The sequence below is a fragment of the Anaerobiospirillum succiniciproducens DSM 6400 genome (assembly GCF_000482845.1).
GTDB classification, from domain to species: Bacteria; Pseudomonadota; Gammaproteobacteria; order Enterobacterales; family Succinivibrionaceae; genus Anaerobiospirillum; species Anaerobiospirillum succiniciproducens.
Genome location: NZ_AXWV01000016.1, coordinates 1 through 57,671, shown reverse-complemented (window position 1 = coordinate 57,671; position 57,671 = coordinate 1). Strand labels below are relative to the sequence as shown.

Genomic DNA, 57,671 nt, shown 5'->3' with positions numbered 1-57,671 from the left:
CTTTGCCGTATTTGGAAGATGTTTATAAGTTTGCTAGAGCTGTATACGGTTTTGGCGCTTCCCTTAAATGAACAGGGCTGTGCCAGTAAAGTAAAGAATGATATGGCAGGCGATTAGAGAGTAAATGCCGGCTAGGACATCATCTACCATGACACCAAGGCCGCCGGTGATCTTGCGGTCGGCTACGTTGACTGGGAATGGTTTGAGGATGTCAAAGAAGCGGAATACTACAAAAGCAAGGAAAGCTAAGTGCCACTGTCCTTGAGGGAATGCAATTACAGTAATAAACATGCCCACAAATTCATCGACGACTAGACCGCCGTGATCGTGGGTACCCATAGCTTTCTCTGCCTCATTACAGGCTTTAACGCCTAAAAAGAAGAATACAATTGCGGCGATCAGAGCTGCATACCAAGGAGCCATGATGAGGCCCATGCAGATAAACATGGCTAAAAAAGATCCTGCAGTACCAGGTGCTTTAGGACTTAAACCACTGCCAAAACCAACTGCGATAAGGTGCCATGGGTTCTTAAGATTAAGCTTACGGAGCAGGGCATAGTCGGCCATTAGATTTCTTCCTTTGTGATATTGATTCACGCTATTGTAGCAGCTTGATATTAAGCGCTGCTACAATAATAGCTTGCGAGCAAACTTTGTTAGACAAAGCAAAGTTAATAATCGTGCTTTTTCAGCGCGTTTTCTAGTAATAATTGAGTGCTCTTGCTAGTGAAAATTGAGTGCCGTTTTAGCAAATTTAGGTGCTCTTTCTAGTGAAAAGTTAGTACCGTTAATAGCAAATTGAGGTACGCTTGCTTATAAAAAGTGACCGCTATTACTAGTAAAATGTGGGTGCTGTTTTAGATACGTACATAGTTTTAGGAGATTAATATGCCTGGTGTGGCCTTACTCGGATGCGAGCCAAAAGCTGGAAAAACTTACATCTCAGCCTTGTTACTTAAAGCGCTCAAACAATCAGGCTTAAATCCAGGCTATTTTAAGTGTGCATCTACTGGCGTGAAGTCCATTGAGCAAAGTGAAGCCGCCCAAATCCGCTCCTTAGTCCCAACAGGTCAGGAGCTTACTGAGATGATCCCATACATCTATCGTCATTCTGGTCCAGTGCATTTATTAGGTCGTAAGACCGGTAATTACATCGACGCTCAGGTCATCCAAGAGCGCTTTGGCTGGAATACTGCTACTCACTCTTGCATGGTATTAGAGGGCATTGGTGACATTATCTCTCCGCTCATCATGGAAGATAATGAGGTGCTCTTACAAGAAGACATTATCTCCAGACTGCGTCTTAATGTGGTGCCAATTGTTCGTATGAGTGCTAAGTCCATGAACTTATCTACTCTTGCTGTGCTCTACTTACGTCGTATGGGCCTTAACGTTCCAGGCATCATTATCAATGACTACGATCAGGCTAACTATGCTCATCGTGATTCATTAAAGCTTATTGAGCGCTTTAGCCAAACCCCAGTTATTGCTACTGTAGCTAAGAATCAGACTTCAATTCAGTTAAGCCTGCCATTTGATGAGCTCTTTGCGCGTCAAGACAATTTAGACTTCTACAGCGCCGCAGACGATATGGACGTAAGCGACGATTACGACGATATCACCTTTTAAAAATATGGACGGCTGCTAAGCAGTATTACTTATGTGTAGGCTTATCGCATTGTCTTAGTCACATGCTTAACTCTTTATGCAGATGCTGCTGAGTACGCCTGATTGATCAGATAAGTGTCTCATTTAGTTGCATAACAGTAGATGCTTTTTTTTGCCGCAAAGCTTGATGCCTGATGGCCTAGCCATTGGTTTGGCTAGACCATTGAGAGCTTGCGATACGTTCTTTTGGTCTTTTGTTTAGACAGGGTTGTCTTCTATAGAGACGCTTTGAGGAACGGCAGGGATGGAACCGTCATCGATCTTGCGTGTAATGGTGCACATAGCTGCGATGATCTTGTCCATTTCTTCTTTTGTGGTGGTAAATGGAGGCATGCAGTATAAGAGATTGCCCATTGGACGGAGCCATACACCGAGTTTTAAGCACTCTTGCTGTACAGCCTTAACATTGACGCGCTCATGCATCTGCACCACGCCAATTGCGCCAAAGACGCGGATCTCATCAACACATGAGGCTGAGGAAAGCTCCTTTAGACCATCCTTAAGCTGCTCTTCAATACGTTTGACGCTATTAGACCAATCTCTAGAGAGCAGGGCATCAATCGATGCACAAGCAACAGAGCAAGCAAGTGGATTAGCCATGAAGGTTGGGCCATGCATAAAGACGTATGGATCAGATTTGCTTACTGCATCTGAGATCTTAGAGGCGCACAGCACTGCAGATAAGGTCATATAGCCTGCAGTCAGACCCTTGCCAAGCATGGTAATGTCAGCAGTTACCTGAGCATATTCTTGAGCAAAGAGCTTTCCAGTACGACCAAAGCCAGTTGCAATCTCATCTAAGATAAGAACGATATCAAACTCATCGCATAAAGCACGCATGCCTTTTAAGTACTCAGGAGAGTAGAAGAACATGCCCCCTGCGCCTTGTACGATTGGCTCTAAGATCAAGGCTGCGATCTCGCTTGAGTGCTCTGTAAACATCTTACGCAGATTCTCAAGATCCTTTTGCACTAATTCTAGCTCTTCAATCTTAGTTAAAGAGACGTGCTGTGGGCGGCTTTGTGAATAGACAATGCTTCCGCTAAAAGGAGCTTGAGGATTAGGAGCAAATAGACGCTGTTGCATGGCTGAGCCAAAGACATTGTGCATGCCGGCTGGATCACAGACAGACATCGCATTCCAAGTATCACCGTGGTAGCCAGAGCGTACGGTAATAAAGTTATTGCGGGTAGCATAGTTAAATGGCGCGTCGTCTTTGTCTTGATAAGCAACAGCTTTAGCATGCTGATACTGCAGCGCCATCTTCATAGCAACTTCTGTGGCTACAGAACCAGAGTCTGCGTAGAAGATGTGCTCATTACCTGGCAGCAGTTTTAATAAACGCTTGCCAAGCTCAATGGCTGGCTCATGAGTAAGACCAGCAAACATGACATGAGATAAGCGATCTACCTGCTGCTTTAAAGCTGCTGTGATCTCAGGAATTTGATAGCCAAGATTACAGCACCACCATGAGGACATGGCATCGATAAGCTTGGTACCATCTATAAGCTCTAAAGTACGGTCGCGGGCGCTGACAACTTTTAACGCAGGCAGTGGGTCTAAAGCTGAAGTGTATGGATGCCACAAGTGCTTCTTGTCAAAGCTATCAGTTAGGTAACTTAACTCGCTCATAGATTATTAGCGCTATAACGTCTGATGACGTATTAGGCGCTATCTCCTTTCTTAGTCTAGTTTGGGTTACAAAAAATTAATTCTTGATGCTCGCAAGTCTATAAAGCCTGTATCACAGCTACATAGAGCACTAAGCATACACCTTCTTGCCTCATCAAGGCTGCACAACGTCGTATTTGTATGGGACGACTGTTAATGGCCTAAGATTATAGTGCTTATCTTGTTTGAGTACGCAAGCATAGCCCATTGCCTGGGTGTATAGCTGTTTGGTGCATAGGCTATTGCTAGGGTGTATAGCTGTTTGGGCATGGCTCATGGCTTGGGCTGCTGCTGCGTTAGATGGCTGTTTATAGCTAGCTTGTATAAGTAGCTAGCTTGTATAAGCCTCAATAGCAAACATGCCCATAACTTTCGCTATGGGCATGTTGCTAAGAGATACTTGTGATTTGCTTATTAGGCTTGCAGAGTTGGAGCATCGGCCTTAGCTGATACCTGTGCAGGGATGTCAGGCAGATCATAGTGATGCTTGGCAAAGCGAGCACGATCCTCGTCTACTACTGAGCCTAAGGTAGTTAAGAGATCGCCAACAATGGCAGCGTTGATACCGCAGTAGATAGCCTTGTTAACAGTCTCATCGCTAAGTAAAGCTCGACCACCAGCAAAGCGCAGGTGAGCATCAGTGTTTACGAGGCGGAAGATACAGATAGCGCGTAAGACTTCTTCATCACTAAGACGGCGCTGATTCTCAAGTGGAGTGCCTGCAATTGGGTGGAGTACGTTTACAGGAATAGACTTAATGCCTAAGCGACGCACTGCAAGAGCAAGCTCTACACGCTCTTTGTCGTTTTCACCCATGCCAATAATACCGCCTGAGCAAAGCTCCATGCCAATATCACGTGCATCGAGCAGAGTCTTTATCTTGTCTTCAACGGTATGACGGGTAACTACGTTCTTAAAGTAATCAGGTGCAGTCTCTAAATTGCAGTGATAGCGCTCGATACCGTGCTCTTTGAGCGCGGTAAGTTGCTCTTTATCTACTAAGCCTAAAGAGGCACACAGCTTAATTGGCAGGTTTTCTTTGATGTAATCGATGATCTCGATAAGCTTTTCAAACTCGACCTTAGATGGCTTACGACCGCCTGCAACTAAGGAGAACATCTCGACGCCCTTGTTGTAGCACAGACGTGCCTCTTCAAGGCACTGTTCCTTGCTCTTTACATCGTAGATATCCACGCCAGTAGCAAAGTGAGCAGACTGAGCACACCACTTACAATCTTGGGTGCACTTGCCTGACTTTACATTGGTGATAGAGCACAGGCTGACATGGGCTGATGCAACTTGTGAAGTAATCTTGTGGCTAAGCTCAATTAAGGTCTCAAGGCCCATACGCTCCATGCAGTAGAGCGCCTCAGCACCATTGATATTGCCACCAGCTACCAATCGCTGTTCGATCTCAGCGGCTACAGCCTCATCGGACATGCCCTCAAAGTGGCACTCACCATCAATAAGACCGCTCATATCGCCAGTTATCTTGCCTTCACAGCCGCAAGTAGAAGCATCGACTGCATCGTTGCAGCCGCAAGTAGAAGCATCGACTGCATCGTTGCAGCCGCAAGTAGAAGCGTCGAGAGCCTCATGGCAGCCACAAGTAGAGCTACTTTCGGTCTTGGTGGAGGTAGATGAGGACTTTGCAGATGCAGAAGAGCAGCATTGACTAGAAGCTCCTGCGGTACTTCGAGCATGGTCTTGAGACATGTCAGAGCAAGAGCAGTGAGTGTGGTTCTCTACAGTATCAGCACAGCAGGTAGCTGCCTGAGTCTTGTTAGCAGAAGAATCTAGCATCAATATAGTTCCTTTTTTTCTAAAAAGGCCCTCATCTTAGCATAGCCATCACTAACAGAAGCACTTTGTGCAAAAGCACTAAAAAAGCTTATCATCTAAGCGCTTTTAAGCTAGTCTAACTTAGGTCTAAGACAGATATTGTATGCTACGTACTTTTTGATTAGATGGCCTATATATGCCAATTTAATATATCAATAGGCAATGTAGACGCTCGGTAAGATAATCAATTGCTCAAATGCCAAATTTACATACTTAACTTGTCTTTAAGGAGTGTGCTAGCTATTGCTTTCTGATTGCTGTTTTTTAGGTCGCATGAGCTTATTACTCGCAAATTGTTTGCATACTTACGCTTTGGGTATTGATGAACATTTGCAAGAAGCAAGGCATAAGATAATTGCGGGCAGGCTAAACAGACCCTATAATTAAGGCTCGTTACAAAAATGTTCAAAACACTAGCGTTATCAAGCAATATGCAGTGCAATTTTGCGTTGTATACACATTGAACAGAGTTTTAGCTTAAGCCTTAGCTTTGGATAGTTTTACTAAGCATAAGCTACGATATGTTGCTAAAGATTTTGAGCCGAATAGTGCTTAAATAAGCGTTTTGCTTACGCATTTTGCAAAAGTAGAGTAAACAGGCAGCAAGAGTGCGACAATGTGAACTTGTCACTGTGCGCTCAGTGAATGTTGCTTAAAGAAACTTATCGGCCCGATAATAAAGCAAGAGGCAATAGATCAAGACTTGTTAACTATGCTTAGGAGTGCATTTTTCTAGCGTAGTTTAGGCAATATAAGTTTAGTGCGCATGCTTCTTTTGAGGCTAAGCACATAGGACATAGAATAAAGTGGGTAAGCTTTTTTATCAGAGATTACGAAGTGAGCTTAAGGCTCGTCAGCTTGCAGGCAATTTACGCGAGCTGCCACTCGTATCTTTCCAAGGCGACAATATCATGCTTGATAACATGCCGTATATCGACTTATCAAGCAATGATTACCTGTGTATTGCTCGCGATCCGAAGTTCTTTACCACTTTTATTGAAACCATGCTCGATAGTAAGAGCTCAGGTTCTCAATTTGCAGGTGAGTTCCTCATCAGCGCTATTAGTGCAGGCTCCACTGGCTCCCGTCTTTTAACTGGTAATCACACTGCCTACTACTTTGCTGAAGATCTGATTGCATCATTGTTTAATGGCTCCATGTTCTCATCCATTAATGGAGAGGATGAGTCATCTTTATATGGTGTTTCAGCAAGCGCTAATACTCCTAAATACGATGAAGCAGCCAAGGACGAAGTAGAAGCTTTTAAGCAAGGCTCTTGCTGCTGTGCTGATAGCGATTCAGGCAATTGCTCACAAGCAAGCTCAGCTTATGCTTTTAGCACTGACGGTGTCGGTGATGATCTTAAATTAGCCTCATCTGATCCAATTACCGGCGCTGTAACTCAAGAGCTAGATACTAACGAACATCACGAAAGCGCAGCTCAAGAGCAGGATAACGCCAATAGCTCTTCACTCATTGATGACGATAGTGATGCGATTAAGGCTAGAGCCTCTAAGCGTGTGCCAAAGGGTGGCTCTGAGATCAACGATTATGATGCTTTAGCAAGTGAAGAAGATCGTACAGGCTATAAAGCACCTGACGTGAAGGCTCGCGCATGTCTGTACTTAAACTCAGGCTTTGATGCTAATAGTGGCGTTTTATCGGCGCTGTTTGGCAAGCATGACTTACTTTTAGTAGATAAGCTTAGCCACGCTTCTATCATTGATGGCATGCTTCATAGTGAGGCCAAGGCCTTACGTTATGCGCACAATGATATGCAGCATTTAGAACAGCTTTTACAAAAGCATGCTCACGAATATGAAAGTGTAGTCATTGTGACTGAGTCTGTCTTTAGCATGGACGGCGATCAGGCTAAGCTCAAAGAAATCGTGGCGCTCAAAGAACGCTATGATAATGTCTTACTCTATGTCGATGAGGCACATAGCTTTGGCTTGTTTGGTGATGATGGTTTAGGCCTGTGTAAGGAGCTTAATCTTTTAGACAAGGTTGATTTCCTGATGGGCACCTTAGGCAAGGCCATTGGCTCGCATGGAGCGTTTTTAATCTGCTCTAAAGAGGTTAAAGACTATCTTGTTAACTTCATGCGCCCATTAATTTACAGCACGGCTCTGCCCCCAGTTAATATCACCTTCTCGATGTACGTAGTAGGCCTGCTTAGAGCTAATGCCATGCATTACAAGCGCGATTATTTACGTAAGATTAGCAGCTATCTGCACTCTAATTTGCAAGAGTTAGGTATTAGTCCATCTCAAAGCCAGATTCAGCCGCTCATTACTGGTGACTCGCAAAAGGCGTTAAAGGCATATGCTATTTTTAAGGATGCTGGACTTCTTGCTATGCCGATTCGTCATCCAACCGTACCAGAAAATAAGGCCCGTTTGAGACTTAGCTTAAACTGCAACTTAAGAATCGATGATATTGAGCTGATTAGTGCTTTAGTTAAGCGCAATATGTCACTATTTGTGCAGAATGCCTAATTTTCAGGATAATTGACTGGCAATTACCTAAACAATTTAGCAATAATCTCGATATATATAATAAAGTTGGACTTAAGTTGCCCGTGCAGCTTAAGCGTATTTAGCTCAAAAATTAATCAAATTGTGAGTGAAATTTGTATGAAATTAGTAAAGCTCAATCATCAAGACCTAGTAACTCACAAACTCATGCGTCTCTTTGTCTCAGGCTTTGGCCAAGATGCTGCTGTACTGCAGCAGATTTTGCGCTCTGATGATCTTGAAAAAGAGACCTGCCCAGATGTCTACTTGACAGCAGAGTATGCTGATAACATCTCTAAGGACATTGATGCTTTAGGACCGCGATGTTCTATATTTGAACAGGACTTACTCGATACTAGCGAGCTTGAAGCAGTAGTTGCTAAATACGAAAAAGTGGAAATTATTGGTTGGAGCTTTGGTGTACGTATGGCCCGTGCTCTTGCTGATAAGGTGCCACATTTAAGCGAAAAGATTAGCTTTGCCGTAGCCCTTAACGGCACCATCTTTAGCGTAGATAACAATTACGGCATCACTGAAAAGAACTTTAATCCAACTTATCGTCGCTTCTCCTCTCCTGTGTACGATGCTTTTATTGAGAACACCTTAATTAGCACCGAAGATGAGCTAGTGCAGGCAAATGTGAACTTTGCAGAGGATACAAGTACTTACAGTGAGTTTGATGATCTTAAGCACTCACTTGCTTGTCGCGATATGGCTATCTTAAAAAGCGAGCTGCGCTTTATGCCATACATCAAGCTCTCTGAGGCATGGGATAGTACCTTGTTATCTTTAGAAAAAAGCGCTGCTACTCCTCCGCTTGTCTATAACGCTGCCATTATCTCTACAGAAGATAGCATCATCATGCCGCGCAATCAGCAAGCCTATTGGACCATGTACCAAGGCAACGGCCTTGATATTTACAAGGTTAAAGCCCCGCACTTTTGCGCCATGCTTATGAGTGCTCTGCTAAAGCCAAGCACCCTCAACGCTGCTGTCTTAAAGGACATATTGCTACCACAATAACTATAGCAACAAGCTTTCCATCTGTAGCTTGCAAGCACTAATAGCTACAGCGTTGCCCCACACGCAACCTCGCACATTTATAGACTCGTAGGCAGCCCAAAACGCCGCCAAGCCAGCGCATCAAAGGCAGCTCAAAAGGCACTAAGCCATTGCACAAAGGCTGCCCAAAAGGCCGCCAAGCGAGCGCATCAAGGCTGCCCAAAAAAGTACGCTAAGTGAGCGCATCAAAAGCAGCTTATGAGTCAGGCAAAGCGGCGATAGTTAGTCTTTATTATGATATGCCGCTTGTATGTTGTAGCTAATGTTGTGCTTTGTTTATAGCAAGTAGCTTGTCATAGTTAGACGGTATTCGTGCCCTCAAAATTGCGAACTTATTAAGATTTTGGTGTAATACCTAACCGCAAACTTTGTTGTCCTTGTGTTTTGGTCGGGATTAGACTCATTATGGTCGATTTTCAGCGTGTACATGATTGCTTTTCAAAAGCAGCATCGTCTTATTACGATGATGCTGTCATGCAAAGTAAGATGGCCTCACGCCTCATCGATCTCATTTGCAGCAATTTGCCAAGCACAAATACCTCATGCTACGCACAAGCACAGGGCCAAAGCCAAGATATCCAAGGCTACAAAGTGCTTGAGATTGGTTGTGGCCCTGGTAACTTCACCACACAGCTTTTAAACAAGCTGCCCATCAAAGACTTATGCTTAAATGATCTGAGCTTGCAGATGCTTGAGCAAAATATGCTCAATCTTTATGAGCAAGGCTACATCACACGAGATCAGCAGATCTTGTCCATGCAAGGCCACACAAGTAAGTGGCAGCCACAGTCAATAGACCAAGAAACAACAAAGCAGCCTCAAGCCACTAATAAACTGCAGAGCTTTACTGCCATCTGTGGCGATGCCAGCTTGCTGAGCAAGCTCAAGACGAAAACGCAAGAACACGAACTGGCACAGGCACATGGGCATGTGCAAGCTAAAGCCAAGGCACATGATCCTATGCAAGCTAAAGCTAAGGCGCAAGATAATGTGCAAGCAGGGGTCGAAGTTGCTGCAGGAGCAGCAGCAGGTGTATTTAGCTCCTCTTTTGATCTTATTGTCAGCAATGCATCGTTTCAGTGGTTTGAAGATTTAGCTGCAGCCTTACTTGGCTTTCAAGAGCTAGCAAGCCACAAGACAAAAGCTGCCCAAGAAGATGCTGCCACCTTAAGACAAGGGTATAGTGTGCTTGCATTTTCATCGTTTTATGCAGGGCACTTTGCTGAGGTTAAAGAGCTTACTGATGTGGGCTTAAACTATCTTACTAAAGAGAAGGTGATTGAGGCGCTTGAGCGCTGTCAGCTTGATTATCAGGTCTTTTTTGACGAAGAGCTGCAGTACTTTAACTCTAGTGTTGAGCTCTTTAGACACTTACATGTTACTGGCGTCAACGGCATTGCTGCTACACCATTAAGCGCAGGCTCGCTAAGACGCATTATGCGTGAGTACGAAGAGCGCTTTACTGAGAAGATGGGCGTGCGCCTCACGTGGCATCCTTACTACGTGATTGCCAAGCTCCATTAGCACGCAACTGGCATCGACAGCTGATGACTCTGTCAAATGCAAAAGGCCCTCATTTTGAGGGCCTTTTTTGATAGAGACTAGACAGAGGGCTAACTAATGAGGCTGTTCAGTTAGCCATGAGTAGTGTGAGAGAAAATGGTTTTGTAGCTATTTGTGGCCAAGAGCTTTTGAGCCACGTGAAATGGCAACCACGCCAGAGCGTACGGTCTCGAGGATTTCGGCTGACTCTTGCATTGCTTTCATCAGACGATTGATCTTATTACGGCCAGCAGAGAGACATACGGTATAAACCTCAGGGGTCAGATCTACGATCTTGGCATCGAAGATGTCTGCAATGCGCTTAACGTTTTCACGCGCAGCGTTATTGTTGGCCTTGACCTTTAAGAAGATGAGTTCAAGCTCAATGGTATTTTCGGACTTACCATCTTCTAAAGTAGATACGGTGTGTACGTTAATGAGCTTGTGAATCTGCTTTTTAATCTGCTCTAAGTCTACGTCATCACCAATAGTAGAGATGGTGATACGAGACATATGAGGATTCTCAGTTGGAGCAGCTGTGATAGTCTCGATGTTATAACCGCGCTGTGAAAACATACCGACCACACGAGATAACGCACCAGTCTCATTTTCCAGCAGGATAGAAATTAAATGACGCATAAAACTGTCCTTGTAGTCCGTTTTGATTGCTAGAGCCTACACTTCCACTAGAGTTTGATTACTCATTTGAGCATCTTATCTACTACTTTGTAGCCTATGGAATAAAGCGGCCTTACAAAATAGCTGCATAAGTAGCTTTAGTTGTGCTGCTTTATTTGCTCATGAGCATGTGAGTTTAAATGTGACTAATGTAGGTTTGCATAATTGCTTAGCTGCACAGTTCTTTATTGGCATATAACGTCTTATACGTCTTTGCCTTCAACTTGAACAGTGCTTTGCAAAGCAGCATAAACAGCTTGTGCGTGCTGCGCTGCAATTAGCCTTTCAATCAAAACTTATAGCTGTTTAGGCCTGGTTAGCTTCATCTGATGGCAGGAGCATTTCATCCATTGCACCAGCTGTCTTTTGCATTGGTAAAACTTGTGAGCAGGTGTTGCACATTACGTCTACAACTACGAGCTTGTCCTTCATGGCTAAAGCCTTGTTCACAGTTTCCTCAAGCTCTTCAGGTTTGCCTACCACAAAACCGCTATGGCCATAAGCCTCAGCAACCTTAACAAAGTCAGGGTTGTGATTGAGGTTGGTAGAGGTGATGCGGCCTTGGTAGAACAGAGTCTGCCATTGACGCACCATGCCTAAGGTGTGGTTGTCGAGAATAAAGACCTTAACTGGAACATTGTACTCAAGACAGGTTGAGAGCTCTTGAATGTTCATCTGGAAAGAGCCATCACCGGTGATGAGCGCCACTTCAGTATCTTGATTACCAAACCAAGCACCAATAGCTGCAGGGAAGCCAAAGCCCATGGTACCTAAACCACCTGAAGTGATGAAAGTACGTGGCTTTTCAAACTTGTAGTATAAGGCGGTGAACATCTGATGCTGACCCACGTCAGTAGAGATGATCACGTTTTTACCTTTGCATGCCTTGTAAATGGTCTCAACAACCTCAGCAGGGTGGCAGATGCCATCTTCTTTGTGGTATTTGAGTCCATCAACTTCCTTTATCTTGTTGATATACTCCCACCACGTCTGCAGTTGAGCCTCTTCTTGCTTTACGCCCATCTCATCGGACATATCTAAGATTTGGCCTAAGATGGTAGCAGCATCACCCACGATTGGCAGATCGGCTTCAATGATCTTGGAGATCGCTGAAGGATCGATGTCGATGTGAATGATCTTAGCGTTTGGACAGAACTTCTTGGTGTTGTTGGTGATACGGTCATCAAAACGCGCACCCACGCAGAAGATCAAATCACTCTTGGCAATAGCTGAGTTAGCCTGATAAGTACCATGCATACCGAGCATGCCTAAGAAGTTTTCTGAGGAGGCAGGTACGGCACCAAGGCCTAATAAAGTGCTGACTACAGGTAAGTTAAAGCGCTTAACAAACTTATTTAAGTTCTCGCAAGCATTACCCACAATCGCACCGCCACCGGCGAGCACGATTGGACGATTGGCTCGCATCAATTGCTTGATAGCACGGCGAATCTGACCCTTGTGACCTTGTGAGGTAGGGTTGTAAGTAACTAACTTTAAATCTTCCTCATGGATTGGCTGGAAGTCAGTGCCAGCAGAGGCAAAGCCGACGCAATCTTTTGGAATGTCTACGACCACAGGACCTGGCTTGCCGGTTGATGCAATGTAGAAAGCCTGACGAATATACTTTGGAATATCGTGCGGAGTCTTACACAAGAAGGAGTGCTTAACCACAGGACGAGTAATACCCATGGTATCAACTTCTTGGAATGCATCAGTACCGATAAGTGAGGTTGCAACCTGACCAGTCAGTACCACCATTGGCACTGAGTCAGCATAGGCAGTTGCAATCGCGGTAACTGCATTGGTAGCGCCTGGGCCTGAGGTTACTAAGGCACAACCCACCTTACCGGTGGTACGTGCATAACCATCAGCCATATGACAAGCACCTTGCTCATGGCGAGCTAATACGTGCTTGATTGACTCAGAGTGCTGCAGCGCGTCGTAGATATCAATTACAGCACCGCCAGGGTAGCCAAACAGATATTCAACACCCAAGTCTTCCAAGGTGCGCACTAATTGTTGTGCGCCCGACATCTTTGTCATTGCCGAACTCCACATTAGACCTGTATCTGACAGCTTCTAACAACACAAACCAAGCTATCACACAACAACAAACTAAACAGACCACATGTCCCATCATTCATATAAAGGCCATGTGATATCAACTATGCTCTACCTGCCAGGATCACCACATGAGTAGTGCGTAAAGCTATTAAATTGCGTGTAATTATGCAAATTAAGGCACCAAACCTCAGATCCATCAAAGGCTAAATAATATTAGCCCCCATTGCCACAAGCAAGTTAAACAGATCCAGGGCAATTAGATCGCAAGCCCATAGGCTTGTAAAAGTCTATGCCTCTAAGCTCGCCAGATATGATCAAAAGGTTTAGTAATGGTTTGCAGTCACGAGAAGTGTGCAGTTAAAACGTAAGTATAAGTCGTAGCTACTCAATAATTGTTAAAAGCGCGATCAAAAGGTTAAAGCACGGCTTATCTTTATATCAGCTTCATATGAGTAGTCGTCAGATAGAATCAAACAGAACAAGATAATCACTAAAGCTACGCCGCATACCATCAGTAAAGCTGCCCGTTAAAAAAGCGCACGAGACGCACAAGGAGCAAAGGCGCACAAGGCTAAATTCCAAAGCCAAATACAGCTGCCCAACGACCAAGGCGCACAAAGCCAAATGCCAACAGCAAATGCCAACAGCAACAGGCAGTCAGCCAAATGCCTACAGCAAATGTGAAGGCTAAAAGGCCTAGGCGAAGTGCAAAGGATCCGTTTTGGTGGCAGTTATGCAAGCTTATGGTTTTTGTCTATATTGCTTTGAATATGACAAAAAGACCCAGGTTTCCCTGGGCCTTGCTGGTTTGTGAGATTAACTTGTGTGGCCCATTGTAAGTATCTGGGCCTTTACAAGGCTCATTAGCCTTGGAAGCTAAGCTTCTTCATGTCTGACATGTAGGCACGTAAAGTGCGACCTACGACTTCAATTGGGTGATGGTAGATTGACTCGTTAGCCTCGATTAAGGCGGTGTTATCAACGCAGTTGTCGCCGGAGAGGCCCTCACCAATCACATCTAAACCGAAGCTGTTGACGTAGTCTCTTAAAAGTGGGATTGCTGCATTAGCAAAGAGGTAGTTACCGTACTCAGCAGTATCGGAGATAACTACATTCATTTCGTAAAGACGACGACGAGCAATCAGGTTAGCAATTAATGGAAGCTCGTGGAGTGACTCGTAGTATGCAGACTCTGGATAGATGCCGCTCTTAGTCATGGTCTCGAAGGCAAGCTCGATACCTGCCTTAGCAAAGGCAACTAATAAGATGCCCTTATCAAAGTATTCTTGCTCGCTAATATCAATGAAGCAATCAGGGGCAGTCTCAAAGCCAGACATTGCAAAGTCTTCACGCCAGGAGTGCAGATCAAAATCGTCCATGGCCCAGTCTTCGATCATGCCTGCAGAGAAAGCACCAGAGATAATGTTATCCATGGTCTTTAAGTACAGAGGGGTTAATTGCTGCTTTAAGCTATCAGCAATTTCACAGGCCTTGAGCTTAGCTGGATTGGAAAGACGGTTCATCATATTGGTGATACCGCCGTGCTTTAAAGCCTCGGAGATAACTTCCCAACCATACTGAATTAACTTGCAAGCATAGGCACTATCAACACCCTTATCTACCATGTGGTCATAGCATAAGATGGAGGCAGCCTGCAGCACGCCACATAAAATGGTCTGCTCACCCATTAAGTCGGACTTAACTTCAGCTACGAATGAAGAGCGTAAGACTCCAGCACGGTGGCCGCCAGTACCAGCAGCCCATGCCTTGGCGATTTCCATACCATTGCCATCAGGGTCGTTATCAGCGTGAACAGCAATTAAAGTAGGGATACCAAAACCACGCTCGTATTCTTTACGCAGCTCAGTACCAGGGCCCTTTGGAGCCATCATCACAACGGTGATGTCATCACGGATCTTCTCGCCAACTTCAACGATGTTAAAGCCGTGGGAATAGCCTAAAGCTGCGCCTTTCTTCATGAGTGGCATAACAGCGCTAACTACGTCTGAGTGCTGCTTATCTGGAGTAAGGTTAATGACAAGGTCCGCAGTTGGAATGAGTTCTTCGTAGGTACCGACTTTAAAGCCGTTTTCACTTGCACGAACAAAAGAAGCACGCTTTTGCTCGATGGCCTGAGCACGCAAGGCGTAGGACACGTCTAGGCCAGAGTCACGGAGGTTGAGGCCTTGGTTAAGACCTTGTGCGCCGCAGCCCACAATCACGACTTTCTTACCCTTTAAGAAGTCGCAACCATTTGCAAACTCGGAGCGTTCCATAAACTCACAGCAGCCTAACTGTGCTAACTGCTCACGTAAATTCAAAGAATTAAAGTAATTCGCCATTTTTTGTACCTTGATGAGAACTCGGCCCCACCTTGCCGATAATAGAAAACCTGTAAATGACTAACCTTCCGATAATCTCTTAGCAAAGCTAATGGTCTTAGCTTGATTGTGGCTACTGTCGGTAAACGTGTAGCTTTAATTGAAAAGTGCGCAGAGTAGTTTCAGGGCAAAAAAGGTAACCCTGACTCGGATGTATCGGCTAATGAAGTGCGGTAGGCTCATTTAAAGTGCCCTGCAATAGGTAAGTTACTTAGCACTGCCAATACGCGGAAAGTTAAAACAAGAGCATCTAAACAGCTAAACACCAACTTTTGAATAACAGCACGTAGCTTTAAAAGGTAGTATCAACAAGTAAGTTAAAGCTGCGCATTATCAGTTCTATCTCAAGAAGCTTTATTTAAGCTTAAGAGCATAGCTAAAGCTAATTTGACCAGCACTATCTTATGTGGTCGACACATGGTTTTAAGCAAAGCCATGGTTAAAAGCTTAGCGATCTCATTCATGAGCAGATTGACTATGCAATGTATGTCTTGATTTGTTTTCATCTTAATCAAATAACTAAGCTAACAAGGTCAATGCACAATAAGGATCATCACTTAGAGCTAGTTGATCTAACTTAGTGCATAAAAATCATTGTCTTTGCACTAATAAGGATGCTAACCACAAAAATAACCACAGCAAACGCTGTAAAGCTTAGGTAAAGATTTCATTTTGCACTTTATTTGTTGCAATTGACTAGAGCGTGTAAGATATGCAGTCGCTAGATGCACAAAAACTTGGTCTTATTAAGCTGTAAAGCACGTAAGACAAAGGTTTAGCACAAGTTTTTAACGACTTTTGAGGGTAATTATGACTAAGTCAAACTTAAAGCCGATCTTTGTTACTGGTACTGGTACTGATGTGGGTAAAACCTACGTAACTGCCATGCTGTGTAAGTTTGCCTCTGACTACCTCAAAGGCCAAAAGGGTGAAGTTTGTCCATGGCAAGAGACGCCATCTTTTGTTCGCTTAGTTGGTTATTACAAGGCTGCAATTAGCGGTGCAAACTCTATTGCTCAGTCCGATGCAGGTTACGTCAATAGCTTTGCATCACTTGGCCAAAAAGATGAAGACCTAACTTCATATCTGTATGAAGAGGCCGTCTCGCCACACTTAGCTCAAAAGCACTCTGGCGGCGAGCCAATTAGCTTTGACAAGATTATGCAGAGCTTTTACAAAGTCTATGACACATCCAAGCTTACTGTGCTTGAAGGTAGTGGTGGTGTTTACTGTCCATTACGCTGGGATGATGAGCTATATACTTATGCTGCAGCTTGCTGTGCCGACTCAGCCATGGCCCAAGAGAGCTCTGCAGCGCTAGACGCACTGAAATCTAGCAAGTACTTTAATAAGCTTAACTTACAGCGCTTTACCATCTTAGATTTAATGCGCATTGTAAAAGAGGAAGTAGGCGTTAAGGTCGTGATTGTGGCTGATGCTGCTTTAGGCGTTATCAACAATACCTTAACTACAGTTACTTCGCTTACTCAAGCTGGCTTTGATACCAAGGATATGTTCATCATCCTTAATAACTTCATTGCCTCCAACCCAATGTATGAAGACAACAAGAAGATGGTGGAGACCATGACCTCTGTTAAGGTCATCGCCACCGTAGCTAAGGGTGATAGCGAGCTCAAGTTTGACAGTTCTAGCTGCCAAGCCCTCTTTGAGCACTAAGAGCCCATAAGATAAAGAGAAGCAACCACACTTACTGCACCATCACACGCGCTGTGCCCACAACAACAAAAAAGAAAGACCATGTGGGTACCCCAAAAGCTTGGCAAACAATACCAGGCTTTTGTCGAGAATGCGCATGTAATATAGCTTTAATGCCTTTAGTGTATGGCTTTAACAACATGAGCTAAAGGCAAAAAAGCCACCACCACAACTAAGCAAATTTTCTTAAAAAAGCCTATATCTATCGGCTTTTATTGCAACATGAGCCAATGAGTGCGCTCAAGTTAAGCATATTTTGGAAAAAATCTTATTTAATTTGTTGACACTCATATGGCGCTTTCCTATAATGAGCGCCGTCGGTGATTAGCGCAGTCCGGTAGCGCAACTGCTTTGGGAGCAGTGGGTCGTAGGTTCGAATCCTACATCACCGACCAGTAGATGAAGCACCTTAAGGTGCTTTTTTCGTTTCTGGCCACTGCAAAATCTCGCAGCGCCAACCTCGCCCCCAATTAGGCCTATCCCAAAAAAGCCTATCATCGAGCAGCCCATCACGACCAACCTAAGCTGCATCCTTCTCTTGAGCTCCATTTAAAGCCAAATCCAAAACGAAGCTAAAGTCTCATCCAAGCCCCCATAAAAGGTGCACTTGCTCAGCACCCCTCTCAAAGCAAAAACGGCAGACCAATTTGCATCGATCCGCCGTTTTAATGGCCATTATATGGCCAGAACTAACTCAAAGCTATTCTTAAGACTCAGACTTCTTCTTAGTAGTTTTCTTAACAGTCTTGGCCTTTGCTGCAGTAGCTTTCTTGGCTACAGGAGCCTTAGCCTTAGAAGCTGCAGTAGACTTAGTTGCAGCAACCGGCTTCTTAGCTACAGGAGCCTTAGCCTTAGAGGCTGCAGTAGACTTTGCAGCAACTGGCTTCTTGGCTACAGGAGCCTTGGTCTTAGAAGCCGCAGCACTAATTTTTGCAGCAACTGGCTTCTTAGCTGCAGGAGCCTTGGCCTTTGCTGCAGCGCTAGCCTTTGCAGCAATTGGCTTCTTAGCTACAGGAGTCTTAGCCTTAGAAGCAGCAGTAGACTTGGCTGAGGTAGCTTTCTTGGCTGCTGGAGCTTTGGCCTTTGATGCCGCAGTAGCCTTTGCGGCTACTGGCTTCTTGGCTGCAGGAGCCTTGGCCTTAGAAGCAGCAGTAGTCTTTGTAGCAACTGGCTTCTTAGCTGCTGGTGCCTTTACCTTGGCTGCAGTGGTCTTAGTAGCTGCAGCCTTCTTGGCTGCGCTTGCATTGGCAGCAGAGCGCTTGGCAGCACCGGCTTGCTTGATGGCCTCAGCATTGTCGCCAATAAAGGAGCCAGTAGAGGCCTTACTATTGCGAGGTGTGGCTGAACCTGGAGTGCCTGTAGACTTTGCTGCTGTCTTTACCTTGGATGCTACCTTGGTAGTTGCTTTTGATGATTGTGCTTTGTCGGCCTTATCCTTGGCATCCTCTGGGTAGAGGCCATCATCGTCAAAGTGGATTACCTTTGGACCGTTGTAGCCTGGGAGTGCCTTCTTAATGAGTGGTTGAACCTGACTAAAGAGGGTGTAGGCCACATCCTCGTACTTGTCAGCAAAGTAGAAGGTTACGCCAGAGCGTACGTGCTCAGGTAACTCTTTAACATCGCCCTCATTACCAATTGGGATAATGAGATCGAAAATACCAACACGACGAGCCGCAATTACCTTTTCACGCAGACCACCAATTGGCAGTACGTGACCAGTTAAGGTGAGCTCACCAGTCATAGCATGTCTTGCAGCAGGAGCGGTGTTTAAGGCCAGCGAGAGTAATGAAGTAGCCATGGTTACACCAGCTGATGGGCCATCCTTTGGAATAGCACCTTCAGGAACGTGTAAGTGTACGGTCTTCTTCTTAAAGAAAGCTGTCTGTGTCTTAGTAGAGCAGAACATGTTCAGGTGTGACTGTACATAAGAAAGAGCAATCGAGGCTGATTCTTTCATCACGTCACCGAGTGATCCAGTTAGCTTAAAGCCTGCAGTATCGTGGCTAGTAATAATGGACTCAACAGGTAAGGTCACACCACCTGAGGCAGTCCAAGCAAGACCAGTTTGAATACCAATACCCTCTAAGAGCTTTTCACGCTTAAATGGAGCAGTACCAAGATAAGTCTCAAGATCAGACTCGTTGATGATGACCTTGCTCTCACCTTGAATGAGTTTTACTGCAGCCTTACGAATCAGCTTAGCAATGGAGCGCTCTAAAGAACGCACGCCGCTTTCACGAGCATAGCCATCGATAAGTGCAGTTAAGCACTCATCTGGCAGACGCAGGGCGCTGCTATTACGCTTCATGCCGGCATTTTCTAAAGCTCGTGGCAGTAAGTGCTTCTTAGCAATGGCAAACTTCTCTTTAGCAATGTAGCCAGAGAGTCTGATTGGATCCATACGGTCTAAAAGCGGAGCTGAGATAGTCTCAGTGCTGTTGGCAGTACAGATAAACAGACAGTTAGACAGGTCCATCTTTTCATCTAAATAGACGTCTAAGAAGTTCTTATTTTGTTCAGGATCTAAGGTCTCAAGCAGAGCTGAGTCTGGATCACCGTGATAGGACTTACCAAGCTTATCGATCTCATCGAGCATGATAACTGGGTTCATCACCTTAGTTTCACGCAGTGCTGAGACAATCTTGCCAGGCATTGCGCCAACATAAGTCTTACGGTGGCCTTTGATCTCGGATACATCATCAATACCGCCTAAAGATAAGCGATAGAAAGGACGATTCAAGGCTTTGGCAATAGACTTACCAATAGAGGTCTTACCCACACCAGGAGGGCCCACAAAGAGCATGATCTGACCTGAGGTATGACCTTTAAGAGCGCCAACAGCTAAGAACTCAATAATACGATCCTTAACATCCTGCAGACCCTCATGATCCTCATCTAAGATCTTACGGGCACGCTCTAAGTTAACAGCATTAGCTTTCTTAGCATCCTTGGACTTATTGGAGGCTAAACGCTCTTTGCTCATCTTGCCCCATGGAATGGAGGTGATGATGTCTACATAGTTACGGGTAGTGCCGTACTCGGAGCTTGAGGTTTCAAGCATAGAGAGCTTCTCAATTTCCTCATTAAAGCGAGCTTTAATATGCTCTGGAGGATTGAGCTTAGCCATACGCTCTTTGAATTTCTCAATATCGATGTCTTTTTCATCAGCTGAAAGACCCAGCTCTTTTTTGATTTCATTGAGCTGTTCGCGTAAGAAGAAGTCCTTTTGGCGCTTTTGAATCTTGTCAGAAACCGATACTTTAATCTTGTCTTGTAACTTAGCAGCAGAGAGCTCACGTGAGATGAGATCGAAGGTCAGCTTTAAGCGTGGCAAGATTGGGATGGTGTCGAGCACCTCTTGCAGTTCTTCTGGCTTAGATTGAGTAATTGAGGCAGCGCAGTCAGCTAAGGTAGATGGATTAGAAATGTCAAAGCGTGACAGATACTGTCTCATCTCCTCGGTGATCATAGGATTGAGCGGAATCATCTCCTGCAGCGCAGCAGTGATGCCTAAGCAATAAGCGCGAGTCTCGACTTCTTTTTGAGCACCGGCCTGGCGCTCATTTAAAGAGCTAACACCAAAGACAACCTTACCGCCTAAGATGCTAGCAAGCTTGCTGCGGATCATAGCAGCACGCTGCAGATCGCCCCACTTGCCAGAGCGCTTTTCAGCACCCTTAGCTGCACTCTTGGCAGAGGTTCGCTTGGATCTCTTTGATCCTTTAGTCTCGCCCTCATCGTCATCAAGCTCATCAACCTCTTCCATATCGGCAGTGATTTGAGCTAAGTCCTTGCCCTTCATTAAGAAGCTTAAGAACTCTTTGAGCTCAGGCTTGATTTGACCTTCGCCACTGACAACTAAGTTAGTCTCTTGAGAGCCATCTTCATTTTGCACATCGCCAATAATGTGCATTTGAGCGCCTTCAGACTCATTGTTATCTAAAGAGGATAAATAGCCCTCAGCATCATCAGCAGCCCTGATAGTCTCAGCTGCAGATGCTTCTTTAGCTAACTGTTGCTCGTGTTCATTTTGAATCTCAGTTAAGCGCAGGAGTAAATCCTCAGAGGAGTCACGACCTGGCATAAAGGTAACGACGGCAGTATCGTTGTTGATAAAGCCGATATTTGGACCTGTAACTGGCTCTTCGTTAGGAGTCTCATCTTTAGGAGTATTAGCGATGATTTCTTTAAGCGCAGCGTCCTTAAAGTCTTTTTTCGCACGAGCAGTTTCTTCTTCCTCGCGCTCACCAATCTTGGCAATGAGGTTAAAGAGATCTTCTCTAGAGTAACCTTCACTAGCTTCATGATCTGAGCTATCTGAAGCGCTACGATCAGACTCATCTTCTAAGATCTTAGAGATACGCTCCATGAACTCATAAGAGAGCTTATTATCGGCTTGCTCTAACTTACTATCAATCTCGGCCTGACCTTTTTTAGAGGTAACGCCAACGAGCTGCTGATCATTATTTGGCTGACGCTTTTGACGCAGCTCAGTAATCGAGAACATATTGCTAAGCTGCTTAGCAATATCAGATAAGGTCTTATCGTTAATCTCATCATCATCATTAACGTTAAGGCGCATGGTAATAGTGTCATTACCCTGGCTATCCTTACCCACAATAGTCTGACTAAGCTGACTTTCACCTCGTAAGACAGATACACCATCGTTAGAGGCAGGGCCATCTAGAGCATCCTTAGCGTCAACAACGCCCTCAGCATAAGCTGCTGCATTAGATGCAGCATCTGCCGCAGCTGTTGATGCAGCGTCTGCAGCATTGCTCTTGTCTTTATTAGCAGTGCTTTGTGTATCGTTTTTGCCAGAAATAGCCTTGATGGCCTCTAAAACAGGAGAGCCATTGGTTGATGACTTATCAACATTGCCGATGAGGCTTTGTGCGATCTCACGGGCCTTTGGAGAAATATGGGCGAGATCTTCATGCAGCTGCTTTGATCTTTCGGTGATGATGCGTACAGCCTTGGAATAGTATGAGTTGAGCTTGTTTAGCTCATCCTTAGTTGGACGAGCTAAGAACATAGCAATCTGATACTTCTCGTCATCAGAGAGATCTTTATAGCCAATAAAGTCAAAGAGGCTGTCTAATTTAGCCTTGGAAAGACGACCAATGGTGCGATCGTCTCTAAAAATGAAGTAGTTAAAATCGAAGGTGCCAGGCTTCTTTTGGACATCAATACCAATAGATCTGCCATAGTCACGCATCTCTTTTAAGATGTTCTGCAGCTTCTTATCAAAAGCAACGGAGCGATCAATGCTATCGCGTAAAGCTTGATTGTTAGCATTGAGCTTGTCACGAGTAGATGGATTGGCAAGACGATACTCGATTTCTGGGTAGCGTACCTGTGCTAAGTTCTTACGGATGTCAGCAACTTCAATGAGGCTAACACGGCGTACACCTTCACAGACAATATCAATCTCCTCAGGGCCTGAGCGAGCAGAGAGCAGACGCACCACAGTACCAGTCTTAGGAAAGTCCTTAACTGCTAAGTGAGACTTCTTAAGCTTGTCATTGTCCACTGCGAACATGGCAAAGGTGTGATGGGATGAGGATATAACCTCAGTAATCACATCGAGCCATTCGATAGACAGCTGAATAGTTGTAATCTGCGATGGCAAAATTGGGCGGCCGTACAGAGGGACCACATGGAGCTTAGATGGCAGACGGTTACCCAATTCATCACGGTACAGATCTGTCATAGCTAGAGGATTGTCATTATCATAGCCATCTTCAATCTTGTACTCGTTATCACTCTTCTCTTCGCTGCCCATGTTAAGTGGGCTAGCTACTAGAAGAGAGTTCAACATAGTCTTGATATCGTCAAATTCAGCCATATGTGTGTGAAATCCTTGAACGAACCCCTTCATTTGCGCCTCTTGAGAGCTCAAAGACTTCAAAGCTTCAAAAAAAGCATGTCCTTAAGCGTCAAAGGGGCAAACAACAGTTAACTTATCTATTGCAGCATACACTTAAGATAGAAAGTAGACATGGCCAAGTGCACAGAATTTAGAAAAATAATCGTTTCTAAGTCATGCAAACCATCGCTTCGCCATTTTACTAGTCAACTACAGCTGCCTAGCCGCGATCGTCAGTAACTAAGCACCAATTTAGCCTTTCAATTGCACCATAAGCCAAGCTTTTTAGTATCTTGCAACGCTCAACGTGATGCCATTAGCATCACGCGTTGATGACCTTGATGCTATTAGCATGGTGTATTGAGCATGATGAGCTTATTTCATACAGCTATCATCATGCTCTGTGGTGCTGACAAAGCTAGGCTAAATAGCCATTACTAGTGGCTACTCAGCGCTTTTCTTAGCGCGAGTGCGCTTTGGCTTTACTACCTCAGCTGCCTCATAGGCAATAGCGATAGCTTCTCCTTGAGCTGCAGCAGTCTTGCTGCTACGGCGACGAGTTGTTCTCTTGGTAGCTTGAGTCTCTGACAGCGCCTCATCTGCAGCTGCTGTAGCTTTGCAGCTACGTGATCTTGGGCTCTTAACTACCTGAGTGTCTTCTTGTGTTGTATCAGCTGTGCTCTTAGCACTTGAGCCTTTAGATCTGCTGCGAGTGGTAGTCTTTTTAACTGCCACTTGAGTGTCTTCGCTAGTAGTTTCAATTGCATCAGCGCTAGGCATAGCTAAGCTTGATTGAGCAGCGCTTGACGCATCAGTGGCGCTATCGGCATCAGACTGTGAAGCTGCATCTTTAGCGATGCTCTTAGTGCGCTTGGTAGTCTTTGTCTTTTTGCTCTCGGAGCTGGTGCTAGTTCTGGCTTTTTTGGTCTTGTTCTTATCCACCTGAGACTTAACATTAGCTAAAGCAGCAGCTCTTTCTTCGGCTAAATCATCTGGATTGATATTGGCTGCCTTAAGCTCATCATCGTGAGCTCCCATGACAGGATCATCACCAAAGGCAATAGCCGCTGCACGTAGTAAAGCTGCATTTGGGAACTTAGAAGTAGTTACTGCTTCATCACCCTTGTCTACAGATGCAATAGTATGGTGCTCAGCTTCGTTAGCATGAATCTTAGCTAAAGTGAGCTTGGTGCGCTTACGAGTTAAGGTGGCGCTAGCTGTGCTTTGTATAGAGTTCTGCTCGGTAACATGCGCAGTCTCATTATCTTCGGTGCTCTGAGCACTTGAGCTTTTAGCCTTGATAACGGCCTCTTTAGCAGCATTAGCAGCTACTTGCGCATCGGCAGAAGCAGCAGAGGCGCTGTTAACGGCCTCTTGAGCTTGTTGCGCAAGTAAATCGGCTTTACGGCTCTTACGCGTCTTGACCTTAACTTCGATTTCGCCAGAGGCAGTCTCAATCGTGGCATCTTTGCGAATTTGTGCCTCAGCAGCGGCGGCAGCAGCTGCTTGTAGTGCAGCCTCTTGAGCTTGCTGAGCTTGTAGCAAAGCCTCATCCTCTTCACGGGCTTTTTCTTTAGCCATGGCCTCGGCTTCAGCTGCAGCAATTTCTTCGTCACTCATGATAGTGCGCTTACGCTTTACCACTACCTTGATGTCAGAGACCTTGCGAGCTGGAGTTCTCTTGCCCATGACCATGCCCATTTCATCAACATCAAATGGACTATAGCTGCTTTCTACAACCGGTGTCTCTTGGGTAGGACCGTTTTGCATGAGGGACTTAAAGCGACGCAGAATTTCTGCTTGCTCAGCAATAGACTTGTTATCCACCTCAGGTACATTAGACTCATTGTCTAAGCGATCTTTAACGCGTCTACCACGAGTGCGAGTGGCATCAGAACGATATCCATTTGAATAGCTATCGCCATCTACAATACGACGGGAGCGTGATCTTGTTTCGCCACGAGATGTACGGGATGCATAACCATCATCAGCAAAAGCACGTGGTGACATGGCACTATCGGTTCGAGAGCGAGAAGAGCTCTCTGTACGTGAACGCGATGAAATACTCTCAGAACGACTACGACGAGATGGACTTACATCCATACGGCTACGTGAGCGGGATGGGCCCTCGCTGCGAGTACGAGATGGACTCTCACTGCGAGTACGTGATGAGCTCTCGCTGCGAGTACGAGATGAACTCTCGCTGCGAGTGCGTGATGAGCTATCAGTGCGGGAGCGAGTTGAACCCTCAGAGCGGAAACTAGAGGAGCTAGCACTCTCTGATCTGCTACGAGTTGAGGTACGGCTACGTGGTTTAAGCTCAGAGGAACTTGAGCGTGTAGAGCGGCGCGGTGCACTCATCGGAGCATTTTCCTCAGATGCATATGCACTCTCATCATCAACTCGACGAGTTCTACGGGTACGAGTTGGCTTTTCGCTAGACTCATACATATCAGATGCGATCTCACGACGGCCTCTTGATGACCCGTCAGCTAAACCATAGGCAGTTGAGCGAGTGCGCTTGATGCCTTCGCTTCGAGTAGATCTTGAGCTGCTGCGCGATCTTGATCGTGGTGCAGAGTCATGATCAAAGCTACTTTGACTATCTGCAGTGCTGCGAGTGCGGCGGGTTCTACTGCTTTTAAGCTCAGCACCATCCTCAGTGCGATCGGAGCTTGCCTTGCGCCCACGAGCTTTGGGCTCGCTTACAGAAGTGCGAGCATTTTGATATGGTGAAACAACTCTTTCTTCAGTGTTAGAAGCTGATGAGTTCTTTTTATTCATCCTATGTCCTCAGAGCAACTCGTAAATATCGTCGTTGCGCCTTGTGTGGGCTAGTGTTGATACGTCTTTTGCCACATCTGGCCTTTAAAAGCCTAGCTAGAACTAACCACACACTATTTTTGTATGTCTTTGTGATAAAAACCAAGGCTAAAACAGTCTCAAGTCTCATTAACAAAGCATCGTGATGGGGCGATAGTACACATCATTCCCATCGAAAAAAGATTGCACTACTTCTAATCGTGCACATATCTACATCTGAATGAACGCAAAATACTAAACCTAAGGATAGCTAAGCTCAGATAGCAACTAAGCTTGCTAAAAAGCTACATAAGCTCTTGAGCTTAGCAATCTTGCAAAATAGCTAAATAAGCTTATGGACTAGCAAGCTAAGCGCACTTAGCTAATCTAAGTCATACAAGCTTAGATGGGTCTTTGCGTTGCATTGATGAGTAAAAATAGAGTTACAAAAATTTCTTAGACTTGTTTAGCTAGTTTAATAAGAAGTACAAAATGCCCTCTTAAATAAAACTATACGCTGTTGAATAGATAGTGACACACACCAACTCTGAGCTAATTTGAGGTATAAGCTCAATGGTAAAACAGCTAAGCAATGCTCCGTTGTTAAATGCAAAGTAAGCTCAAGTCTTAGTTTTGTTTTGAGAGTTTATCCTGATCTAATGTCTTGCATGCACTTGCTTGCTCATAGCCTCAATATGATCTTGCTAAGCAAGGTTAGTGAGCGTGAAGACTAGGTAAAACAGGCGCATCATGTGGACGCCAATGTAAAGCAGGGCATAGATGCGCAATTGAGCAAGTTGGTATCTTGCTTGATTAAAATTCTGCGTGGTAACGCTGTAGCTTGCTTGAGATAACGTGATCGATCAGAGCAAGTTTTAGCAGTTTGAAAGCTTAGCTAGGCTTACTTTAGTGAGTGTTATTAGATACTCAGAATATACAAGCTCATCGTTATGCTTGTTAGCTTTGTCTACTGCTATCAAAAAAGTTTGCCAAGTTTAGGCTTATTGATAAGCAATTCAAACTTATCCTATCTTGAACCTAGATAGCTAGGCCTCTGTCATGTGTAAGCACAATAATAAGCATATGACTTGTGAGATTGCAAATCAAGCGTACTGATTGCGCAAACTTTGCAATCATAGCGCAATATTGCACCATAAACATAACATAATACTCTTATGTATCCTTGATATGTGGCTTGCCTGCTCAGTTTTAGGCTCTATAGTCGCAATCAATGTCCTTGCAAACTCTTCTTTATTCGACTGTAAATTGTAGATAAAGAAAGTCCATTTTAATTGCAATTAAACCAAAACTCTTGGCCATAATACAATAAGTTTGCGCAATCCATTCTTAGACATAAAACTTGTGCTATAGCCACTAAAAAACAATCGCTTCTTCCAAAGTGGCATTGAATAGTAAAACCATAGCCATCATATGATAATAGCTAAGAGCTTGCAAAGAGCGCACTAGAACTAAGCAAGCTGTTATAGCTAAGAGGCAAGATAGAGCAGTAGCTTATTATCCTAAACAACGGCAAATACACAACAGCTCAAGATCATCGCCGCGTAATTACTCGTAATTAGATGACAAAATTATTAGCGAGTAACAGAACAAACGCGCTATTAGTCTATATAGCCCGAATCACGGTGTTATAATGAGCGTTTTGAGAACAATTTAAGAAAAGTTCAATACAAGATCTGCTAGCTCATTAGTGCAGGGTAGATAGATTTGCGCTATGTGCTTGAGTTAGGTGCTTATGATCTTGTCAAAATTATTGTCTAGAATGCGTGTAATCTTTGCACTCATCAAATTCACAGCAAAGTCTTCTGCGCTATCCTAAACGTATTGAAAGACTTGTGCTTATTTAGCCTAAGTGCTAATAATTTTCTTGCTCAAAATAAGTCCACTTTTGGTCTCATGAGCATACATAATTTGCCTATGTTTAGCTGTGATCTTTAATTATTGCAGCTGAGCTGGCGTTGGTTAGATCTCATAACACAGTTTGGAAGAACCAAGAATTGTCATTCATTGATACACTCTGGTACGGAAAGGGCCTCTCAGCAGCATTGCTCAGAGTGCCACTGCTGCCTTTTTCTGCGTTGTTTGGACTGGTAACTTCGGTACGTCGTAGCTTGTACACTCAAGGCTATTTAAAGTCGACCGGACCAGTGGTGCCAGTGGTTGTAGTTGGCGGCGTAACTGTAGGCGGTACTGGCAAAACTCCAATTGTGATTGCGCTGGTTAATGAGCTAACCGAACGTGGTTTTAATCCTGGCGTGCTCTCTCGTGGCTATAAAGCCAAATGCGATGTCTTCCCATCCCAAGTTCCAATGGACTGTGATCCTGAGATCTTTGGTGATGAGCCTTCTTTAATTCGCCGTTCAACTGGTGTACCTGTAGTTATCGATCCTGTACGTACTCGTGGTGCTGATTACCTTGCGGGCTTAGGCGTAGATGTGATTATTACAGACGATGGATTGCAGCACTATGCTTTAGACAGAGAAGTAGAGATTTGCGTCTTAGATGGTACTCGCATGCTCGGTAATGGTTGTCTGCTCCCCGCAGGCCCATTACGTGAAGGTGAATGGCGTCTGAGCGCGGTTAATTCTATTGTGGTCTCAGGTGCTGTTGCGCATCTTGGTCATAATCCAATGATGCTGCGCCCAAGTGCCATCACTGCTCTCAATCCAGATAACCCAAAGCAGTTAGAAGAAAGAGGAGAGGTTACCGCCTTCTGTGGCATTGGTAATCCAAGTCGCTTTTACAAGACTTTAGAAGACTGTGGATTTGTGGTTGTCAAGAAAGTTGAAGTAGGCGATCACAACAAAATGCCTTTTGATAAGCTGCGTGAGCTTGCCTCAGAGCGCACTGTCATCATGACAGCCAAAGATGCTATCAAGTATCGTAAAGAGGCTAAAGAAAACGCAATTGAAAATGTCTTTGTACTAAACGTAGCAGCTCAGCTCTCCAAGCATTTCTTTGACGATATTGTCTCTAAGATTAAGCTGTCACTACACCGCGTTGAGCAGCGTCGCCGTCGTCGTGAAGAGGCTGGCTATGTACTGCAAAAGGTTGAGGGTATTGAGGATTACGGCATTAAAGCTGATGCTGATTACATTACTAAAACTGCAGCTAGACTTTCTGCTGAGATGCAAAATGCAGAGCTTGCTAAAGCTCGTTTAAAGGCAGCTCTAAGAGCCGATAAAGAAGGCCCAGTACTGCCAGCTGACGATATTGAAATTAATCCAGAGCTCAATATCGACTTTAGCAAGCAAGTTAGCAAAGACGATGATCCACCACGTCAGATGGAATTTGAGCATCAAGCCCGCGCTGATTTCGTCAAAAGAGAAACCGTCGTGGTCGATGCCTACCGTCCAGGCATTGGCAAATCAAGCTCCTCCAAGCTCGATAGCAAGCGCGATGACGATCTCGACGACCTGCTGAATACCAAGCATGACGACCAGCTTCAAGAAAATGCCGTCGCAGCCAAGCAAAACGACAATGCCAATGTGGCCAAGCACACTGACAATGCCGTAGACTCCAAGCAAGATGAAAGTGTAGAGGCTACCAAGCACGACGACCAGATTGAGGAAAATGCCGTCACCACCAAGTCTGAAGCTAACCATGCTGATGACCAGGTAGATGCTATCAATGCCGATGACGCTATTGAGTCCCTTCAGATCGCCGATGAGACTGATGTAGCTAAGTCCGATACCAGCAAGGCTAATGCTAAGCCATCAGATGTCGTGGAGAGTGTAGAGCCTAAACAGGATATGTATGGTCCAGCAGCTGCGCTTATGGAGAAAGCTGCTAAGTTTTATGAGCATGCAGAAACTCTCAGGAACATTGCTGAGCAAGCACAAGCTCAAGAGGCAGCAACTGATTCTCACAAGAGCGAAGATCAATCAGTAGAGCTTACTGAGGCTAATGCAGATGAGCTCAGTGCCGTAGCAACTGCTGCCGAGCAAAACGCTAACAGCACCAATGCTGCTCAAGAAGAGCAACCACAAGCTACAGCCCAAGATCTTATTGAAGAGTCAGCAACTGCTAATGAGGATGCGTCATATATTGCGCCACTCTGGGTGCCATATATTCCAAAGGCTATTTCCAACTACTCAGCAGCAGCTGCAGTAACTACTGTTGAAAATGAAGCTACAGAAAAGACTATTGCTAAGCAAGAAACTGTCGAGGCTAAGTCTGAGCCTAAGGTTGAGGCCGATAAGTCAAAGATCACAGCCACAGCAGCCCCAGCTAAGAGTGAGTCCGTAACTACCGAAGAGACTGCTGAGGTTAAGGTCGAGCCTGTTGTTTACGATCTGTGGATTCCATCGATTCCATCACTGTTTATGCTCCAAGAGAGTAGATCAACAGTTGTGCTTGAGAGCAAGCAAGAGGCTCAAGATCTCAAGCATATAGATGCTGTTGCAGCTGAAAGCAAGAGTGCAAAGGATCAAGATGATGCTACATCCAAGAGCGTAGCAACTGATCCTGCTCTACAGGATCAGGCTAGTGATGCTTCCTTAGCAAAGGATGCTGTTGCTCAAGATACGAGTGCTAAAGACAGTGAGTCTAAGGATGCAGAGGCTAAGAGCGAGGCTGAAACTGATGTTCAGGTTGCCAAGGAGTACCAGCTGTGGATTCCGTCTATTCCAGTTCTCCCAAGCTATAAAGCAACTGCAGCTTTAGAGGCTAGCCAAACTACTACTGCGACTACAACTACTAAGTCGAAGAGTACAGCTAAGAAAGCCACCACTAAGGCAAGTGCAGCTGATAGTGCAGCCAAATCATCTAAGGCCACTACAGCCAAGGCAAGTGCATCTGGTAGTGCTGTTAAGACATCTCCTGGTGAGGCTATTGCTGCAGCTAAGGGGACTACTAAGAAAACTGCAACTAAGAGTGCAGCAAGTGACGGCAGTGCGGTGTCAAAGACCACAACTAGACGAGCACCAACTCGAGCTGTAATTGCTTCTATTGATGAACTGCCAAAGAGTATTCGTAAGAAGACGACTAAAGCTACCAAGGATGTAGCGAAGAGCGAGGCTGTCTTACCATTAATTGATGCTTTAGATAAAAGTGAGTCTACTGATGCTGCCAGCACTTTGGTTGCAGCAACTAAGAATGACGATGCAATTAGTGCAGTAGAGACTACTAAGAGCACAACTCGTACTCGTAAGAAGGCTAGTGAGAGCAAAGATGCTGACAAGTCAGAGACTACTGAGGCTGAGGCAAGCACTGCAACTCGCAAGAGCACTGCTAAGAAGACTACCACTAAGTCCACTACCACTAGCACCACAAAGAGCACTACCACTCGCAAGCGCACCAGTACAGCTGCAAAGAGTAAAGCTGCAGAGGATGTCACTGAGTTAAGTGAGGACAAGGTAGAGGTTGCAACTAGCAGTAAGACCACTACTAAGGCAAAGAGCACTACAGCCAAGACAACTAAGAAGACTAGCAAGGCAGAGAGCGCATCAGATGCTGAGGTAACTACCAAGAAGTCAGCTAAGGCTGATAGCACAAGCACTGCCAAGACTAGTGCTGCAGCTGAAGGTGCCGCCGATAGTGAAGCTTCAACCAAGAAGACAACTAAGGCCAGCGCCAAGGCTGATGCTGCCAAGTCAGACTCAGCTAAGGCTGAGAGCGCCAAAGTAGACTCAGCTAAGGCAGAAAGTGCCAAGGCAGATTCAGATAAGGCCGAAAGTGCATCTGAAAGTGAGTCTAGCGCTAAGAGCACGGCTAAGCGTACAGTTAAGAGAACTACGCGTAGCAGCGCTAAGGATGAAAAAGATATTTTTGTCCTTAAGAAAATGCGTGATGTCTACGATCCAAATGCAGTTCCAACCAAACTGAAGCGCAAGACTACTACTAAAAGCAAGAGCGCTGAATAGCTAGTGTTTGTATGATGAAAAAGCCTCCACTTTGTAAAAGATTGTGGGGGCTTTTTTGCATCTAAGTCTATGTATAGCATCTAATGTGCTCTACAATGATGTCTATTGCCATCGTCACTGTGAAGGCTGCTTTGATGTTTTATCGGAGAGTAGCTAAGATCGTGAGGTGGATTGATCGTTTTGTTGTTTAGAGCAATTAACAGGATGCAGTTTCTAGCTATAAGCCAAACTGCTTAGAGAACATTCATTATGAGTCAGAAAGTTGAGTATATTGTGGCCATTCCGTCACGTTACGCTTCAACCAGATTAGCAGCCAAGCCGCTTGCCATTGTTGATGGCAAACCAATGATTGTTAAGGTTTGTGAAAAGGCACTAGAGTCATCCGCTAAGTACGTTATGGCCTGTATCGATCATGAAGAAGTTGCTAAAGCTTTAGAGCCACTTGCTCAGGCAAATGAGCGTCTGCGCATTTGCATGACTTCTCAAAAGCCACGCTCTGGTACTGAGCGTATTGCGGAGATGATTGCAAACGAGCACATTGATATGGATACCATTGTGGTCAATGTCCAAGGTGATGAGCCGCTTATCACCAAAGATCACATTGATGAGGTGGCAGCTCTGTTAGCTAGCTCCAGTGCATCCATGTCCACTCTGTGCTCTGAGATCCATAATATCAATGATGTTTTCGATCCAAACTGCGTCAAGTGCGTGATGGATATGAACAACTTTGCGCTGTACTTTAGCCGCACTCCAATTCCATACGAGCGCGATAACTTTGCTCTTGGCAAGGAGAATGTTAGCGAGCTTAAGTTCAAGCACTATCACCACATCGGTATTTATGGCTACAAGGCAGGCACTATCTTAGATTACTTATCTAAAGAGCCAGCTGACATTGAGGTAGCTGAGTCCTTAGAGCAATTACGTCTTCTTCACTACGGTATGAAGATCGCTGTTGCTACTACCGATAATCCTCCTGAGATCGGCGTAGATACTATTGCTGATCTTGAGCGTGTTAACCGCATCTTTGCTCAAGGCAAGGCCTAATAAGCAATTAGGCATACATCTTAGCGCCTCAGCTTAAGCTTGCATCCTCTTTAGTAAGCTTGATGAAGCATTATCAAGCTGCAGCACGGCATCGTAGCTTTTGCCTCAGCTTGCATGGCACGCGTTGGCAGCGTTGTCTGCTTGTGCTCTGAGGCGTAGAAATATTTTTGCACTCGCAGTTGTACAACTAGTTTCACAGAACGTATTACTGCAACTTTGCTGTATGTCTGTATCTAGATTACTTAAATTTTTGCGTGTTCTATGGAACTTATAGAGCTTTTGGCGGTCTTTTATGCTGACAGAAACTATCTGAGGTCAAATAGGCAATGAGGCAACTCAATCAGGCTCTTTTTCGTGTTAGAAAACTCTATGGTGCTCCAAAAGCACTGTTGCTCTTATGCACTAGCGCTATGTGTGCTATGCCTATGGCCGCTTGGGCACAAGCAAAAAGTGGTGCATCTGAGCTGCCTGTAGCCTCACAAGATCTCGCCTCTCATAACATGGATGCGCATGATGTAGCTCCTAACAAGGATGCTCCTGCTAAGAGTAAGACTTTAGTACGCATTCCTGCACTCAATCCTCAAGTACCATACTCTGATACTTTTACTGAGGATGAGTGTGACTACATCAATCTTGATGGAATTTGTACCAATAAGCAGTTTGGTTATAGCCAAAAGTTTGAGCTTTTTGAGCATGGAAAGCGCGTTGAATACAGTGTGAATGATGGCATTGTGGAAGAGGATTGTGACTCTTTTTTACACATGGCTACTCAGGGAAAAAAGCATCGCTCAGTATTCTTGCCGCAGATTGCCAAAAACTGCGACATCATGCCTCATTTACATCATAAGACCATAGCTAAGCTCACCTCTAAAAGTGGCTCTATTGTAAGCTTCGTGCTCAATGAGCGTACTGAGCAAAATGACAGTGCGTCTATGGCGCAAGCTAATTTAGCTAGAATAGATAAAATCAAAGTCAAAGAGAGCAACAATAACTATCAGTCTGTTGCTCAATCATACTCAAACTATCAGACTTTTGCCCATGCTGACTCAGTGCAAGCTCCATTAGTAAGCTCGCAAGAACAAGAGATTTTGGCGGTAAATCCGCATGCTGATGCTTTATCTGATAGTGTCTCAGTTAAGGTAGCCTCAGCTGTTTTATCTCAACAACATGGCTTAGCAGGCACTAATGCGTCCCTAACTGTAGCTCAAAAAGAAGCAGTTAATCATGCGATACAAAAGTCAGAAGAGCTCTCTAGCTCCATGAACAAGGTAGCAGACAAGATTGAGTCGCATGAGCTCAGCGCTTTATTTGGCACCGATGCGCTCATTAGCATCTTTGTTGATGAAATAGAGCTTACCGACGAGCAATATCGTGCCTTAAGCGTTAACGATCAAGGCAGTCTAGTGTTATCCGATGCAACCGTGGTGGGGCACGAAGGCCTATTAAGCCGCAATGATGATGGCACCTTATTCTTGCACTTAGATAATCACAATGGCGCGGGCGCTTTAAGCGATTTAAAACAGCCATCTAAAGCTATTGCCAAAGATATTCATTCTCAAAAGCACAGTGCTTGCCTGCAGACAAATGCTCAGCTCAAGCAAGATGCTATTGAGATGCGTAATGGCAGTACGCTAGACAACGCTGATGCTAACTTACAAAAACAAGCTCAAGGCTCAATTAGCAGTGCCAACAAAACTAAAACCATCGATAGACGTAATACTTTCACTGTTCATCCAGGCAGACAGACTGATTTTGATGTTAAGCACTTTAGCGACATCAAAGTTCTACCAATCAATGAACAAGGCACTACTCAAATCTATACACCTGATTACGATGTTTACGATCACATGCAAGATAGCAAGGTAAATCTCTCAGGTGAGCCGATTGAGCCTTCTGTATTTAAGCCTTTAGTGCCAACCATTCATCACGGTCAATTCTCATCAGGCCCAAGTCTTACCAATGTCTTTGACCAAGACAGAGATCGTAAGAATAAGCTTCTTGACCAATCTATCTTAGATTGTCACGATGGCCGCCCAGATTAGCAGCCACTACGCAAGGTCTACGAATAGTCATACCCACTACCACTGGCCTGGCACATCCGCTAGGCCCCAAAAAAAACTGTCCCAGACCTTATTACCTCAAGTGCTCCTTTCAGCCACTAGCAGCATTCTCAAGCCTTTGACAAGCATTGCTTTCCTCTTCTTATTTTTCCATCCCAACCAGCGTTAGCAGCTCAAGCTTTCTCGCTAATAGCGCTCTCCATAGCTATAGCGTTAGCCTCAATCAGTGCAAACGAAGCCGATTAGCTCCCCCATGCACTTTGCTAGGCGCTTGCAAGCTCACGGATGCTTAACTTTGCTTAAGCTGGTTAAAACTGCGCGGGTGGCGTCATTAACGGGTCGTAAACGTGTCATAAACGGCGATCCACGGCTTATAAGCGATCTGTTCTATAGTCCATTAGCAGCAAGCAAAGTGTGGCCGCTTGCTCTTAAGTCTCAGCTCTTTTGAGCAGCATGCTGGTAAAACGTCTATCAACATGTGCTGATGGCAGATGCAGCCAAGGTTTATGAGACTCTTTGTCTCTTTGTGTGGGTAAAGTTCTGTGTTTTGCCACGACTCTTTTGGGGGATTACTTTTGTTGGAGATGATGGCCTTAACGCATATTTTTAGCTATGAAAACTAGATTGATTGTGGTGGTGTGGCTGTTTTGATGTCTGATTATGGCTTATTTTGTGGTTCATTCAAGATCGGGCTTGAGACTAGCTGTGCTCTGGCTTTGAGACGTTTTTTGTGCCGTTTGAGATCACAGATTCTGGGGCTTTTGGGCGCGAGCGAGTGCCTTAGTCAGGGGAGATAGAGGGCTTTTTAGGCAGCATTTATGGGGTAAAAGCCATCATTTTGCTTTTGCAATAGTGCTTAGGGCTCCCATAGCACAGAAAAAATATTTTTGGCTATTTTTCTAAATCTTATGCTCAAAATCGTCCTTGCATCACACTTTATAGAATTGAGCTAAGCAAGGTTCAACGCTTGTGGCGCGGCTCATATCATATTTGAGCTAAGAATAGTTGAGAAGTCTGTCACAGACATTTCATTAATCTTGCCTACTTTGCCTAAAGTAGTCTTGTAAATACGATAAATATGCCTTTTATCGCGTTTTATGGCGTTGGTGAGCTAGCCTCAATTTCGTGAGTTTTGGGGTAAAAAGTGGCCTGTGAGTGCGGTGCTTTTAGTGGTGTTTGGTGTGGTCTTTTCTGCCTTAAAAAGCTGATATAAATGGGGTTTGTTGGGCGTACGTGTTTAGTGGTGGCATGTTGATTTGGTAAAAAAGTGTGATCGCTCTCAAGTCAGGCTTAATCATGCAAACTCATCTACTGTGAATTATTAACCAGCCATAATTTGAGCAATTTGTCTAAGTGCCTATGATGTCCTTTGTCAGGACGCGATTGACAGCAAACCTTTGGCAAACTGCCTCACGCCCAAGTTTTCCCATCTTTAGCTCAGCACATGCAGTACTTAAGATCTCTGTTATCAGTACTTTTTAAAGGTAGAGCATCATTGTAATAGTTGGTGCTTGTTTGCCTTCTAAGACTCTGATGACATCGTTAGCAAGAGATGCTTTTTAGTTATGCATTTAAGTAATGCCTTTGAGCAGTAGCTCGTTGGGCAGGTTGAGCTAATCAAGAGTAGAACTGCTCTTAGCTTAATGGTTTCTAAGCAAGAGCCTTCTAACTATAGAGTGGTAGATAACACTATGTATGTGCATCAAAGCAGTAACAATAAGCCTGTCTTAGCAGAACGAGTATTTATAGGCCTTAATGATGATAGCCATGTGTCTTCGGCATCTTGCGCTGCTGATGCATATGCTTTAGACCAGGCAATTAACGTACAGTCAGGTAAAGCAGCTAATCAGAATGTTGATGGTGCTGCAGATACAGATCCTGCAGCTAAAGATAATGTCGATACAGCTCCTGCAGATAAAGATACTGCGGATACTTCTCTAGCAGCTAAAGAGACTTTAGTTGCTAGCTCTGGTGCAGATAATTGCGATATGGCGGGGGCTGGTGATGTGGCTGAGGCTCTCGTTAGTGCTAGTGAAGTTAAGGAGAACAAGCTTAGCGCTCTTCTTTGTAAGATGTGCGCATTTGATAAAGAGTATGGCCTAGGTAGTGCTGAAAAATATGATGCAATTGACGCTCTAACTATTACCGTGCCTGAAGCTGAGCGTATGTGCCCTGAGGGCTTTAGCTTGGTACATCAGTCTTTTACTGAGGCTTTTAGATCTTATAAGCGCATTAATAGAGCTACTGTAGCAAAGCACAAGCTGCCGATGAGCATAAGAGCATTAGATATGCTTGAGAATGCTGATGAGAGCATGTTTGCAGAGCGTCAAGAGGCTTTATTCACCTTGGTGTTAGCGCTAGGCGGCCCGATCTTAGAGCTGATGGCTGATCCAAAAGTATGTGCCATTGCCTTGGGTACTGATACTCGTGTGATCTATGAGAACAAGACAGATGAGATTTTGGTCTTACCGCAAATTGAGCAGAGCAAAATCCATATTCTCGTTCGTGAGCTCGTGTTTTTAAATGCTCCTGAGCGCATGCGTGACCATGATATTTCAGATATTCATGGAAGAGTAGGTTTAGGCAATTTTTACTTTGTAGCCGATGTGCCTCCTCACTCAAGCGTACCAGTGATCTCTATGTGGCGCTGTACTAGTGAAGTTAGCGTAAGTGGTCCTATGATCGCTGCTGCTCAAGATGATCCTGGTGTATACAGTATTTGCGATTGTCGCTTTGACCCAAAGGCTGCAGCCTTACGCAATATGAATCCTAAGGAGCGTCGTACCTTAGAGTTATGCGGTAAAGCAGAGGATAAGGTCGAAGGAGATTGTGAGATCGCCTCTGTGCTCGAGCTTGATCTCAAGCTTAGCGAGCGTGCTTGGAAGATGCTCAATAAGATTGAGCGCAAGTGGCGTACTGGCAATTACAACATCGAGTCCTTACGCATGCTCACATATTTAGTGGGCCCTGAGATTATTGAGCTTTTAGCTAATCCTGAGGTAACTGAGATCGCGCTAAACTCCGATCGCCGTTTGTTTATCAATACATATACTGAGCGCTCAATTGAGCTAAGTAACTCAAGCAATACCAATATTGAGGCGCTGATGCGTTTGCTCTCCTCAATGCTTGATATGGACTTAGGCTCTGACAAGCACATCTTATCTGGCATCTTGCCGCTTGATGGCAGTCGTGTAGAGTGCAATCGTCCTCCAGTCGTGCCTAATCCAACTCTAGTCATTCGTAAACATGCTGCTTGCTCTATGACCTTAGATCGTCTGATGGATCTTAAGATGCTGACGATGACTGAGTACGTCATCTTAGAGCATGCGCTTAAGGCTCGTCTGAGCATTCTAGTCTCAGGTGAAACTGGCTCAGGCAAGACCACCTTACTTTCTGCCTTAATCAATCAGCTTGCCGATATTGCCCCAAGCGAGCGTGTCATTTGTTTAGAAGATACACCGGAGCTTATGCCGGTTATTGCTAACTGTACTCATGCCTATACCTCAGATAGTACTGATATGAGTGAGTTAGTACGTTCTGCTCTAAGACAGCATCCAGATCGTATTGTGGTCGGTGAAGTACGTGGTCCAGAGGCTTTAGATCTTATCGATGCATTGTGCACTGGTCATAAAGGTAGCTTCTCATCCATGCATGCTGGAAGCGCAGAAGAAGCCATTAAGCGTTTAGGCCTCATGATCTCTCGCAATGAACAAGCACCAGAAAACTACAACGATTTAGTTGCAAGTGGCGTCGACATTATCGTGCAAATGGAAAGCCGCCCACAGCCACATATTCGCAGCATCAAGTGCGTTAAGGGCATCGAAGATGAGCAATTCATTATTAAGCCAATCCGCTCAACTCGCGATATTGACCACTACATTGAGCTGAGTCAATCCCAAGATGATCACGAGCAACGCGATTTGCAGCAGCTGCAAGCTAATTAAGCTTACTAGAACCTTAGCGCTGTTTAGTTTATTTACGAGCTTAAGCCAGGGAGCAAGTGCTCCTTGGGCTCAGTACTTTACTCTTGCTTTAAATATTTGAGGCTGATATGACAACTAACGAGCTCCTAATAAGTGTTTGCCTAACCATGGCACTCTTGTGTGGTGTGTTAGCAGTGTTATTTTTCCTCCGTTCGCGTCTTAGTGTTCCAGAGTATGCCAAGATGCCTACGGTATGCGATTTAATCGACTATGCCACTATGCCAACACAAGATGTCATTGTGCTTAAGTCTGGTGGCTTAATGAGCATGATGGAATTAATGATTCCAGACATGTCAAACTTTACCGACACCAAGCTAAAAAGCTGTTATGAGTTATGCCAAAAAGCTTTATTAAAGCTTGAGGGTAACTACGCCGTTCAGATTGACGCCATTAGATCAAAAGACAATTCCTATGCGCCAAGCATGCTCACTAGCAATGTAGTGCTAAAAGATTTAGAGAGTCGTCGTGAGCAGAAATTTGCCAAAGAAGGTAGCTATGTAACTCATATCTATCTAACCATTACATATGCAGGCAAATCTAAAGAGACCCGTCTTATCAGCCGTCTCATGACCAAAGAGGCCATGTCTAATGATAAGTACAACGCCACTATGGCCATCATTAAAGAGTTTAGACTGCGCGTAAAGATTGTGGCCGACTCCTTAAGTCAGTGCTTCCCAGTCAAGATCTTAGGCAATGAAGAGATCGTCTTATCCAGCAAGCTTAGACCTGTTTGCGGCAAAACAGCCTCAAACAATGCAGCAAGCTCTCAAGATCACGAAAGCCAATCTGCCAAGCCCCAATCTGCCAAGCAGCAAGCTGCTGACAGCACCTTAGCCTTGCAGACAACTTATGGCAGCACCATAACAGTAGATACCGCGCAAGAACATGGCGATCTTTCCTTTGAGAAGTCAAGCCAAGTTACTGCAGCAACAAGTATTGATGCTAAGCAGAGCATAGATCTTGATGACAATGCCACTACCTCAATGCCTAGAAGCAACGCTTACGACTCTAATGCCAATTGCAGTGCCGAACATAAGGCTGATCTTGCCAATGGCTCTATCGCTAGTGCTGCTGCCCATGCAGATTCAGATGCTATACATGCCGACAGTGCTTATGCAGATGCTACACATGCTGACAGTGCTGATACTAATGTGAATGCTGCACATGATGATATTGCTGACGTGGATGCTAATGCAGATGCTGATGAGGCAGATGAGTATGTCGCTAAGGCAGACGGCGCTTGCAAAGCTGCTGCAGTTGCTACAGCTGTTGCAACCGCTGTGGGCGCTGGTGGTGATGGTGATGAGGTAGGCTTATCAGGGCTTGCCAATGCTCAGATTGCAAAAGAAAAATTTGACTCATCACATCGCGGTAAGGCTGTTATTAGTCGCTTATTGACAGTGATTCATACTTGTCTAACTGCCAAGACACATCCCATTGCATATCCAGGATCGAGAGCTTATTTAGACAGTGTGCTAGCAACGGATGACTATATCTCTGGCTTTACCCCAAAGATGGGATATGAGCATATGAGTGTGTTGTCAATTGAGGGACTGCCATCAGCAACTCATGAGGCCATGCTCAATACCTTAGCTACTTTGCCTTTTGCTTATCGTTTCAATAGCCGCTTTGTCATTTTTGATCATGCAACTTCAAAAGTTTACTTGATGAAGTATCGCAGCCGTTGGTCACAAACGCAAAAGGGCATCTTATCTCAGGTCTTTAATATCGAAAGAGCCAAGGTCAACCAAAATGCTGTAGATCAGGTTAAAGATATTGATGAAGCTCAGCGAGCTTTAGATAGCAATGAGGTGATGTTTGGTTCTTATACCGCAACCTTGCTTATCCACGAGCAAAACTTCCATAAGCTCCAAGAGAAAGTAGCTGCAGCTATCGCCGCTATTGAAAGAACCGGTCTGAGTGTTCGTGTAGAGACTATGAATGCCGATGACGCATTTTTTGGTTCACTGCCTGGTCACTTGACTGAAAACTTACGTAGGCCATTAGTGTCTCAAGATGTGCTCTTAGATTTAGTACCAATGTCTCTGCCTTCACAAGGAGAGGAAACTAGCCCTAATCCTTTATACGGCTTACATGCATCTCCATTAATGCAGGTAAGAACAGAGGGTTTGAGTAAGTACTATCTTAATTTGCATGACAAGGATGTGGCTAATACCTTGGTAATTGGTCCAACTGGTGCGGGCAAATCTATGCTCCTTGGCGAGCTCATTATCAACTTGCTGCGTTATCAAAGGATGCGTGTCTTTGCTTTTGACAAGGGCTGTTCCTTCCATGCTTTAACTAAAGCCTTAGGCGGTAGTCATATCATCTTAAACAACTCAGAGCGCATGCTCTGCCCTCTATATCATTTAGAGAGTAATGCCGATCTTGATTATGCCCAAAGCTTTGTGGAGCTCTTGTTACGTCAGTCAGGTGCTACTTGTAGCCCAGAGCTAAGACACGAGATTCAGATGGCTATTAGAGCACTAAGCTCCATGCCGCATAACTTAAGACGTCTTTCTGATCTGCATAGTTTACTGTGCAGCCGTACTTTAAAAGAGGCACTGTCTGCCTATACCGCAGAGCAAAGTGAAAATTGCATCTTAGATGGCAACACCAATGCTACCACCTCAAGTTTCTTAACTACTTTTGAGTGTGCAGATGTGTTCTCACGACCTGAGTCTTTCTCTGTACCAGTGCTCAAACAAGTCTTTAGACTCATTGAGCAACAATTAGATGGTAACCCACTTGCCATCGTGGTGGATGAGGCTTGGTTAATGCTCAAAGATGATGTCTTTGCTGCAGAGCTTTTAAACTGGTTTAAGACCTTACGTAAGTACAATGCCTTTGTGATTTTGGCGACACAGTCATTGACCGACTTAGAGGCGTCAGAGCACTTTGAAAATATCTTAGAGTGCGCCAAGACCCGTATCTTCTTACCTAATTGCGATGCGATCTCAGATGCCTTGAGAAACTCATACTCCATGATGGGCTTATCTAATCAAGAGATTAACTTGGTAGCCTCCTCTGTGCCTAAGAAAGACTATTACTTCGTTAAAGGCGATCAGCGCATTTTATTTAACCTCATGCTCTCAGCTGAGGAAAAAGCTTTGTTAAGCATAGCTGGTGAACACTCTATGGCTAAAACTAATGCTCTTTATGACAAATATGGCCCACTCTTCTACACCCACATAGCTACTCAAGAGCAAGAGGCGGTAGAAGAAAACGCCATTATTAAGACCATTAGTGCCAATCACAAGCCATCGTTTATCGAGAACACATTAGGCCACAGTAATAAGCACCATGCTAACGCTAGCTCTAATGGCCAAGAAGAAGGTACGACTGCACAGGCAGATGAAGGTACTTACTGCAGCAATTCAGTTGTCAACGATTTGTTGACAACTGCCTCGGATGGCAAGAACTACCCAAAGTCCGCAGATAGCAGCAAGCAAGAGGCCTTTTACGAGCAGAAAAGATCAGTCAACCAAGATGGGTCTAGACGCTCAGCTTATGCAGGCAAAAACTTTAAGAAAAGGGCAGCTGACCATCAAAAAGGAGAGTTTAGCGCCTCAACAAGTTTAGCTAAAAGCTCAGCACAAGATCCTGCCAACAAAACAAAGGCAGGTATTAAGCAAGGCTTTGGCAGCAATCTAATCCTTAAGGCCAAAGACAAGTTGGGTGCAACCTTTGAGCAATATGCCAATCATTCATAAGCATTGGTGCAATTAACAGTATGCATATGCATAAGCAGATGTAACAGCAATGGCATATCCATATCACTATGCCACTATGCATCTAAGACCTCAATTAATCCTTTGAAGCTCCATGCCTAAAAGAAAGGTAGCGCTAAGTCATAGAGCCTGAGACCAAGGAGCAATTGCTTCTTGGTCTGATCACGCAGGGTCTAAGACTCAAGCTGAAAACAAGGAGGTGCTGCCATATACAAAAGACAATCTTGGTAATCATGTTGAACTAGCACGCAGCGCTGACGATATGCGCGAGTGCTATTACCATCCGTTTTTATCTGAATACGCTTTTGATTAACTGCCGCTTAGACCTAACTCTTTGTAAGAACTATGAGTTTGAGCGGGCGGCTTGCTACGCCCTTAGCAAAGTGAACTTATACACAACAAAGTTTTAAACAGCGCCATAGCAATATCAAGCAAACGCGCACTAAGCCTATGTGTCCATGTCTGTAGTTTCATTTTGCTTTGATTGACAGATATAACTTAGCTTTGTAGCTAAGTTGGATTATCGATAACTATGTAATGCCAAAACCATACGCAAGATAGCGTGCTAAGAGAGAAATATAGCAACTGTAAAAGGCTCTCAAGCTTCAAGACCAAGAGGCGATCACGCAGACTAAAACGACTTAGAGGTCAAGTAATCACGAGCAAATATTGCTGCTTGCCGCTAAGTGGCAGCTATCTTAGCTGCACTAATTAGTCTGGCTTATTTGTCTAAAAGAAGCAGAGCACTTTTTCTCATACGCTTTAAGACTCGATTAGCAGCTTTTTTAATGTGGTGGCCTTACTAAACAAGAGGATATATGCATGTCTAATAATGCTCATTCCTTACAAGTAGAACTTCAACAGTCCATTGATGAGGCTTTAGAATTTTTAAGCAGCATGCAGCGTAAGTACGATGCAGCTAAAGGTGGCGAGAACGAGGATTACTATGCCAATAAGCTAGAGATGGCAAAGACAAATCTTCACACCTTAGAGGCAAAGTTATCTTCACTAAAAGCTCAGCAAAATCAGCCCAAACCACAAAGCATTCCATCTAATGCCGCTGCTAGTACTGTCAGTGAAGATAAGATAAGTACTGTAGCAGCCAAGACTGAAGATACAAGCTCAGAGCAGAGCAGTGAGGAATGGCAAGATCTTAATAGCGACTCTGACTTACTCTTAGATACCCAAAGAGATCAAGACCAGGCAGTTAGCCAAATCTTGCAAGAGACCACACCAAAGTCACGCCCACACACAGCTGCAATCAAGAGCGACTCTACTGCCAAGGATATGAGCATGACTGACAGTGCTGACTGTGCTGTAGCCATTGCCGATGTCGCTACAGACGCTGCTCATGAAGCTGCTTCCAGTGAAGATCATGCAAGTGAAGCAGCCCAGGAAGAGCGTGCAAGTGGAGCAGATCATAAAGATGCTGCCGCTGATGAGCATTTTGTGGGGCGCAAGGCAAGAGCTAAGGTGGTGAAAGCTCATAATGGCCGCAAAGATCTTAGTGAGACTCGTATTGTTGGAGATAGCGTCTATCTGCTGGACAAGAAGAATGAGCATACACAAATGCGTATCAAGCTGCGCAATGCCATTGCTAAGGCTATTGAGAGCACAGGGGAGCGTTTGCCAGATTGGTTTACCCTAAGCTGCAGAATTGCTTCTTTGTTTAAAACCATGTCTGTGCAGGAAATTGAGTACACCTCTAGAACTATGCTCTGTGCTGCATGGCGTCGTAAGTCTAGCTCTGTTGGTGTTAAGACTGCAGCAATGCGTAAGTTATTTGCAGAAGATCTTATCTGCACAGTCGACTCTCACCGATTGGCTATTCGCGCCTCTGAGTCAGTGATGAGCAAGGAGCGCAGCAAACTCTTTGTGCGTTGTAAGAAAGCTATTGAGAGCGGTAAAGCCTCAAGCATAGAGGCATTTGCTGCCATGTGTCGCGAGTTTGCAACTGACTTTGTGCATCTAACTGAAAGAGAGATTGTGCTGCGCTGCCGTCTGCAGTGGTATCAGCATTTAGTCGATTTTGCCAAGCTCACAGTAGATCGCAAAAGCTTACAAGTTGAGTATAACAAGCGCATTCTAAAAGACTGTGGTCAGAGCAAGCCAACTGTAGATGATTTTGTCTTTACTAGCGGCAATAGCGATGATGAGAACAAGGCTATTGAGCGTGGTCTAGAGAAGTACCAAAAGGCTGTAAGAGACTACATTCAGGCAGCTAAATTCCACTTTGTCCCAACTGCCGATGAAGTCTTTGATGCTTGTAAACACATAGCACCTGTAGTTGCTGATAGCGAAAAACACTATATCTGTCAGGTCATGTGCAATCGCTATGAGTCTCAGGTTTTACAAATGCGCAATCAGAGTTTTAAGCAAAACGACAAAAACTCATTGCGCAATGCCATTAAGCGCCTAGCTTTGTTAACTGAAGAAAAGAACGCAATTGCCAAGACCTTACAGTCATTCTTAAGTCGCCTAAATACCCTCATAAGCTCCATGAAATCTGCTGCAAAAGAAGGACTTGCACTCTGTGCACCTCATAGCATGCAGCTAGATTTAGTATGTGCAGGTAGCGCTCTTGTCGATGAGCATCTATCCTCATTAGCCGATACTGAAAAGATCACTGACTCTATTGCAATCCATGAGCAAACTACAAGCTCGATTGCAAGCCAAGATCAAATGAGCCTAGCTCATGCCGATAGCCAGGCAGTGTCATCAAACGAATCTGCAAGCGTAACTGCAGATACAAAAGATACGGACACAGCAATTGAGGCATCTACTGCAGCTGCTACAAAGACTGAAAGTGAAGATGCTCAATCTACTCAAGCTGATAGTGGCGACAATGCCCAGACCAATAACATCACCAGCAAGAGCATCACCAGCACCAACACCAGCATCACCAGCACCAGCTGTAGCTCTGCGGATAAGAAGAGCGCTGTTGCCGAGCCTGACATTGCTAAGCAAGAGTTAGAAGATGAGCAACAGTTAGAAGATAAGCAAGAGTTAGAAGACGCGCCTTTATTTAGATATGCAGAAAGTGAAGCTGCGCCTATAGAACAAGGGACTGCTGCTACTCAAACTGACGAGCATGGCACTGCTGCGTCAAGCTCACTGCAATCTGGTGAGCGGGCGTTTATGCCTAATGTAGCTAGAGAGCAAAATATGTCTGTAGCCAATGGCCAAGGAAAGCTTGGTGGTAACAATTTTGAGGGCGTTAATGCCTCTAATGTGTCTGTCCAAAAGGAGTCAGAGATTATGCAAGGTGAAAGAAGAGTGGCTGCAGCTAAGGTTGCACCAGAGGGTGAGCAGATTAGTCTAAGCGCAGGAGATCGCATGGCGATGGGCCCTTCATATCATCGACGCAATGAAGGCGCTGATCAAAATCTATCAAAGGCAGATTTTAGCGTGACCCCTCAGATGCAGCAGGCTTTATCTGAGCTGTATGCAAAAGAGCTCGAAAAGCAAAAGCAGATGCAAAATCCAAACACTCAGCAAGCTTCGTCCTTTGCTCGCGTAGAGGATGTCTTTAGCTCAGAAGATGGCTGCAATATCGATACTCGTAGCATCTTACATCGTGAGCATCAGCAGGTGGTCACTCACCCAAGTTCAAGTAACGTAACAAAGCATGGCCAAGCAAGTGGTGCTAATGGCTACACACATCCACAGCATGTTGCAGTAACACCAAATCTGCAAAGTCAGCAGCCCCATAGCTCTATCTTTGCACAACCAGTACATAGCCAGAACCAGAGCTCAGTATTTGCCTCTCAAGGCAATAATCAAAGACCTAACAATGCCTTTATACCAAATGAGCATGCCCATAATGAGCCTCGTAGTATGTTTGGTCGCTTCAATCCATTCCACAGATAGCCTAAGGCAACGAGCCATCATGCTATTTGATGCTTAAGCTTACCCCAAGCATAGCAATGCCAAGCAAAGTCAATCCAAGCATAGCACTGCGATGCAAATAAAAGCCAAGCCAAGCATAGCAATGCAGGGAGTGCTGCATGCTCAAGCAATTAAAGAATCCATCATGGTCTTTGTTCGTCAGCTTGGTGACTGCCAGGCTGACGTTTTTTGCTTCGAGCATATATAGGCTTAACTATTTGCATTTAAGCTACAGATAGCATGAGCGGGCGCATGAAAGTTGAGGTGCTACTCTTCGAGCATGTGATGGCCAAAAGATTTATTAGAGTGCCAATGTCGCTATTACGAGCTGATGCTTGGAACCTAAGTATTAGCTACGTGTCTAGTTTTACAATAGACACAGTCGACTTTACTTAGGAAAGCTGGTGCTGATGGCACCTTCTAGTGAACTTGTTATTTGGCTGTATGTTTATCTAGGCATGATGCGCTAAGTTCGTATGATGGCTAGTATTTAGTTTTAGCAAATACAGTTGAGTGACAAGCGCATTAAAAGTTCTAGCTTTTGCTTAGTTTGCAAAGTGCTCACTTTTGTATGTTTGTTGCGGTCAAGAATGCGATATATATGGTGTTTTGCTGCAGCTTAGTGGTGCGTTTTTAATTAAAGTAGAAGCAAAAGTTGATCAAAAGCGTTTTTTAGGTTGATTTGCAGTCTAAAAAATCGCATTATGAATAACTGTGATCATGCTACACAAAGCGTGAGGTTGGCTATTGGCTAACACTAGCGCTTGTGATGGAGCCTGATCTAAATTACTGATGACAGTTTGCTGTCACACAGTCTCTGGTCTTCCCATGCTTTTTATATATTGCAGTTGAGGATTGGTGAGATTGTCAGGTGTATGGTAAAGCGGTATCGTTGGCCGTTTTCCTTCAAGATATATCTGATAGTCAATAGTGAGATGTTTTGACGAGTTGCGTGCACGGCAGCTAGAGTAGGGATTTTTGTTCAAAATACTTACTTTAGTCCATTAGCTCGTCTAGAAGCCCATTATGGGTGAGCGTGCCAACGATTTGGAGTTATTTAGTGGAAACTAGAGAGAACGAGGCTGTAGCAGCCGAAGTTGTAAATACAGCGCAAGCTAAAGATGCTAATGCTGAGGCTAACAAGGGTTCAAACGAGAACAGCGGTACTCATCAGGAGCACATCAAAGAGGCTCTAGAGCTGCTGTATGTACACTTCCCGAAGGCCTTTATCAAGGATGGCGATTGTAAGCCTCTGAAGATCGGCATTTTAGAGGACTTAAAGCCTTTAATTGCTAATATCGAAGGTTTATCCATTTCAAAGGTTAGAGCAGCTGTACGTATTTATACTACTCGTCTGCGTTACTTCTACAGCGTACGTGAAGGCGCTATGCGTGTTAACTTAAACGGCGAAGAAGTCGAGCCAGTTACCGCAGAGCATGCTGAATATGCACGTACTCGCTTTACTGAGATTAACGCTCAGCGTCCTACCAAGCCTAAGAAGCCTCAGGGCAAACAGTTTAATAAGAATGGCAAGCGTCCATTCAACAAAGACGGCGAGAATAAGGGCGGTCAGCGTCGCGGTGGCTTTAACAAGGGTAACTCACAAGGTTTCCAGCGTAAGTTTGAGCAGGCTAAGCCATCTGACATTCGCGTAGGTCGTTACATCTTCGTTTCCATTGAGAGCAGCTACCACAAGGGTACTGTATCTGAAGAGCTCAATGGCGATATGGTCGGTGTAAGTCTGCAAAATGGCTCTAATGCATTAGTTCCACTCAATCGCATCTACATTAGCCATGGCGGTCAGGGCCCACGTCGCAACTTCAACAACAATCGTGGTGGCAATTTCCGTAACAATCGCAACAACTATCGCAATGGTCAACGTAACCACAGCAATAATGGCGAGCGTAACGGCCACTCAGATCGCGCTCCACGCGACAACAAGGGTAGCTCAGAGCAGTAATTATCTTAGTTACCTTACCTGATTTTAAGCAAGGCGACATAGACTCTATGCCGCCTTGTTTACTATTGAACCTAGCAAAAAACGCACTGCCAATCCCAAAAGCCCAATACAACAGCATTAAACTAAGCTGCAGCATCTTGCGCCGCTGCGGCTGTCATAACAATTTGACAGACTCTACAATCTGCTAGCTCCAACCATCAGGCGGCTCTAACAATTTGGTAGCCACAAAAATCTGCTAGGCTACAACTATCCGACAGCTCCAATAATCCATCAGAGCTATCAGCCAATAAATGGCTAAGTGGAGTTGCAGGTGCTGTTAATTGCTCTGGGGACTAGCTCATGCAAGATGCAACCAATAAACCGTGGTTAATGCTCGAATGCCTAGTAGAATTTAGCTCTATGGTGCTAAATAACAGTGTTTTGGGAGATGAGCTGCCCAGTGATGGTGCTTATGTATCATTTTGCTAGTGCGTTAGATTTGATAATTTACAACTAAGATTGCCGTTTTTATAGCTGATACACTTGTTTTTGCATGCAAGATATTTGTTAAGAACGCATGTATTTGCTAAACTTTTGAGTTTGTACATATGCTGTCAATCTAAGTTAATGCTATGTTCAAGCTGTTAGCATATAAGCTCGTGTAACTAGATTTGGCTTAGTTACATATAGCATTGCTTGCCATGATGACTGCCGCGTAGGTGCATATGGCCATATCAAGCAGCAGTGCAAGCAACAAAAGGTGCACTGTACGAATTAAGTATGCCTTCAGGCAACAAAGGTGCATTGCACGTAACAAAATAAGTTTTTTCGCATTAGATGAGAGATCGGGCTCATCTAGTACTACACTCTACTACTGTCCAGGGCACATTACATTAAAGCGCCTCGTGCACAGCATGTGGCACTTAACTTGGACAGGTAATTTGGTGTGTGAATGGTTTTTTACTACTTATCTGCACTGTGAGGATAATGAATCCTTGCTCGTAACTAAACTAGGCCGAAATACTTTTATCTTGGTGTTTAGTTATGGGCGCATAAGTAGTGAGATATGTGGATAGTTTTGCCAAAGTGCCTATAAGAGTATGCTAGGCATGAACTTTTAGACAAATAGCTATCCAAATTAGAATCGCAAAGGTAACTTCAGCTGTGCTTAAGCTCAATTTTTCACGATTAGCCTTATGCCTTGCATTACTGGTAACCTCAGTAACTGCTGAGGCAAAACTTGAAATTCCTACCAAGGAAGATTTGCCAGTGCTTGCTCCTGAGGGCATGCATCAGACAGCTTGTACTCGTACAGCTAATAGCTATCTTCGTGCTCACTACAAAGCTATCGATGTAGATAACGAGTTTGTAGATAAGGTGATCAAGCAGTACCTGTACATGCTTGATTACAACAAGAGCCTCTTTACCAAAGCAGAGGTCGATGAGATCTACGCTAATCGCGATCGCATCACCAGATCTATTCTGCTGTGCGATTTATCCTATCCATACGAGCTGTACAACTTCTTTATTCAGCGTCGCTTCAATAAGTACTCATACTTTGTCGATACCTTAAAGGCAGGCAATGTTGATTTAAGTACTGATGAGACTATTGAGCTTAAGCGTAATGATGCAGAGTTCTTAGCTGATGAAGATGCTTTAAAGCAGCAATGGTTAAAGGAGCTCAAAAACGAGCTTATCTTACAGCTTCTGTCTGATAAGACCGAAAAAGAAGCCTACAAGCGTTTAACCAACCGTTACAACGCCGCTTTATCCAAGATTGCCCAAACCCGTTCAGAGGATGTGTTCTCTGTGTTTGAGAACGCCTTTGCAACTGCAATTGATCCCCATACCTCATATTTAAGCCCAGAAGATTCAGAGAACTTCAATGACAATATCAACTTGTCACTTGAGGGTATCGGTGCTGTATTGACCTCAGATGATGAGTACACTGTGATTAACTCAGTGCTGCCTGGATCTCCTGCTGAGCGTACCAAGAAGCTCAAGGCTAAAGATAAGATCTTAGGCGTACGTCAGGCTGACGGTACTTATGACGATATTATCGGCTGGCGACTAAATGAAGTTGTTAAGAAGATTAAAGGTCCAAAGGGTACCAAGATTACTTTAGATATTGAGCGCGGTGATGGTTCTCAGATCTCTACCTTTAGCGTGGATATTATCCGTGACAAGGTACGTATGCAGGACTCTGAGGCTAAGATCGAAGTTAAAAAGCACAAGGGCAAGCAGATCGCTGTGCTTAAGATCAAGAGCTTCTACACCAATCTCAACTTAGATATCAAGAAAGAGATTGAAAGAGTTCAAGCTGAAGGCACTAAGATTGATGCTTTAGTTGTGGATTTACGTAACAACGGCGGTGGTCTGCTCCCTGAGGCTACTTTATCCTCAGGTCTGTTCATCAAGCAGGGCCCAATCGTTTTAGTACGTGATGCTCGTGGCAATGTAATGCCTCAGATCGATAGCGATTCTAAGGTTGCTTATGATGGCCCACTTGTGGTCTTAATCAACCGTCTGTCAGCATCTAGCTCTGAGATTATGGCTGCAGCTTTAAGTGATTACGGTCGTGCTCTGATTGTTGGCGATACTTCCTTTGGTAAGGGTACTGTACAGCAGTCTAAGCCACTTGCTCGTGTGTACGATTTCAACGATCAAGAGCTTGGCTCAATTCACTACACCATTGCTAAGTTCTACCGTATCAATGGCGGCTCAACTCAGCTTAAGGGTGTTTCTCCAGATATCTACTTACCATCCTTAGTAGATCACGAGGAATACGGTGAGGGCTCTGAGAACAATGCTCTGCCATGGGATAAGATTAATCCAGCTCCATACGAGGCTATCTTAAACATTGCTGCTTATGTTCCTGAGCTGCAGCGTCTAAGCGATAAGCGTAGCGCCAAGAACGAGGTCTTCAAGATCATGAAGACAGACATGGATCGCTACTACAAGCTCAAGAACGATAAGGTATTATCTATAAACCTCGACAAGCGTAAGGCGCTTAAGGATGAGGACGATGCATACCGTATCAAGACTACAAATAAGCGCTTAGCCTTAATGGGCAAGAAGCCAATTAAGAAGCTTGATGACCTGCCTGATGACTTTGAGTTTGATGATGTTGTGTTAAATGAGACTGTAGCTATTGCCTCAGATTTTGCTGATGCGCAAAAGCAAAAGCTCTACAAGGCAAGCAAGGCTCCAGTATTAACTCGCTTCCAGGTTGAGCGCGATGAGATCTCCAAAGGATCTGGCACTTCATCACCTCCAGGTGCTGCTGCAATGCCTGCCCGTCCTGATGCCGATCGCGTACAAAACAGCTCACTTAAGTCCAAAGCTCACGCTAAGGCCAAAGAGTCAACTAAAGAGGGCGCTAAGGATAGTACAAAGGATAGCACTGAAAAGACCGCCGCTTTAGAAGGCTCAGTAGCTACAGCTGCTGCTGCAGCAGAGATTCAAGAGCCACAGAGCGATGGTGTTTCAATGCAAGCTGATAGTGCAGAGTTTTCAGCACAAAGCTATGCAACTGGCACTGGCGAGATTAATAACATGGATGCAGATGGTGCTTTATTAGGCCCATGGCGTACTGTCAACGAGGATGATACTTACTTACGAGTAAGCGACACAGAGTTCAAAGCTTTAATCGAAGACAGCAACACCAATTCCACTGTTAACTATCTGCGCGACAACTCTTACCCAAGCGTAATGCAAGAGGATAGTGCTGTAGCCGAGGATAAGAGCGTAATCCGCATGGTGCGCTAAAGCTTAGATTTCATCTAAAAGAGCAAAGGGCAGTTACTAAATTAGCAACTGCCCTTTGCTTTTGTTGAGCTTCAATGTGCTATTTATTTCCGCTTGATGCCAAGGCTGCATCATGCGGTTGTATAATTTTAATAATTTGCGCTGTGACGCATACTCAATGTTTTAGTTTAAGGACTTATCTGCAAGTATTTGCTTTATTAGATAAGAACAAGGGAGACACGGATGACTGCTGGCAACTTTAAGGCTAAAAAGCGTCTTGATTATAAGAAGCCTGACTTCACCGCTACTGATATCGAACTTAACTTTGTGTTGGGCAATGATTACACCGTGGTGCGATCAACTGCTCACTATGTTCGCCTGACTGCTGATAGCAAGGCTCCATTACGTCTTGATGGTGAGGAGCTAGAGTTAAAGGACGTACTGTTAAACGGACAGCCATGCAAGTACACCGTCTCTGAAAACGAATTAATTGTCCATGATGTGCAGGATGACTTTGAACTCACTACTGAGTGTGTCATCAATCCAGCTGCTAACACCTCATTGATGGGTCTTTATAAGTCTGCAGGTTGTTTTTGCACACAGTGTGAGCCTGAAGGCTTTAGACGTATTACTTACTTCTTAGACCGTCCTGATGTTTTAGCTAAGTACCGTGTACGCATTGTTGCTCCTGAGTACGGCTGCGGCGTGTTATTAAGTAACGGTAATTTAGTTGATGTCGGTGTTGAAGACGGCCGTAACTTTGCCGTTTGGGAAGATCCGTTCCCAAAGCCAAGCTATCTTTTTGCTATGGTAGCCGGTACCTTTGACATTATCGAAGATAAGTTTGTCACTAAGTCAGGCCGTGAAGTTCAATTAGGACTGTATGTTGATCGTGGTGCCTATAGTCGCGGCAAATGGGCTATGGAGTGCATCAAGCAGTCTATGGCTTGGGATGAGCAGCGCTTTGGTCTTGAGTATGACTTAGATGTCTTTAACGTGGTAGCAGTTGATTTCTTCAACTTCGGCGCGATGGAGAACAAGGGTCTTAACATCTTCAACTCAAGCTGTGTGTTAGTTGATCGCGACACTGCCACCGATACTAACTTCTACACTGTACAAGGTGTTATTGGACACGAATACTTCCACAATTGGACTGGTGATCGTGTAACTTTACGTGATTGGTTCCAGTTATCTTTAAAAGAGAGCTTAACTGTATTCCGCGATCAAGAGTTCTCCTCTGACGTTAACAGCCGTGTTTTAACTCGTTTAGATGCAGTTAACTTGATTCGCTCACGTCAATTTGCTGAAGATGCAGGCCCAATGGCTCACCCTGTTCGTCCAGAGCAGGTAATGGAGATGAATAACTTCTACACCGTTACCATCTACGACAAGGGTGCTGAAATCATCCGTATGATTCACACCATTTTAGGCGAGGCATCTTTCCAAAGAGGTGTAGCTGAGTACATTAAGCATCACGATGGTTCTGCTGCAACCATTGAGGACTTTATCCTATCAATGGAAACAGCCTCTTTACGTGACTTATCTCAGTTCCGCCGTTGGTACTCACAGGCCGGTACTCCAGAGCTCTTTGCTAAGTGGTCATACGCCAATGTTGACGGAGTAACCTCTGAGAACATTGACTCTGAACCGCATGCAACGGACTCAAATAAGGCCTCAGATGCTGCTTTAGCTGCACATGCTGCATTGCAAAAAGCCCATGCTGAAGCTGCAGCACAAAAGGCTAGCGAGTCTGAAAGCGATGAGTTAGAGGACTATGAGTCTCAAGAGAAGGATAGTGCAGTTAAGGTTGCTAAGACTAAGAGCAATGTTAAGCTTATCTTAACCATGCATCAGAGCACTCCTCCAACTCCAGGCCAAAAGACCAAGGAGCCATTTGTAATTCCAGTACGCACCTCATTCTTAACTGCCGAGGGTGAGAGCATTGTGCCGCCTGAGCTGCCTGAGGATGGTGTGCTGCTGCTTACTAAGGAAGAGCAAAGCTTTGAGTTTACTAATCTGCCTAAGGGTACTATCCCGGTAGTACTGCGTGACTTCTCAGCTCCTGTAAAGCTCAATGCAACTTACTCAGTTTCTGACCTTATCAATATACTTGAGCACTGCGATGATCCATTCATCCGCGTAGACTCATTCATGACTCTTATCAATAACTATATCCATGAGAATATTGATAAGGCTCAGACTGGTGATATGAAGGCCCCTGAGGACATCATCAGAGCTATTGCATACGTTATCCATGACGAAAAGCTTGACCTGCAGCTTAAGGCTAAGCTTATTAGCGTGCCTGATATCACTACTCTCATGGAGACCTTCAAGAAGATCGATATTGATGGCTTAAGCGCAGCTCGTGAAGGATTGAGCATCACTATAGCTAAGACTCTTATTAATGATTTCAAGAGCCTTGAGAATAAGACTCGTTCACGTGGTAAATATAAGTACGAGCCTGAGGCTGCTGCTCGCCGTGCCGTACATGCTGTTGCTCAGCACATGCTGTGTGTGGGTTACCTTGCTGTAGATGATGGCATGAGCGCAGATGATCTCATCTCTAATGCCTACGAGGATTCTAACAACATGACCGATCGCTTAGCTGCTTTACGTACTGCAGTTGAGTTAGATCTACCATGCTCAGCAAAGCTCTTAGAACTCTTTGAAGATAGCTATGGTAGCGATCCATTAACCTTCGATAAGTTCTTCTCTGTACAGGCTGCCGTATCTTCAGAGAACACTGTTAAGGTGGTACGCAAGCTCTTAGATCACCCACGCTTTGACATCACCAATCCAAACCGTGTTCGCGCACTCGTAGGCACTATGGGCTATTCAAACCCAGTAGCTCTACACCGCCGTGACGGTATGGGTTACGCCCTGATGTATGATGTAGTAAGCAAGGTTAACTCCATCAACCCATCAGTAGCAGCTCGTATTCTCGATGGCATGATTAACTACCGTCGTTTTGATACCACTCGTATTGCCAAGGCTGAAGAGTACCTCAACAAGATCAAGAACATTCCAGATGTATCCCGCTCCGTTTTTGAAAAGGTTGAAGCCGCCTTAAAGCAAGACGACGAGACCATGTCTTAAGAGACAAGGCCCACGATAAGGCCACGATAAGGCCAACAATAAGGCCAACAATAAGGCCAACAATAAGGCCAACGATAAGGCCAACGCTCCTAAAGACTCATCTATGAGGCTATAGAAGCGATGGCCCATCAAGGCTTGTTCATCGGCATTAATACAATGCCTACAACTAAAGTTTAGTACCCCAATACTCAAGATGTAAGACTATGGCTAGTGAACGCTACTATCACTTCATACTCAATATTGATCCTGAAGAGTTAATGCGCGTCTATCGCGGCTCTGCGCATCGTTTGCGTGTACGTTCTGTAGAGGGCAGTGTCATTGATATTGATGCTAACCATCTGCGCAAATTTACCACTCGCAGCGGTGTTCAAGGGCGCTTTCGTCTAGCCGTATCTGATACCAATAAGTTCTTACGCCTTGAGCGTATCTAACTAATACCTAGAAATCCATTCAAAAGTAAAAAAGAGCAAGCCCAAAAGGCTGACTCAGGCTAAGAATAGCTAGGGAGTAGTACTAAATTAGACCCCGCATTAGCGGGGTTTTTCGCATATAGCAAAACTATCATTCTCGTGTACAATACGCTCGAGCCAATTTGAGTAAGTTAAAATGGATTTTTATCGAAAAGTAGCTTGCTTATATTGAGCTAAGTATTGAGTGCTATGCTACGTTATAGATAGTGGTAACAAGTCTAGGTATTTTGCTAGACCCGAGCCACTTGTATGTGAGCTAGCGATGCACAAACGCGCTTTGGTTCACCATATATTTGTCTTTTTGCAGTTGTTTTCGGGGTGTGTGAAGATGTCACTTTACTCTCTTTATCCTGGTCTCATCCGTCCTCTGGTCTTTTCAATGGACCCTGAGAATGCACACAGTCTGACTATCTCAACTGGACGTTTCTTATCAAAGCAACCACTTTTAAAGCTCTTTTCTCAAAATGTAGCTTTAAAGCCTGTTGAGGTTATGGGTTTAAAGTTTGATAACCCAGTTGGTCTTGCTGCAGGCATGGATAAGAACGGTGATGCCATTGATTACTTTGGTGCTCTAGGCTTTGGTTACTTAGAGTTAGGAACCGTAACCCCTAAGCCACAGGATGGTAACCCACGTCCACGTATGTTCCGCGTTAAAGAGGCTCGTGGTTTAATCAATCGCATGGGCTTTAATAACAAGGGTGTTGATTACTTAGTAAATAACCTGCGTAATCGTCATTACAAGGGCATTGTGGGTGTTTCAATTGGTAAGAATGAAACTACTCCAATTGAGAATGCAGCAAGTGATTACATTATCTGCATGCAGAAGGTCTATAACTGCTGTGACTATATTGCGGTTAACGTCTCCTGCCCAAACACTCCAGATTTAACTGCTCTTCAAGAGGCTGAGCCACTGATCCGCCTGCTTACCGCTCTTAAAGAAGAGCAATCAAGATTACAAAAGCAGTACAATCGCTATGTGCCATTAGTTGTAAAGGTAGCACCTGATCTTACTGATGAGCAGCTCATGGCTGTGTGCGATGCTTGCGTTGAGCTCAAGATCGATGGCATGACCTGCACTAATACCACTACTAGCAGAAGCGAAATTCATGGCATGAGCCACGCATCAGAGTGGGGTGGTTTATCAGGCGAGCCAATTCAGTTTAAGTCTACTGAGACTCTTAAGAAGGCTGCTGCCCGTCTTAATGGCCGCATCCCTCTTATCGGTGTAGGCGGTATCAATGGCATTATTGCAGCTCGCGATAAGATGAGCGCTGGTGCATCCTTAATTCAGCTGTACTCATCCTTAATCTATCAGGGCCCAATCGTGGTCAAAGAGATTGTTGATAATCTCTAAATAACCGCAATCACCTTAATAAAACAACAAAGGCTGCATCATGCAGCCTTTTGTATATTACAAAAACCAACACGCCCACGCGTTTAGATAATTGCCATATCTTCAAAGAATAAAAAGGCAACATAGCCAGAAGCCATGCTGCCTTGAGATGAAAGAAGATTCGTAAAACTCACCATAGAGCAGGCTAAAGACATGCTCTATGTTTGAATGCAAGTAAATCTGACTTAGTTACTAAACTCTGGTGCTAACAATATTTCCTAATGTATTCATAATCCTGTTAGCAAGATGGTTTGCCGCTTCAACTGCCTTGCCATACTCATCATTAGTACCTGAGTTTATCAAAACTCTTTAAAAAAAATCGAGGCTAACCCGATATATATGCGGATTACGCCTCGTATTTCTTTTGAAAAAAGTTAGTAACAATGATTAGAGGTAAAGTGATCCACCTGGTGGAGCCCTAAACTTTGTTCTTAAACATCCACATAGTGATGTTTTAGATACCCTTGCTGGTAAAACCCTGAGGCCTACACACTTGAGAATATAGTAATGTGCATGACTTAGTGGAATCATGCTTCGCTCCTTGGTTTCAGGATTGACATATAAGTACTCAGCCTCAGATCCTTTGAATGTTCTCTCTACTCCGTAAATCGGTTCATCAAATTCGTA

Annotated in this window: 25 protein-coding genes and 1 tRNA gene; 17 read left to right on the top strand and 9 right to left on the bottom strand. The window is 44.6% G+C overall.

Annotation, left to right across the window (positions count from 1 at the left end):
- Nucleotides 1-63 precede the first annotated feature (63 nt).
- A complete protein-coding gene (locus H524_RS0102165) occupies nucleotides 64-567 on the bottom strand; it encodes a phosphatidylglycerophosphatase A family protein (RefSeq protein WP_027939048.1) in 504 nt (167 codons plus the stop codon).
- A gap of 321 nt (nucleotides 568-888) precedes the next feature.
- Between H524_RS0102165 and bioD (H524_RS0102160) the strand changes: the two genes are divergently transcribed.
- Nucleotides 889-1,629 (top strand): ATP-dependent dethiobiotin synthetase BioD, encoded by a 741-nt coding sequence (gene bioD / locus H524_RS0102160; protein WP_027939047.1) that lies wholly within the window; start codon nucleotides 889-891, stop codon nucleotides 1,627-1,629.
- A 237-nt stretch (nucleotides 1,630-1,866) separates the two neighbouring features.
- Here the strand turns inward: bioD (H524_RS0102160) and bioA are convergent, their stop codons facing one another.
- Both bioA and bioB read right to left on the bottom strand, forming a co-directional pair.
- Nucleotides 1,867-3,300 (bottom strand): adenosylmethionine--8-amino-7-oxononanoate transaminase, encoded by a 1,434-nt coding sequence (bioA, locus tag H524_RS13775; RefSeq protein ID WP_044121278.1) that lies wholly within the window; start codon nucleotides 3,298-3,300, stop codon nucleotides 1,867-1,869.
- 453 nt (nucleotides 3,301-3,753) lie between these two features.
- Entirely contained in the window at nucleotides 3,754-5,142 is a 1,389-nt protein-coding gene (gene bioB, locus H524_RS13770; protein WP_211232146.1) for a biotin synthase BioB, read from the bottom strand.
- Between the two features lie 845 nt (nucleotides 5,143-5,987).
- On the opposite strand from bioB, the gene H524_RS16240 reads away from it, so the two are divergent.
- From H524_RS16240 to H524_RS0102135, 3 genes are all read left to right on the top strand, one after another.
- Nucleotides 5,988-7,679, top strand: a complete 1,692-nt coding sequence (locus tag H524_RS16240) for an aminotransferase class I/II-fold pyridoxal phosphate-dependent enzyme (protein WP_052338849.1) — start codon at nucleotides 5,988-5,990, stop codon at nucleotides 7,677-7,679.
- Nucleotides 7,680-7,817: 138 nt separating this feature from the next.
- Nucleotides 7,818-8,720: a hypothetical protein gene (locus H524_RS0102140; protein WP_027939046.1), complete on the top strand. Its 903-nt coding sequence runs from the start codon at nucleotides 7,818-7,820 to the stop codon at nucleotides 8,718-8,720.
- A gap of 444 nt (nucleotides 8,721-9,164) precedes the next feature.
- Entirely contained in the window at nucleotides 9,165-10,283 is a 1,119-nt protein-coding gene (locus H524_RS0102135; RefSeq protein ID WP_027939045.1) for a methyltransferase domain-containing protein, read from the top strand.
- A 147-nt stretch (nucleotides 10,284-10,430) separates the two neighbouring features.
- Here H524_RS0102135 and ilvN read toward each other — a convergent pair whose 3' ends face one another.
- From ilvN to ilvC, 3 genes are all read right to left on the bottom strand, one after another.
- A complete protein-coding gene (gene ilvN / locus H524_RS0102130; RefSeq protein ID WP_027939044.1) occupies nucleotides 10,431-10,940 on the bottom strand; it encodes an acetolactate synthase small subunit in 510 nt (169 codons plus the stop codon).
- A 345-nt stretch (nucleotides 10,941-11,285) separates the two neighbouring features.
- Nucleotides 11,286-13,022: a biosynthetic-type acetolactate synthase large subunit gene (gene ilvB / locus H524_RS0102125; protein ID WP_027939043.1), complete on the bottom strand. Its 1,737-nt coding sequence runs from the start codon at nucleotides 13,020-13,022 to the stop codon at nucleotides 11,286-11,288.
- An 884-nt stretch (nucleotides 13,023-13,906) separates the two neighbouring features.
- Nucleotides 13,907-15,385 (bottom strand): ketol-acid reductoisomerase, encoded by a 1,479-nt coding sequence (ilvC, locus tag H524_RS0102120; RefSeq protein ID WP_027939042.1) that lies wholly within the window; start codon nucleotides 15,383-15,385, stop codon nucleotides 13,907-13,909.
- Between the two features lie 849 nt (nucleotides 15,386-16,234).
- On the opposite strand from ilvC, the gene bioD (H524_RS0102110) reads away from it, so the two are divergent.
- Both bioD (H524_RS0102110) and H524_RS0102105 read left to right on the top strand, forming a co-directional pair.
- Nucleotides 16,235-17,101: an ATP-dependent dethiobiotin synthetase BioD gene (gene bioD, locus H524_RS0102110; protein ID WP_027939041.1), complete on the top strand. Its 867-nt coding sequence runs from the start codon at nucleotides 16,235-16,237 to the stop codon at nucleotides 17,099-17,101.
- Between the two features lie 357 nt (nucleotides 17,102-17,458).
- A tRNA-Pro gene (locus H524_RS0102105) sits at nucleotides 17,459-17,535 on the top strand.
- Nucleotides 17,536-17,846: 311 nt separating this feature from the next.
- On the opposite strand, the gene lon is transcribed toward H524_RS0102105, so the two are convergent.
- Both lon and H524_RS0102095 read right to left on the bottom strand, forming a co-directional pair.
- Complete coding sequence (lon, locus tag H524_RS16235; RefSeq protein WP_052338848.1) at nucleotides 17,847-22,988, bottom strand: endopeptidase La; 5,142 nt, start codon at nucleotides 22,986-22,988, stop codon at nucleotides 17,847-17,849.
- 465 nt (nucleotides 22,989-23,453) lie between these two features.
- Nucleotides 23,454-25,793: a hypothetical protein gene (locus H524_RS0102095; protein WP_027939040.1), complete on the bottom strand. Its 2,340-nt coding sequence runs from the start codon at nucleotides 25,791-25,793 to the stop codon at nucleotides 23,454-23,456.
- A 2,033-nt stretch (nucleotides 25,794-27,826) separates the two neighbouring features.
- Between H524_RS0102095 and lpxK the strand changes: the two genes are divergently transcribed.
- From lpxK to pyrD, 11 genes are all read left to right on the top strand, one after another.
- Nucleotides 27,827-31,693: a tetraacyldisaccharide 4'-kinase gene (lpxK, locus tag H524_RS16230; protein ID WP_169726115.1), complete on the top strand. Its 3,867-nt coding sequence runs from the start codon at nucleotides 27,827-27,829 to the stop codon at nucleotides 31,691-31,693.
- Nucleotides 31,694-31,942: 249 nt separating this feature from the next.
- The gene (gene kdsB / locus H524_RS0102085; RefSeq protein WP_044121277.1) at nucleotides 31,943-32,737 is read left to right on the top strand and encodes a 3-deoxy-manno-octulosonate cytidylyltransferase; all 795 of its coding nucleotides are present in this window, start codon (nucleotides 31,943-31,945) and stop codon (nucleotides 32,735-32,737) included.
- Between the two features lie 326 nt (nucleotides 32,738-33,063).
- Nucleotides 33,064-34,779: a hypothetical protein gene (locus H524_RS0102080; RefSeq protein WP_027939038.1), complete on the top strand. Its 1,716-nt coding sequence runs from the start codon at nucleotides 33,064-33,066 to the stop codon at nucleotides 34,777-34,779.
- A gap of 1,787 nt (nucleotides 34,780-36,566) precedes the next feature.
- Nucleotides 36,567-38,741 (top strand): ATPase, T2SS/T4P/T4SS family, encoded by a 2,175-nt coding sequence (locus H524_RS0102070; protein ID WP_169726114.1) that lies wholly within the window; start codon nucleotides 36,567-36,569, stop codon nucleotides 38,739-38,741.
- Nucleotides 38,742-38,914: 173 nt separating this feature from the next.
- Nucleotides 38,915-42,493, top strand: coding sequence for a VirB4 family type IV secretion/conjugal transfer ATPase (locus H524_RS0102065; protein WP_169726113.1), 3,579 nt, complete (start codon nucleotides 38,915-38,917; stop codon nucleotides 42,491-42,493).
- Nucleotides 42,494-43,333: 840 nt separating this feature from the next.
- Entirely contained in the window at nucleotides 43,334-46,381 is a 3,048-nt protein-coding gene (locus H524_RS0102060; RefSeq protein WP_027939035.1) for a hypothetical protein, read from the top strand.
- Between the two features lie 1,078 nt (nucleotides 46,382-47,459).
- Entirely contained in the window at nucleotides 47,460-48,359 is a 900-nt protein-coding gene (locus H524_RS16225; protein ID WP_052338846.1) for a ProQ/FINO family protein, read from the top strand.
- 1,143 nt (nucleotides 48,360-49,502) lie between these two features.
- Nucleotides 49,503-52,106, top strand: a complete 2,604-nt coding sequence (locus tag H524_RS13735; RefSeq protein WP_052338845.1) for a carboxy terminal-processing peptidase — start codon at nucleotides 49,503-49,505, stop codon at nucleotides 52,104-52,106.
- Between the two features lie 222 nt (nucleotides 52,107-52,328).
- Nucleotides 52,329-55,181 carry an aminopeptidase N gene (pepN, locus tag H524_RS0102035; protein ID WP_027939034.1) on the top strand — a complete coding sequence of 951 codons (2,853 nt, stop codon included), beginning with the start codon at nucleotides 52,329-52,331 and terminating at the stop codon, nucleotides 55,179-55,181.
- Between the two features lie 203 nt (nucleotides 55,182-55,384).
- Nucleotides 55,385-55,612, top strand: coding sequence for a DUF2835 family protein (locus H524_RS0102030; protein WP_027939033.1), 228 nt, complete (start codon nucleotides 55,385-55,387; stop codon nucleotides 55,610-55,612).
- 367 nt (nucleotides 55,613-55,979) lie between these two features.
- Nucleotides 55,980-57,005 (top strand): quinone-dependent dihydroorotate dehydrogenase, encoded by a 1,026-nt coding sequence (pyrD, locus tag H524_RS0102025; RefSeq protein WP_027939032.1) that lies wholly within the window; start codon nucleotides 55,980-55,982, stop codon nucleotides 57,003-57,005.
- A gap of 426 nt (nucleotides 57,006-57,431) precedes the next feature.
- Here the strand turns inward: pyrD and H524_RS17555 are convergent.
- Nucleotides 57,432-57,671, bottom strand: a 240-nt coding sequence (locus tag H524_RS17555; protein WP_211232145.1) for a hypothetical protein, incomplete at its 5' end; no start/stop codon positions are given.

What these genes read in the sequence shown, in the direction of transcription:
- H524_RS0102165 (WP_027939048.1), bottom strand. Translation starts at nt 567, where the DNA reads ATGGCCGACTATGCCCTGCTCCGTAAGCTTAATCTTAAGAACCCATGG.
- bioD (WP_027939047.1), top strand. Translation starts at nt 889, where the DNA reads ATGCCTGGTGTGGCCTTACTCGGATGCGAGCCAAAAGCTGGAAAAACT.
- bioA (WP_044121278.1), bottom strand. Translation starts at nt 3,300, where the DNA reads ATGAGCGAGTTAAGTTACCTAACTGATAGCTTTGACAAGAAGCACTTG.
- bioB (WP_211232146.1), bottom strand. Translation starts at nt 5,142, where the DNA reads ATGCTAGATTCTTCTGCTAACAAGACTCAGGCAGCTACCTGCTGTGCT.
- H524_RS0102140 (WP_027939046.1), top strand. Translation starts at nt 7,818, where the DNA reads ATGAAATTAGTAAAGCTCAATCATCAAGACCTAGTAACTCACAAACTC.
- H524_RS0102135 (WP_027939045.1), top strand. Translation starts at nt 9,165, where the DNA reads ATGGTCGATTTTCAGCGTGTACATGATTGCTTTTCAAAAGCAGCATCG.
- ilvN (WP_027939044.1), bottom strand. Translation starts at nt 10,940, where the DNA reads ATGCGTCATTTAATTTCTATCCTGCTGGAAAATGAGACTGGTGCGTTA.
- ilvB (WP_027939043.1), bottom strand. Translation starts at nt 13,022, where the DNA reads ATGACAAAGATGTCGGGCGCACAACAATTAGTGCGCACCTTGGAAGAC.
- ilvC (WP_027939042.1), bottom strand. Translation starts at nt 15,385, where the DNA reads ATGGCGAATTACTTTAATTCTTTGAATTTACGTGAGCAGTTAGCACAG.
- bioD (WP_027939041.1), top strand. Translation starts at nt 16,235, where the DNA reads ATGACTAAGTCAAACTTAAAGCCGATCTTTGTTACTGGTACTGGTACT.
- lon (WP_052338848.1), bottom strand. Translation starts at nt 22,988, where the DNA reads ATGGCTGAATTTGACGATATCAAGACTATGTTGAACTCTCTTCTAGTA.
- H524_RS0102095 (WP_027939040.1), bottom strand. Translation starts at nt 25,793, where the DNA reads ATGAATAAAAAGAACTCATCAGCTTCTAACACTGAAGAAAGAGTTGTT.
- kdsB (WP_044121277.1), top strand. Translation starts at nt 31,943, where the DNA reads ATGAGTCAGAAAGTTGAGTATATTGTGGCCATTCCGTCACGTTACGCT.
- H524_RS0102080 (WP_027939038.1), top strand. Translation starts at nt 33,064, where the DNA reads ATGAGGCAACTCAATCAGGCTCTTTTTCGTGTTAGAAAACTCTATGGT.
- H524_RS0102060 (WP_027939035.1), top strand. Translation starts at nt 43,334, where the DNA reads ATGTCTAATAATGCTCATTCCTTACAAGTAGAACTTCAACAGTCCATT.
- pepN (WP_027939034.1), top strand. Translation starts at nt 52,329, where the DNA reads ATGACTGCTGGCAACTTTAAGGCTAAAAAGCGTCTTGATTATAAGAAG.
- H524_RS0102030 (WP_027939033.1), top strand. Translation starts at nt 55,385, where the DNA reads ATGGCTAGTGAACGCTACTATCACTTCATACTCAATATTGATCCTGAA.
- pyrD (WP_027939032.1), top strand. Translation starts at nt 55,980, where the DNA reads ATGTCACTTTACTCTCTTTATCCTGGTCTCATCCGTCCTCTGGTCTTT.